Below are 55,669 nucleotides of genomic sequence, written 5' to 3' on the forward strand. Positions count from 1 at the left end.
CGCCGTGGTGCTCGGCGCCGCCGCCGCGTACGCCTCGTTCACCGTGCCGGGGACGGTGGTCACCGCGGTCACCGGCTGTGTCCTCTTCCAGCTGCCGATGACCCATCTGTGGGTGCTGGCCGCGGTGCTCCCGCTCGCCGGGGCGGCGCTGGCCGGCCTCGGCGCGGCCCTCGGCCTGCTCGCCCCGCGCCAGGAACTCGCCACGCTCTGCGGCCAGTTGGGCATGTCGGCGGCGCTGCTGCTGGGCGTGCTGCCGGCCGAGCGGATGCCCGCGGTGATCGGCTGGGCCCGCGATCTGCTGCCCTCGACGTACGGCGTGGAGGCGCTGGCGCGCAGCTTCGACCCGCACCCGGACTGGGTCGCGGTCGCCGCCGACCTGGGCGTCTGCGCGGCCGTCGGGGTGCTCTCGCTGGCCGTCGCCACCTGGGCCTATCGCCGGGCGGCGACCCGGTGAGCGGTGCCACCCCGCCGAACGGGCGTCCTGCTTCCGGCCCCACCGGCCCCACCTGGCACGATGACCACGTGACCGCACCGCTGACGCCCCGCGACAACCAACCGCCCGACGAGCCCCGGCACCCCGAGGCCGCACCCGCCGACGAGCACGACGACGCCGCCGGCCCGGAGACGGCCCGCGAGCTGCGCGAGGCCGTGCTGATCGCGCTCCTGGTCGCGGCGACCGGTGCGCTGCTCGGTCTGCTGTGGAACTGGCTCGCTCCGCATGTCCCGCTGGTCGCGGACACCCGTAACGTCTACCTCAAGAACACCGAGGGCGAGGAGTCGATCGGCGCCGACGGCACCTTCCTCCTGCTGGCCTTCGGCTTCGGTGTGCTCACCACCGCCGCGGTCTTCCTCTTCCGCCGCCGGGGCGGGATTCCGCTGGTCGTGGCGCTGGTGGTGGGCGGGTTGCTCGGTGCGACGCTGGGCTGGATGACAGGGATGTGGCTGGGCCCCACCGCGGACATGGCCGCCCACGCCAAGCAGGTCGGCCCCGGTGTGGTCTTCGACGGCCCGCTGCGGCTGCAGGCCAAGGGTGCGCTGCTGGCCTGGCCGATCGGGGCGATGCTCACCCAACTGGTGCTGACCGTGTTCTTCGGGCCGCCCGACCCGGTGCCGGAGGTGCCGTACTGGCTCCAGGGTCAGCAGGAGCAGCACGTCCAGCAGGCACAGCAGGGTTACGAGGGACAGCAGGGACACGAGGGGGAGCAGGGCCACCCCGGACAGCAGGCCCAGCACCTGCAGCAGGCCCACCGCCCGGAGGTGCCGGACCGCCTCCGGGAGAACCACGACCAGCGGCCGCCCGCCGAGGGCTGACACCGCACAGCTCCCCGGGGCGGCCGGTCCACCGGCCGCCCCGCCGTGCGTTCAGGCGCGGGCGATCGGCGCGAGGTGCGCCCCTGTGAGGGCCACCAGATCCGTGGGCGACAGCTCGACCTCCAGGCCGCGCCGCCCCGCCGAGACACACACCGTCTCCCGGCCCCCGGCCGAGGCGTCCACGACCGTGCGCAGCCGCTTGCGCTGCCCCAGCGGGGAGATCCCGCCCCGGACGTAACCGGTGCTGCGCTCGGCCGCCGCCGGATCGGCCATCGTGGCCCGCTTGCCGCCCACCGCCGCCGCCAGCGCCTTGAGGTCCAGCGAACCCGACACCGGGACCACCGCGACCGTCAGGGCGCCGTCGACCTCCGCCAGCAGGGTCTTGAACACCTGGTCGGGCGCGACCCCGAGGGCCGCGGCGGCCTCCTCGCCGTACGACGCGGCGGCCGGGTCGTGCTCGTAGGCGTGGGTGGTGAACGGGACGCCCGCCTCGGTGAGGGCGACGGTCGCCGGGGTGCCGACGGACTTCTTGGACTTCTTCGCCAACGTCTTCGTGCCTCGCGTCATCGGGCCCGGCAGCCGGGGCCGTTCGTTCAGTTCGGGCTGGTCGGCTGCCGGGTCAGATCCACGGCCGGCAGCGACGGGAGCTTACCGAGCAGCGCCGTCTCGTGGCGAAGGAGTTTCAGCTCCTGGCCCAGCCGGGTCGCGGTGTCAGGCGCCTCCAGCAGCCGCTGCTTGGCGGGCACGTCCAGCACGGCCGCCGCGGCGACGAGGTACGACAGCACGGACGGGTCGGCCGGCAGGTCCTGCCCGCTCGACAGGGTCCGCTCGTTCGCCCAGGCCAGCCGCTTCTGGTAGGTGCGGAACGCCCGGACGACGCCGGAGGCGAGCGCGCCCGCGCCCTGTCCCTCGTCGTCCTCCAGCTCCGCCAGCTCACCGGTCAGATACGGCCCCGAGGCGTCCACCGACAGCAGCCGGAAGCGGGTGGTGCCGGTGGCCAGGACCTCGTAGCCGGTGTCCTCGGCGGACGACTTCTCCTGGATCGTGGCCGCGTCGGCGATACAGCCCACGGCGTGGAACGCCTGGATCGGGTCGTCGCCGAAGCCCGCCGCCGGACCGTCCGAGGCGGGCACGGTGGTGTCCGGCATGCCCTGGGCGGTGGCGGCGACCTCCCGGCCGTCCCGGATCGCGATCACCGCGAAGCGGCGGTCGTCCTCGGGCACCGCGCTCAGATCGCGCATCATGGCCCGGTACCGCGCCTCGAAGACGTTCAGCGGGAGCACGAGGCCCGGGAACAGCACCGAGTTCAGCGGGAAGAGCGGTAGGCGCACGGAGGTCACAGCCCGTAAGCCTAGAGCCTGTGGCGTGTGCAGCCACCACCCGTACCCCCGCTATTGCCGCCGCAGCAGCCGGGAGGCCCCCGCCGCGACCGTCGTGGCGAGCACCCAGCCCGCCAGGATGAGCACCGCGGCCGCCCACTGCGCCCCGCCGCCCGGCTTCCAGGCGGCGCTCTGATTGAGGTCTATCACCGGCAGCAGCAGGTCGAGGGCGTAGAGGTACGGATTCCAGGGCGGCGCCTCGCCCGCCTTGAGGGCCGGCGGCGGGGACATCGAGAAGTAGATCGTGCCGATCGCCCACAGGACGGCCATCCATACCGCGGCCCGTCCCGGGCGGTAGCCGTAGGCCACCGTCCAGTCCTGGAGGAAGCCCCAGGCCTTCGCCGCCAGCGGCAGCGTCTCGCGGCGCCGCCGCTGCTTGGCCAGCAGCACCTCGCGGGCGTCGGCGTCCTCACCGGTGGTGCGCAGCGAGGTGGCGAGCATCTCGTACGGCTCGGGCGCGTACTCGGGGGTCGCCGCGGCCACCCACTGGAGCCGCAGCGAGAGCGGGAAGTGGCCGCGCGGGATCAGCGTCTCGTAGGCGAAGCCGGCCATCCACAGCCCGCCGAGCCCCGGCCAGCTCGCGGACTTGTCGACGAGGTTGACCACCCGGGCACCGGAGAGGATCACCCGGCCGCGCTGCGGGCGCTCACCGAGGAACCGCAGCTCGGGCGTCTGGATACGGCGCAGCGACAGCTCCTGGTCGGACTCCATGACAAACCGGGCGAGCTCGAAGTCGACCGCGTCGCCGAACCGCCCGTCGTCCAGCCGCATCCCGCCCTCGCACTCGAAGCGCTGCACCCGGGTGCCCCGCGAGGGGGTGAACGAGGTCCCGTAGGGGGGCGTGGCGCCGCTGGAGAACGGGGAGTTGGGCAGCCCGGCGGCGGTCAGGTAGAGGGTGCGCTCGACGGTCAGCTGGGGGGCGTTCAGCGCCCGGCGGCCGAAAGGATTGCTCAGCCGGCTGCCGCGCAGGCTCAGCGACACCCCGACGGTGGCGCCGCGCAGCGACAGCTCCCCGTAGGACTCCAGCATCTCGGCCTGGAGGTCCTGGGTGACGGTCAGCCCGTCCGCCATGATCGACCGGCCCTGCCGGTCCTTGTGCACCACGGTCTGGTTGAGCATCAGGTCCGTGCCGATATGGGCGTCGGTGAGCCGGATGCCGGACTGCACCACACAGCGCGGCAGATGGAGATCGCCCTCGGTCTGCAGCCGGGCCGCCTCCACCCGGGGTATCGCGCAGTTCACCAGCCGCAGGGTGGTGAACCGGCTCTCGGGGAGCACGACCTCGGCCTCGAAGCGGCAGTCCCGCAGCTCCACGAATGGCTTGATCGCACCGCCCGCAACGTCGAGAGTGTCCGTGATGTACGCACCCGTGAGCTTGAGCGCGGAGACCCGGCCGGGCTGCGCGGGCGGCCCGTCGAGCAGCAGCAGGGCCACCACCCGGGCCCGGACCCGGCGCTCCGGGCCCCACAGATGCTGCCCGTGCGGATCGTCCCTGGCCGGATCGCCGATGTGCAGGTCACAGGTGCTGCCGTTGCGGAAGGCCTGCCACATGCTCCATTCCGCGGATGTCAGCTGCAGGCCGGACGGCGCGTCGCCGTCCCCGGGCTCGGTCACGGTGGGTCCCCCTTGCTCTCCGGTGGTGTGTCGCAACCTGTTCGGACGCAAGGCGTGCGGTGGTCGTGTCGCGTCCGGCAGGTCTCCCCGTACGCCGTCGTGTGGCCCTTGCCCGCCCCGTGACTGCTTGAACACGCGCGGTCAGGGCCAACTCCGGTCAACTTCGAACGGCCGGGTCACGATGCGTCCGGGGTGTGCTCCGCTGTGTATCACTGAGTGATACGGCCGCTCGGGCGCCGGAGCGGGTCTGAGACACTGGGACCGTGATCTCCCGAATCGATCTGCGCGGTGACGCCCTTCCCGAGGGCGGCGCCCTGCGCGACCTGCTGCCCCGTGCCGAGTTCGACGTGGAAGCCGCCCTGGAGAAGGTGCGGCCCATCTGCGAGGACGTGCACCATCGCGGCACCGCGGCGCTGATCGATTACGCGCGGCGGTTCGACGGTGTCGGGATCGAGCGGGTACGGGTGCCCGCCGAGGCCCTGCGCGAAGCGCTCGACGGGCTGGACCCGGCCGTGCGCGCCGCCCTGGAGGAGTCCATCCGGCGCGCCCGGATCGTCCACCGCGCACAGCGCCGTACGGACGTCACCACCAAGGTCGTCCCCGGCGGCACGGTCACCGAACGCTGGGTGCCGGTCGAGCGGGTGGGGCTCTACGTCCCCGGCGGCCGCTCGGTCTACCCCTCGTCCGTCGTCATGAACGTCGTCCCCGCCCAGGAGGCCGGCGTCGCCTCGCTGGCCGTCACCTCCCCGCCGCAGGCGGACTTCGGCGGCCTGCCGCACCCCACCATCCTGGCGACCTGCGCCCTGCTCGGCGTGGACGAGGTGTACGCCGCCGGCGGCGCCCAGGCCATCGCCATGTTCGCCTACGGCACCGACGAGTGCCCGCCCGCCGACCTCGTCACCGGCCCCGGCAACATCTATGTCGCCGCCGCCAAGCGCCTGCTCAAGGGCCGGATCGGCATCGATTCGGAGGCCGGGCCCACCGAGATCGCGATCCTCGCCGACGACACCGCCGATCCGGTGCACCTCGCCGCCGACCTGATCAGCCAGGCCGAGCACGACCCGATGGCCGCCGCCGTCCTGGTCACCGACTCCGTCGAGCTGGCCGACAAGACGGAGAAGGAGCTGGCGCCGCAGATCGCAGCGACCAAGCACGTCGAGGACCGGATCAACCCGGCGCTCTCCGGCCGGCAGTCGGCGATCGTCCTGGTCGACGGCCTCGACGAGGGCCTGCGCGTGGTGGACGCGTACGGTGCCGAGCACCTGGAGATCCAGACCGCCGACGCCGCCGCCGTCGCCGCCCGGGTCCGCAACGCCGGCGCGGTCTTCGTCGGCCCCTACGCCCCGGTCTCGCTGGGCGACTACTGCGCCGGCTCCAACCACGTCCTGCCCACCGGCGGCTGCGCCTGCCACTCCTCCGGGCTCTCCGTGCAGTCCTTCCTGCGCGGCATCCACGTCGTGGACTACACCCGCGACGCGCTCGCCGAGGTCGCCCACCACGTGGTGACCCTCGCCGAGGCCGAGGACCTCCCGGCGCACGGCGCGGCGATCAAGGCACGTTTTGCCGGAGGCGTACCGGACAAGCACAGCGACTGGAAGGTCCCGCAGGGCAAGTGACAAGGATCGACGACCTCCCCATCCGGGACGAGCTGCGCGGCAAGTCCCCCTACGGCGCGCCGCAGCTGGACGTCCCGGTGCGGCTGAACACCAACGAGAACCCCTACCCGCTGCCGGAGCCGCTGGTCCGGCGGATCGGCGAGCGGGTCACCGAGGCGGCGCGGGAGCTCAACCGCTACCCCGACCGGGACGCGGTCGAGCTGCGCACCGAGCTGGCCCGCTACCTCACCCGCACCGGCGGCCACGAGGTCACCAAGGACCAGGTCTGGGCCGCCAACGGCTCCAACGAGATCATCCAGCAGCTGCTGCAGACCTTCGCCGGCCCCGGCCGCACCGCCATCGGCTTCGAACCGTCGTACTCGATGCACGGACTGATCTCCCGCGGCACGGGCACCGGCTGGATCTCCGGCCCGCGCAACGACGACTTCACCATCGACGTCGAGGCGGCCGTGGCGGTCATCGCCGAGCAGCGGCCCGACGTGGTCTTCATCTGCTCGCCGAACAACCCCACCGGCACCGCCGTCGAGGCGGCCACCGTGCTCGCGCTGTACGAGGCGGCGCAGGCGGCCCGTGCCGACGCCGCCGGTGCGCTGGTGGTGGTCGACGAGGCCTACGGCGAGTTCAGCCACCGGCCCTCGCTGCTGCCGCTGATCGAGGGCCGGCCGAATCTGGTGGTCTCCCGGACGATGTCCAAGGCCTTCGGCGCCGCCGGGCTGCGGCTGGGCTATCTCGCCGCCGACCCCGCCGTGGTCGACGCCGTCCAGCTCGTCCGGCTCCCGTACCACCTCTCGTCCGTCACCCAGGCCACCGCCCTGGCCGCGCTGGAGCACACCGACACGCTCCTGAAGTACGTCGAGCAGCTCAAGACCGAGCGGGACCGCCTGGTCACCGAGCTGCGGGCGGCGGGCTGCCAGGTCGTCGACTCCGACGCCAACTTCGTGCAGTTCGGCCTCTTCGAGGACGCGCACGACACCTGGCAGGCGATCCTCGACCACGGCGTGCTGGTCCGTGACAACGGCGTACCGGGCTGGCTGCGGGTCACCGCCGGCACCCCGGCCGAGAACGACGCGTTCCTCGACGCGGTTCGCGCAGTACTGAAGGAGAGCAAGCGATGACCCGCGTAGGACGCGTGGAGCGCACGACCAAGGAAACCTCCGTGCTCGTCGAGATCGACCTCGACGGCCGGGGCGACGTGGACGTCTCGACAGGTGTCGGCTTCTACGACCACATGCTCGACCAGCTCGGCCGGCACGGCCTGTTCGACCTCAAGGTCAAGACCGACGGCGATCTGCACATCGACACCCACCACACCATCGAGGACACCGCCCTCGCCCTGGGCGCCGCCTTCAAGCAGGCCCTCGGTGACAAGTCGGGGATCTACCGTTTCGGCAACTGCACCGTCCCGCTGGACGAGTCGCTCGCCCAGGTGACCGTCGACCTCTCCGGCCGCCCGTACCTGGTGCACACCGAGCCGGAGAACATGGCGCCGATGATCGGCACCTACGACACGACGATGACCCGGCACATCTTCGAGTCCTTCGTCGCCCAGGCCCAGATAGCGCTGCACATCCACGTCCCGTACGGCCGCAACGCCCACCACATCGTGGAGTGCCAGTTCAAGGCCCTGGCCCGGGCCCTGCGGTACGCCAGCGAGCGCGACCCGCGCGCCGCCGGGATCATCCCCTCCACGAAGGGTGCGCTGTAGTCCCGATGAACGGACTGTCCACCGTCCTGATCCTGGTCGGCCTCTTCCTCCTCGGCGGGGTCTACTCCTTCTGGAAGCAGCAGATGCCCAAGGGCCTGCTCGTGCTGCTGTCCGCCGGCTCGGCGATGTGCCTGCTCGCCGGTGTCCTGCGGCTGGAGGTGTGGAAGTGACCGCCGCATCCCGTAAGCACGTGGTCGTCTTCGACTACGGCTTCGGCAACGTCCGCTCCGCCGAGCGCGCGCTGGCACACGTCGGCGCCGAGGTGGAGATCACCCGCGACTACGACCGCGCGATGAACGCCGACGGCCTGCTGGTCCCCGGCGTCGGCGCGTTCGCCGCCTGTATGGCCGGGCTGAAGGAGGCCCGCGGCGACTGGATCGTGGGCCGCCGGCTGTCCGGCGGGCGCCCCGTGATGGGCATCTGCGTCGGCATGCAGATCCTCTTCGGCCGCGGCATCGAGCACGGTGTCGAGACCGAGGGCCTCGACGAGTGGCCCGGCACGGTCGGCCCGCTGAAGGCCGACATCGTCCCGCACATGGGCTGGAACACCGTCGAGGCCGCCGAGGGCTCGCAGCTCTTCGCCGGTCTGCCCGCCGACGCCCGCTACTACTTCGTGCACTCCTACGCGGTGCACGACTGGGAGCTGGAGGTCGGCAACCCGCACATCGCCGCGCCGAAGGTCACCTGGGCCACGCACGGCGAGCCCTTCGTGGCCGCGGTCGAGAACGGTCCGCTGTGGGCCACCCAGTTCCACCCCGAGAAGTCCGGCGACGCCGGCGCCCAGCTCCTGACCAACTGGATCAACACCCTGTGAGCCCCCTGATGCCGAAGCTCGAACTCCTCCCCGCCGTCGACGTCCGCGACGGCCAGGCCGTCCGCCTCGTCCACGGCGAGTCCGGCTCCGAGACCTCCTACGGCGACCCGCTGGAGGCGGCCCTCGCCTGGCAGCGGGCCGGCGCCGAATGGCTGCACCTCGTCGACCTCGACGCCGCCTTCGGCACCGGCGACAACCGTGCGCAGATCGCCGAGGTCGCCCGCTCCATGGACCTCAAGGTGGAGCTGTCCGGCGGTATCCGCGACGACGCCTCGCTCGCCGCCGCCCTCGCCACCGGCTGCCGCCGGGTCAACCTCGGCACCGCCGCCCTGGAGACCCCGGAGTGGGTCGCCAAGGTCATCGCCGAGCACGGTGACAAGATCGCGGTCGGTCTGGACGTCCGCGGGACGACGCTGCGCGGCCGCGGCTGGACCCGGGACGGCGGCGACCTCTACGAAACGCTGGCCCGCCTCGACTCCGAGGGCTGCGCCCGCTACGTCGTCACCGACATCAACAAGGACGGCACCCTCCAGGGCCCCAACCTGGAGCTGCTGCGCAACGTCTGTGCGGCCACCGACCGTCCCGTCGTCGCCTCCGGCGGCGTCTCCTCCCTCGACGACCTGCGGGCGCTGGCCACGCTGGTGCCGGAAGGTGTCGAGGGCGCGATCGTCGGAAAGGCGCTCTATGCGAAGGCGTTCACCCTCGAAGAGGCGCTGGCAGCAGTGTCGTAACGGCGGACGAAAGGCGGCGTGATGACCATCGAGCGCGTACGGACCGGCGGTTCCTGGGAAGAGAAGATCGGCTTCGCACGCGCCGTGGCGGCCGGCGACCGGGTCCTGGTCGCCGGCACGATGCCACTGGTCGACGGCGTCCTGCAGGGCGAGGGCGACCCCTATGTGCAGACCAGGGCCGCCCTCGCCAACGCCCTGGAGGCCCTCACCCCCTTCGGCCTCGGCGCCGAGGCGGTCCTCCGCACCCGTATGTACCTCACCCATCTACGCGACGTGGACGCGGCCGGCCGCGCCCACCGGGAGCTGTTCGCCGCCGCGCCGCCCGCCTCGACCCTGGTCGTGGTCTCCGGCTTCGCCGACTCCCGCGTCCTGGTCGAAGTAGAGCTGGAAGCTTTCCGAGAACTGTCAGAGAGGCCTGAACCGACATGACCCTGGCGGTCCGAGTCATCCCTTGCCTGGACGTCGACAACGGCCGGGTCGTCAAGGGCGTCAACTTCCAGAACCTGCGGGACGCGGGCGACCCCGTCGAGATGGCGAAGGTCTACGGGGACGAGGGCGCCGACGAGCTGACCTTCCTCGACATCACCGCCTCCTCCGGCAACCGCGAAACCACCTACGACGTGGTCCGCCGCACCGCCGAGCAGGTCTTCATCCCGCTGACCGTCGGCGGTGGTGTGCGCACCCCCGAGGACGTCGACAAGCTGCTGCGGGCCGGCGCCGACAAGGTCGGGGTCAACACCGCCGCCATCGCCCGGCCCGACGTGATCCGGGAGATCGCCGAACGCTTCGGCAGCCAGGTCCTGGTCCTGTCGGTCGACGCCCGCCGCACCGACGCGGGGACGCCGTCCGGCTACGAGGTCACCACCCACGGCGGCCGCCGCGGCACCGGTATCGACGCCGTCGAATGGGCGCACCGCGCCGCCGAGCTGGGCGCCGGGGAGATCCTCCTCAACTCCATGGACGCCGACGGCACCAAGGACGGCTACGACGTCGCGATGATCGAGGCGGTCCGCCGGCACGTCCGCATCCCGGTGATCGCCTCCGGCGGCGCCGGCACGCTCGACGACTTCGCCCCGGCCGTCGCGGCCGGCGCCGACGCGGTCCTGGCCGCCTCCGTCTTCCACTTCGGCGACCTGCGGATCTCCCAGGTCAAGGACGCGCTGCGGGGGGCGGGGCACCCGGTGCGCTGACACGAAGATCACTGACGCGTAGGCTCCGGCCATGAGCCGTATCAACGATGTGGGTGGCCAGGGCGGTTTCGGGGTCCTGGAGATCGAGGCGGACGAGCCGCCGTTCCACGCCGACTGGGAGGCGCGGGTCTTCGCGCTGAACTCCGTGCTGGTGCGGAACGGGGTCTACCGGCTCGACGAGTTCCGGGACACCGTCGAGCGGATGGCCCCGCAGGAGTATCTGGCGGCGTCGTACTACGAGCGTTGGCTGTACGCCGTCGAGACGCTGCTCGCCGAGCGGGGGCTGCTCGGTGATGGCTGAGTACCGGGCGGGGGAGCGGGTGCGGGTGCGCGCCGTCGACCCGGTGGGGCACACCCGGGTGCCGCGCTATGTGCGCGGTCAGGTGGGGCGGATCGTCGAGTGCCAGGGGCGGTGGGAGCTCGCCGACGAGTGCGCGGCGGGGGTCGCCGCGCCGCGGGTCGAGCCCGTCTACACCGTGGCCTTCGCGGCGGGCGACCTGTGGGGCGAGGGCGGACACGAGGTCACGGTCGACCTCTGGGAGTCGTACATCGAGCGGGTACGGGAGGACCGGACATGAGCGGCGAGCACACGAGTGCACCGGCGGCGGCGCGGGTCAGGCGGCTGGAGGCCCGGCTGGTCGAGAACGGCGTGGTCACCGAGGAGCAGCTGGACGCGGCGCTCGCCGCGATGCTGAAGGGGGCCTCACCGGTCAACGGGGCGCGGATCGTGGCGCGGGCCTGGACCGACGCCGGGTTCCGGGAGCGGCTGCTGGCCGACGCGAACGCGGCGCTGCCCGAGGTGGGGCTGTCGATGGCGGGCGGCATCCAGGAGCAGCGGCTCAAGGTCGTCGAGAACACCGCGGGATCGCACCACGTCATCGTCTGCACGCTCTGCTCCTGCTACCCGGTCGGGCTGCTGGGGCCGTCGCCGTCCTGGTACAAGAGCGAGGCCTACCGCTCGCGGGTGGTGCGCGAACCGCGCGCCGTACTGGCCGAGTTCGGGCTGGAGCTGCCGGACGACACCGCGATCACGGTGTGGGACTCCAGCGCGGAGAGCCGCTATCTGGTCCTGCCGCGGCGGCCCGGGGGCACCGAGGGGCGCAGCGAGGCGGAGCTGGCCGCGCTCGTCACCCGGGAGGGGCTCATCGGGACCGCCGCGGTCTGACTCAGCGTCCCTTCCGCGCCGCCCGCAGGAACTCGCGGTTCATCGCGGTGATGCTGAACAGCGGGATGCCCTTGGGGCAGGCGGTGGCGCACTCGCCGGTGAGGGTGCAGCCGCCGAAGCCCTCGTCGTCCATCCGCGCCACCATGTCCAGTACCCGGGTCCCGCGCTCGGGTGCGCCCTGCGGCAGCGCGTTGAGGTGGTTCACCTTGGCGGAGGTGAACAGCATCGCGGCCCCGTTCGGGCAGGCCGCCACGCAGGCGCCGCAGCCGATGCACTCGGCGTGCTCGAACGCGGCGTCGGCGGCCGGCTTGGGCACCGGCGTCGCATGGGCCTCGGGCGCTGACCCGGTCGGCACGGTGACATAGCCGCCGGCCTGGATGATCCGGTCGAGGGCCGAGCGGTCGACGACCAGGTCCCTGACGACCGGGAACGCCGCGGCGCGCCACGGCTCGATGTCGATGGTGTCGCCGTCCCGGAAGGACCGCATGTGCAGCTGGCAGGTGGTGGTGCTTCCCCAAGCTCTCGAATCCGTTCGGGCAGGGGAGACCCCATTCGGGCCGTGTGCCTCGCCGTTGATGACCAGCGAGCAGGCGCCGCAGATGCCCTCGCGGCAGTCGTGGTCGAAGGCGACCGGGTCGTCGCCGTTGAGGAGGAGCTCCTCGTTGAGGGTGTCGAGCATCTCCAGGAAGGACATGTCGGGGGAGATGCCGTCCACTTCGTAGGTGGACATGGCGCCGTCGGCAGCGGCGTTCCGCTGACGCCAGATGCGCAGGGTGAGCCTCATGTGTAGCTCCGCTGGGTGGGGTGGACGTACTCGAAGACCAGGTCTTCCTTGTGGAGGGTGGGAGCCGCGCCGGTGCCGGTGAACTCCCAGGCGGCCGCGTACGAGAACTCCTCGTCCTTACGGGCGGCCTCGCCGTCCGGGGTCCGGGACTCCTCGCGGAAGTGGCCGCCGCAGGACTCGCCGCGGTGCAGCGCGTCCAGGCACATCAGCTCGGCGAGCTCCAGGTAGTCGACGACGCGGTTGGCCTTCTCCAGCGACTGGTTGAACTCCTCGCCGGTGCCCGGGACCTTGATGCGGCGCCAGAACTCCTCGCGGATCTGCGGAATCCGGTCGAGCGCCTTGCGCAGGCCCGCGTCCGTACGCGCCATCCCGCAGAACTCCCACATCAGCTCGCCCAGTTCCCGGTGGAAGGAGTCCGGGGTGCGGTCGCCGTCGACGGCGAGGAGCAGATGGAGCCGGTCCTCGGTCTCCGCCAGCACCTCCTGCACCACCGGGTGGCCGGCGGTCACCTCGTCCCCGTGCGGGTGCCGTGCCAGGTAGTCGTTGAGGGTCGACGGGAGCACGAAGTAGCCGTCGGCGAGGCCCTGCATGAGGGCCGAGGCGCCCAGGCGGTTGGCGCCGTGGTCGGAGAAGTTCGCCTCGCCGATCGCGAACAGCCCGGGGACGGTGGTCTGCAGGTCGTAGTCGACCCACAGACCGCCCATCGTGTAGTGCACGGCGGGGTAGATCCGCATCGGCACCTCGTACGGGTCCTCCGCGGTGATCCGCGCGTACATGTCGAAGAGGTTGCCGTACTTCTCCTCGACCTTCGCCCGGCCCATCCGCGCCAGGGCGTCCGCGAAGTCGAGGTAGACGCCCTGCCCGCCGGGGCCGACGCCGCGGCCCTCGTCGCAGACGTTCTTCGCGGCGCGGGAGGCGATGTCACGGGGCACGAGGTTGCCGAAGGACGGGTAGCCGCGCTCCAGGTAGTAATCGCGCTCCTCCTCGGGGATCTGTGCCGGCGGCCGGGTGTCGCCCTTCGCCTTCGGCACCCAGATCCGGCCGTCGTTGCGCAGCGATTCGCTCATCAGCGTCAGCTTCGACTGGTGGTCGCCGGTGCGCGGGATGCAGGTCGGGTGGATCTGGGTGAAGCAGGGGTTGGCGAAGTAGGCGCCGCGCCGGTGCGCCCGCCACACGGCGGTGGCGTTGGAGTTCATGGCGTTGGTCGAGAGGTGGAAGACATTGCCGTAGCCGCCCGAGGCGAGGACCACGGCGTCCGCGAAGTGGCTGTCGATCCGGCCGGTGATCAGGTCGCGGGCGACGATGCCGCGGGCCCGGCCGTCGATCACGATCAGATCGAGCATCTCGGTCCGGGCGTGCAGCTCGACGTTGCCCGCGGCGATCTGCCGGGAGAGCGCCTGGTAGGCGCCCAGCAGCAGCTGCTGGCCCGTCTGGCCGCGGGCGTAGAAGGTCCGGGAGACCTGAACGCCGCCGAAGGAGCGGGTGTCGAGGAGGCCGCCGTACTCGCGGGCGAACGGGACGCCCTGGGCGACGCACTGGTCGATGATCTCGACGGAGATCTGCGCGAGCCGGTGCACATTCGCCTCCCGGGCCCGGAAGTCGCCGCCCTTGACGGTGTCGTAGAAGAGGCGGTGCACCGAGTCGCCGTCGTTGCGGTAGTTCTTCGCGGCGTTGATACCGCCCTGCGCGGCGATCGAGTGCGCCCGGCGCGGCGAGTCCTGGTAGCAGAACTGCACCACGCGGTAGCCCTGTTCGGCCAGCGTGGCGCCCGCCGAGCCGCCCGCGAGGCCGGTGCCGACGACGATGACGGTGTGCTTGCGGCGGTTGGCCGGGTTCACCAGCTTCGCCTCGAAGCGGCGGGTGTCCCAGCGCCCGGCGACCGGCCCGGCCGGCGCCTTGGTGTCGGCGACCGGCTCCCCGGTGCCGTAGTTCACGTAGGAGGTCATGGTCAGCTCACCACTCCGGTCATGACGGCGACGGGTACGGAGACGAAGCCCACGGTCAGCACCAGGGCGAGGGCGTTGGCGGTGGACTTCAGAAAGCGGTCGCGGGTGCGGCTGCCGGCGCCGAGGGTCTGCGCGGCGCTCCAGAAGCCGTGCCGGACGTGCAGCCCGAGCGCCAGCATCGCGACGACGTAGATGACGTTGCCGTACCAGGTCGAGAAGGTGTCGACGACGTTTTGGTACGGGTGGCCGGGCGAGAAGCCGCCGGGGTGCACCGTGCCCGTCGTCAGGTCGAGGACGTGCCACACGATGAACAGGCCGAGGATGATCCCGCCCCAGCGCATGGTGCGCGTCGCATAACTCGTCCGGGCCTTCCGGTGCACATACCTGCCGGGGCGCGCCCTGATGTCGCGGCGGCTGAGCTGGTACGCCGAGGCGGCGTGCGCCACGACCGCGGCGACCAGAACGGCACGGACCAGCCAGAGCGTCCACTCCTCGTGCATGAACGGCTCGCCGACCACCCGCAGCCAGTGCGCGTACCGGTCGAACGTCTCCGCCCCGAAGAAGATCTTGAGATTGCCGATCATGTGCACGACCAGGTAGAGCAGCATGATCAGCCCGCTCACGGCCATCACCGTCTTCTTGCCGACGGTCGAGCGCCACATCAGGCCCGCGAAGGACGGCCGTCGGTCCGTCCGGGTGTCCAGTGCCATGGGGCCCGACGCTAAGGACCGTGCCCGCCATCAGTCCAAGACATGATCCGGCTCATCTCCATAGGCAGCACCTATCGATGCCGTACGGTCGCCGCATGCAGTTGCAGCAGCTCCGCTACTTCACCGCCGTCGCCGACACCCGGCACTTCACCCGCGCCGCCGAGCGCGAACATGTCGCCCAGCCCTCCCTGTCGCAGCAGATCCGCTCCCTGGAACGGGAGTTGGGGGCCGAGCTCTTCCACCGAGCCCGCGGCCACATCACCCTCACCGACGCCGGCGAGACCCTGCTGCCGTTCGCCCGGCGCATCCTCGCCGACGCCGAGACCGCCCGCCGCGAGGTGCAGGAGGTCGCCCGGCTGCGCCGCGGCCGGCTCCGCCTCGGCGCCCCGCCCAGCCTCTGCGCCAGCCTCGTGCCCGATGTCCTGCGCGCCTTCCACGCCGACTACCCCGGCGTGGACCTGCTCGTCACCGAGGACGGCTCGCAGGACCTGGTCCGGGCGCTGGCCGACGGCGCCCTGGACCTGGCCCTGATCATCACCCCGCTCCCGGTCCAGGCCCCCGCCCTGGCCACCTCCGAGCTGCTGCGCGAGGAACTCGTCGTGGTCTCCGCCCCGGACCGGCCCGCACCCGTCGCCGGCCGCCGCACCCGCATCCGCGTCGAGGACCTGCGCGGTCGCCCCCTGGCCATGTTCCGCCGCGGCTACGACCTGCGGGAATTCACCACCGCGGCGTGCCGGGCGGCCGGCTTCGAACCGGCCTTCACCGTCGAGGGCGGCGAGATGGACGCGGTCCTCGGCTTCGTCCGCGCCGGGCTGGGCCTCGCCGTGGTCCCGAGCATGGTCGCCGCCCGCTCCGGCCTGCGGGTCACCCGCTTCTCGACGCCCGGGATGCACCGCGTGGTCTCCGTCGCCCACCGCGGCGACGTCTCCCCGCCGCGCGCCGCCCGGGAGCTCACCCGCATCCTGATGGCACAGGTGGCCGCGGACCCGGCCTGACCGGGACGGGCCGGCCGGGGGAGCGCCGGGCGCGGCTCCGTGGCAGGGGTGCCGGGCCGGTCGTAGGCTGGCCGCATGTCGACCCATGCGAAGCGTGAACGGCTCCTTCTCGCCGACCTGTTGGAGAGCGCCGGCCCCGAGGCGCCGACGCTGTGCGAGAACTGGAGCGCGCGGGACCTGGCCGCGCATGTGGTGGTGCGCGAGCGGCGCGCCGACGCGGCCGGCGGACTGCTCGTCAAGCCGCTGGCCGCCCGGCTGGAGCGGGTGCAGGCGGAGTTCGCCGGCAAGCCGTACGACGAGCTGATCCGGCTGATCAGGACCGGTCCGCCGCGGATGTCGCCGTTCGCCCTGAAGCAGATCGACGAGGCGTCCAACACCGTCGAGTTCTACGTCCACGCCGAGGACGTCCGGCGCGCCCGGCCGGACTGGGCCGCCCGCGAGCTGGACCCCGTGTTCGCCGACGCCCTGTGGTCCAGGATCGAGCGGATGGCCCGGGTACTGGGCCGGAAATCGCCGGTGGGACTGGTGCTGCGGCGGCCGGACGGGCGGACGGCGGTGGCCCACCGCGGCACCCCGGTGGTCACGGTCGTCGGCGAGCCGGGCGAACTGACGATGTTCGCCTTCGGCCGGCAGCAGGTGGCCGACGTGGAGCTGGACGGCGACAAGGACGCGATCGAGCTGCTGCGGGCGGCGAAGCTGGGCATGTGAGCCCGCAGCCCGTGCGCCCGCGGCCCGGCGGGCCTACGCGCGCAGCACCACCACCGCGAGCACCACGGCGACCAGCACCGCCGCCGCGAACACCCCGCCCAGCACCCGCGCCGCCACCCGCGCGGCGCGGTCCGGGTCCGGCGGCGGTGGCGGCGGCTGCTGATGATGCATGTCTGCAGGATGCCGCACGGCACAATGGACACCATGAGCAGTCGCGCCACCACCACGGACAGCACCCCCGCCCTCGACCCCGCCATCGCCGCCCGCCTCAAGCGCGGCGCCGACGGCCTGGTCCCGGCCATCGCCCAGCAGTACGACACCGGCGAGGTGCTGATGCTCGGCTGGATGGACGACGAGGCGCTGCGCCGCACGCTGGCCACCGGCCGCTGCACGTACTGGTCCCGCAGCCGCCAGGAGTACTGGGTCAAGGGCGACACCTCCGGCCACGTCCAGCACGTGAAGTCGGTGGCGCTGGACTGTGACGCCGACACCGTCCTGGTCCGGGTCGACCAGGTCGGCGCGGCCTGCCACACCGGCGACCGCACCTGCTTCGACGCGGACGTTCTTGTCACCCGGGACGGCCAGGACAAGTAGGCTCCGCGCCATGACCACGGGAACCACCGGCACCGCCCTTCCGGACCTCGACACCTTCCGCACCCTCGCCAAGGACCGGCGGGTCATCCCCGTCACCCGGCGCCTGCTCGCGGACGGCGACACACCGGTCGGGCTCTACCGCAAACTGGCCGCCGAGCGCCCCGGCACCTTCCTCCTGGAATCCGCCGAGAACGGCCGCACGTGGTCGCGCTACTCCTTCATCGGCGTCCGCAGCGCCGCCACCCTCACCACCCGTGACGGGCAGGCTCACTGGCTCGGCACCCCGCCCGTCGGCGTGCCCACCGAAGGCGACCCGCTCGCCGTGCTGCGCGCCGCCGTCGAAACCCTGCACACGCCCCGGGACCTCATCGAGGGCGAGGGGCTGCCGCCGTTCACCGGCGGCATGGTCGGCTACCTCGGCTACGACGTCGTGCGCCGCCTGGAGAAGGTCGGCGAGCGGACCGCCGACGACCTCCGGCTGCCCGAACTCACCATGCTGCTCACCTCCGACCTCGCCGTCCTCGACCACTGGAACGGCACCGTCCTGCTGATCGCCAACGCGATCAACCACAACGACCTCGACACCGGTATCGACGAGGCCTACGCGGACGCGGTGGCCCGCCTGGACACCATGGCCGACGACCTCGCCCGGCCCGCGCCCGCCGGCGCCGCCGCGCTGCCGCCGTCCGAGGTCCCGCCGTACACCGGCAAGTGGGGCGGCGCCGCCTTCCAGGACGCCGTCGAGGACATCAAGGAGCGCATCCGGGCCGGCGAGGCCTTCCAGGTCGTGCCCTCCCAGCGCTTCGAAACCCCGTGCACGGCGAGCGCGTTGGACGTCTACCGGGTGCTGCGGGCCACCAACCCCAGCCCGTACATGTACCTCTTCCGCTTCGAGGGCCCCGACGGCGGCGACGAGGGCGCCTTCGACGTGGTGGGTTCCAGCCCCGAGGCGCTGGTGAAGGTCGAGGACGGCCGCGCCATGGTCCACCCCATCGCCGGCACCCGCCCGCGCGGCGCGTCCGTCCAGGAGGACCAGGCCCTGGCGGACGAGCTGATGGCCGACCCCAAGGAGCGCGCCGAGCATCTGATGCTGGTCGACCTGGGCCGCAACGACCTGGGCCGGGTCTGCGAACCGGGCAGCGTCGAGGTCGTCGACTTCATGTCCGTCGAGCGCTACAGCCACGTCATGCACATCGTCTCGACGGTCACCGGCAAGGTCGCCGCGGGCCGCACCGCCTTCGACGTGCTCACCGCCTGCTTCCCCGCGGGCACCCTCTCCGGAGCCCCCAAGCCGCGCGCCCTCCAGATCATCGAGGAGCTGGAGCCGTCCCGGCGCGGGCTCTACGGCGGCTGCGTCGGCTACCTCGACTTCGCCGGCGACTCCGACACCGCCATCGCGATCCGCACCGCCCTGCTGCGCGACGGCACCGCCTACGTCCAGGCGGGCGCCGGAGTGGTCGCCGACTCCGACCCGGCGGCCGAGGACACGGAGTGCCGCAACAAGGCGGCCGCGGTACTGCGCGCGGTGCACACCGCCAGTCACCTGGGCAGGTAGCCCGCTCCACCCCCGCGCACCGGCCGCCGGCGGCCGGTGCGCGATAGTGGTACGCGTGAGTGCCGCATCCCAGACCCCCACCGACACCGTGCCGACGGGCGATTCCGCCGCCCCGGCCCGGCCCGCGCGCCGTGCGCACCGCAGCCTCGCGCTGGCGCTGCTGTCCGGCGCGGCCGGCGCCGGCCTGGCGCTGCTGGCCTCCGGCCGCACCTGGGCCGAGGGCTCCGCGGTGCTGGCCCAGGGCGCGCTGCCGCGCAGCGTCACCGGCGCCGATGTGACCGGCGTGCCCGGTGCGCTGGCCGTCGTCGGCCTGGCCGCGCTGGTCGCCGTCTTCGCGGTCCGCCGGGCCGGCCGGATCGCGGTCGCCGCCCTGCTCGCCCTCAGCGGCGTGGGCATCGCCGTCGCCGCCGTGCTGGGCAACTCCGACACCTCCGCGCTGCGCGAGAAGGCCGCCACCGCGGTCGGGCTGACCGGAACCGATGTGCATCACGTCACGCACACCGGCTGGCCGTGGGTGGCCGCGGCCGGCGGTCTGCTGCTGCTCGTCGCCGGGCTGCTGGCGCTGTCGTACGGGCGCCACTGGCCTGCGATGTCGGGCAAATACGAGCGGACGCCCGGTGGCGCACGCGGCCCGCGGCGGGCCCCGGCCCCGCCGGACCTGGACCGCCCCGACGAGATCTGGAAGTCCCTGGACCGCGGTGAGGACCCCACCCGGTAAAGGGGCTTGCCCCGCCATCGGTGACAATGGGCCGAGCGGATCATCGCGCCCCGACCCCGGCGCGACAGAGCATCGAGGAGCATTCATGTCGAGCAGTGGCCACGGACACACCCCCGCCGCCTGGACCGGCGTCATCATCTCGTTCATCGGCTTCTGTGTCGCCGGAGCCTTCATCGTCCTGGGCAGCGTGCCCGGCTTCTGGGCCGGCATGGCGCTGATCGGTCTCGGTGCCGTGGCGGGCGGCGCGCTCCACGTGGCCGGTTACGGCTCGGAGCCCAAGCGCTCGGCCAAGCCCCGCGCCCAGGCGCAGACTGCCGCCCAGCCGCAGGAGGGCTGAGCCCGCTCCCGTGGCGCCGGGGCCCGGCGCCACTGCCGCAGCACCCCTCGAAGGCGCCGCTTCCCGGCCCGTACGCACCGTGGTGCCGTACCCGCCGTCCGTGACCGTTCCGTACGGCGGCCGAGAAGCTGCGCCTTCGCGCGTCCGGCCGGACAATCGCCACGTGAACCACCCCACGGCCCGGCCCGATGCCTCCCCGCGCGGCGGTCTGCCGCGCCGGCTCGTGGCCCCCGTGGGCGCCCTGGCCGCCGCCACCGCAGCCTTCGCCGTCCTCGGCGCCGTCGACCCCAACGAGCCCGGCCACTACCCCGTGTGCCCGCTGCTGCACCTCACCGGCGTCTACTGCCCGGCCTGCGGCGGACTGCGCAGCGCCCATGCCGTCGCGCACGGCGACCTCGCCGCGGCGCTGGGCGCCAACGCGCTCGCGGTGGCCGGGTACGCCGTCTGCGCGGCCTTCTGGGCGCTCTGGCTGGCCAACGCGGTCCGTGGCCGCCGCACGGCGGGCCCGCGGCCGCGCGCCGTCCACTGGTGGGCGCTGGGCGGGCTGCTGCTGGTCTTCACGGTGGTCCGCAACCTGCCCTTCGGCAGCGCGCTGGCACCGTGACCCGGTGGCGGTACGGAACCGCCGCCTCCGGCCCCGCGGCATCCGGAAGAAGTCCAGGTCGTGGGATCGCGGTCCACCGGATGTGAGACCTGCATCGCTTGGCGGATACCATCGGAGTGCCGGATGGAACCACTCGTCCGGGTCACCGTCCACCGCCACCGCTCCCGAAGGAGGCCGCTCGCGTGAGTGTGCTCGACGAGATCATCGACGGCGTTCGCGCCGACCTCGCAGAGCGGCAGGCGCGCGTCGGCCTCGACGAACTCAAGGAGCGGGCCCGCAAGGCGCGCCCCGCGAAGGACGGCGTCGCCGCCCTCAAGGGCGAGAACGTCACGGTGATCTGCGAGGTCAAGCGCTCCAGCCCCTCCAAGGGCGCGCTGGCCGCGATCGCCGACCCGGCCGGTCTGGCCGCCGACTACGAGGCGGGCGGCGCGGCCGTCATCTCCGTCCTCACCGAGCAGCGCAAGTTCGGCGGTTCGCTGGCCGACCTGGAAGCCGTCCGCGCCAAGGTCGACATCCCCGTCCTGCGCAAGGACTTCATCGTCACCGCCTACCAGCTGTGGGAGGCCCGCGCCTACGGTGCCGACCTCGCGCTGCTGATCGTCTCCGCGCTGGAGCAGGAGGCGCTGGTCTCGCTGATCGAGCGCGCCGAGTCGATCGGACTGACGCCGCTGGTCGAGGTGCACGACGAGGAAGAGGTCGCCCGCGCGGTCGACGCCGGCGCCCGGATCATCGGCGTCAACGCCCGCAATCTGAAGACCCTGGAGGTCGACCGCGGCAACTTCGCCCGGGTCGCCCCCGAGATCCCCGACCACATCGTCAAGATCGCCGAGTCCGGGGTGCGCGGACCGCACGACCTGATCGCGTACGCCAACGACGGCGCGGACGCGGTGCTGGTCGGCGAGTCGCTGGTCACCGGCAAGGACCCGAAGACCGCGGTCTCCGACCTGGTCGCCGCGGGCTCCCACCCGGCGATCCGGCACGGCCGGTCCTGAGCGCCCGGGACGGCACACCGACATGACCGCCACCGCCGCAGGCATCCGCCGAGAGACCCGGGCACCGCACCCGGGTCCGGCCGGTGCGCGCGCCGGGGCGGCCACCCTCCGCGTCCCCGGCCCGCTGCCCGTGCGCGGCTTTCCGTCCGCGCCGCGCCGGAGCACCGGCCCGCAGCGCTGTGCGCTGCCGCCGTGGCACCGGGGCTGCCGGGCGCCCGCCCGCCGGGTCCACGGGCGCCGGGTCAGGTATCACATCGGTTCGGAACCGGGACAGATCAACGGCAGGCGATGGCGAACGGGGCCCGCGCGCTGACGCGCCGGCCCCCGGCCGGCGCCGGCCGGCCCCCCGGCACGGCGGTCCACTGACCGTCCGCCGGGGCCGTCCCGCCACGACCGCCGGACCACGCCCGCCCGCAGAACCGGACACCCCGGCCCTGCGGCGGCGTTCCCGCGCGGTGCGCGCCGCCTACCGTGATGCCCATCCCGCCACCACCGGACTTCCGGGGCAGCCGCCCCGGCGAGGAGTGCGTCTGATGTCCTCCGATTTCTTCCTTCCCGATCCCGAGGGACAGGTGCCGAACCCCGAAGGCTACTTCGGTGCGTTCGGCGGCAAGTTCATCCCCGAGGCGCTGGTCGCCGCGGTCGACGAGGTCGCCGCCGAGTACGAGAAGGCCAAGGGCGACCCCGCCTTCGCGGCCGAGCTCAACGACCTGATGGTCCACTACACCGGGCGCCCCAGCGCGCTCACCGAGGTCCCGCGGTTCGCCGGACACGCCGGCGGGGCCCGGGTGTTCCTCAAGCGCGAGGACCTCAACCACACCGGCTCGCACAAGATCAACAACGTGCTGGGCCAGGCGCTGCTCACCAAGCGGATGGGCAAGACCCGGGTCATCGCCGAGACCGGCGCCGGCCAGCACGGCGTCGCCACCGCCACCGCCTGCGCCCTGTTCGGCCTCGACTGCACCATCTACATGGGCGAGATCGACACCCAGCGGCAGGCCCTCAACGTCGCCCGGATGCGGATGCTCGGCGCCGAGGTCATCGCCGTGAAGTCCGGCAGCCGCACCCTCAAGGACGCCATCAACGAGGCCTTCCGCGACTGGGTCGCCAACGTCGACCACACCCACTACCTCTTCGGGACCGTCGCCGGACCGCACCCCTTCCCCGCGATGGTGCGCGACTTCCACCGCGTCATCGGCGTCGAGGCGCGCCGCCAGATCCTGGAGCGGGCCGGCCGTCTGCCGGACGCCGCGGTCGCCTGTGTCGGCGGCGGCTCCAACGCCATCGGCCTCTTCCACGCCTTCATCCCGGACGCCGGGGTGCGGCTGGTCGGCTGCGAGCCCGCGGGCCACGGCATCGAGACCGGCGAGCACGCGGCCACGCTGAGCGCCGGTGAGCCGGGCATCCTGCACGGCTCGCGGAGTTACGTCCTCCAGGACGACGAGGGCCAGATCACCGAGCCGTACTCCATCTCGGCCGGTCTCGACTACCCGGGCATCGGGCCCGAGCATGCCTTCCTCAAGGACAGCGGCCGCGGGGAGTACCGCGCCGTCACCGACGACGCCGCGATGCAGGCGCTGCGCCTGCTCTCCCGCACCGAGGGCATCATCCCCGCCATCGAGAGCGCCCACGCCCTCGCCGGGGCCCTGGAGCTCGGCAGGGAACTCGGGAAGGACGGGCTGATCGTCGTCAACCTGTCCGGGCGCGGCGACAAGGACATGGACACCGCAGCCCGCTACTTCGGCCTGTACGACACCGACGCCGCCGTCGAGGCGGACACCGACACCGCCGGCGCGGAGATCGAAGGGGACGCCAAGTGAGCGGCAACATCCAGCTGTTGAGCGACACCCTCGCCGCTGCCAAGGCGGAGGGCCGGTCCGCGCTCATCGCCTACCTCCCGGCCGGGTTCCCGACCGTCGACGGCGGCATCGAGGCGGCCAAGGCCGTCTTCGACGGCGGCGCGGACGTGGTGGAGATCGGGCTGCCGCACAGCGACCCGGTCCTCGACGGTCCGGTCATCCAGACCGCCGACGACATCGCCCTGCGCGGCGGCGTGAAGATCGCCGACGTCATGCGGACGGTGCGCGAGGTGCACGAGGCCACCGGCAAGCCGGTGCTCGTGATGACCTACTGGAACCCGATCGACCGCTACGGCATCGCGCGCTTCACCGCCGAGCTCGCCGAGGCGGGCGGCGCCGGCTGCATCCTGCCCGACCTGCCCGTCCAGGAGTCCGCGACCTGGCGGGAGCACGCCGACAAGCACGGTCTCGCCACCGTCTTCGTCGTCGCCCCCAGCAGCAAGGACGCCCGGCTCGCCGAGATCACCGCGGCCGGCTCCGGCTTCGTCTACGCCGCCTCGCTGATGGGCGTCACGGGCACCCGCGAGTCGGTGGGCGAGCAGGCACAGGACCTGGTGCGGCGCACCAAGGCCACCACCGCGCTGCCGGTCTGCGTCGGCCTCGGGGTCTCCAACGCCGAACAGGCCGCCGAGGTGGCCCGGTTCGCGGACGGGGTGATCGTCGGCTCAGCGTTCGTCAAGCTGCTGCTGGCCGCGGACGGCGATCTGACGGCCGGTCTCGCCGGGGTCCGCACCCTGGCGGGCGACCTGGCCGAGGGCGTGCGCAAGCACTCCTAGGAGCCCTTGCGGCCCGGCCGCCGTCCCTCGATAGGGCGAACATCGGGGCGGAGGGGTGCGTCGGCACCCCTCCGCTTCGTTGTCCAGGGGCGTGAGCCAGAAGAACCATGAGGGTAAGAAATCCGCCCGCGAGCGACTCCAGGAAGAGCGGGCGAGGGAGAAGGCGCGCGCCCGGCGCGGCCGCCAGGCGATCGTCGCCGGGGCGGTGGTGGCGGCGCTGGCGGTGGCCGGCGGCATCGCCGTCTGGGCCTCGTCGTCATCCGAGGAACCCGCCGCCAACGACAACGAGGTCGCCGTCCCGAAGCGGGCCAGCGACGGCGCCAAGCCCGCCGTCCCGGTAGGCACCGCCAACGCCCCTTCCACACTCACGGTGTGGGAGGACTTCCGCTGCCCCGCCTGCCGGCAGTTCGAGACCGGCTTCCGCCCGGTCATCCATGAGCTGGAGGACGCCGGCCGGCTCAAGAGCGAGTACCACCTCGTCACCATCATCGACGGCAACGCCGGCGGCCAGGGTTCCCGCAACGCCGCCAACGCCGCCCTGTGCGCGCAGGACGCCGGGAAGTTCCGCGCGTACCACGACGTCCTCTACTCCCACCAGCCGCCCGAGCCGCAGGACAAGTTCGCCGACAAGCAGTACCTCCTCCAACTGGCCGGCAAGGTCAAGGGGTTGGTGACCCCCGCCTTCACACGGTGCGTCAACGACGGCACCTACAACCGCTTCGTGCAGAAGTCCAGCGACGCCTTCGCCTCCTCCGGATTCCGCGGCACCCCGACCGTCCTGCTCAACGGCAAGGACCTGGCCAAGGAGAAGGGCGGACAGTTCAGCCCGGCGGACCTGAAGAAGATGGTGCTGGAAGCGGGCAAGGCCGAGCAGCCGGGGAAGCAGAGCGCCGCACCCCACTCGGGCGCCTCGTCGCAGGGCCGGCACGCCGGACGGAGCGCCTCGCCCCAGGCGCAGCCGACGACGGGCAAGCACGCCGCGCCGCAAGGGGAGCCGAGGGGGCGGAGCGCCGCGCCACCGGCGGGCCTGACCGACGGGAGCGCCGCGCCCTCGTCCTGAACGGGCGGGCCCGGGACGCCACGGCCGCTGCGGACACACAGCGTCTCGGCGTGACTACGGCGTCGTTACGCAGCCGTAGCCGGGCCGGGTTGCCGCCGACCCCGCCCGGCGCGGTAGCGTCGTCCCTGCCATGGACCTCGCATTCATTCCCAGCCCGTCGGTCGGCGTCGTGCATCTCGGCCCGATCCCGCTGCGCGGCTACGCGTTCTGCATCATCATCGGCGTCTTCGTCGGCGTCTGGCTCGGCAACAAGCGCTGGGTACAGCGCGGTGGCCGCTCCGGCACCGTCGCGGACATCGCCGTATGGGCCGTGCCCTTCGGGCTGATCGGCGGCCGTCTCTACCACGTCATCACGACGTACGAGCCGTACTTCGGCCCGAACGGCCACCCGCTCGACGCCTTCAAGGTGTGGGAGGGCGGCCTCGGTATCTGGGGCGCGGTGGCGCTCGGCGCGGTCGGCGCCTGGATCGGCTGCCGCCGCCGCGGCATCCCGCTCCCCGCGTACGCCGACGCGCTGGCCCCCGGTCTGGCCCTCGGGCAGGCGATCGGCCGCTGGGGCAACTGGTTCAACCAGGAGCTGTACGGCAAGCCGACCGATGTGCCGTGGGCGCTGGAGATCAGCTCCGACCCGGCGATCGGCCGCGTCGGCGGCACCTACCACCCGACCTTCCTCTACGAGTGCCTGTGGTGCATCGGCGTCGCGGCGCTGGTCATGTGGGCCGACAAGCGCTTCCGGCTCGGCCACGGACGGGCCTTCGCCCTGTACGTCGCCGCCTACTGCGCGGGCCGCGCCTGGATCGAGTACATGCGCGTCGACGAGGCGCACCACATCCTGGGCCTGCGGCTGAACGTCTGGACCGCGCTGATCGTCCTGGTCCTGGCCGTCGCCTACTTCGTGATCTCCGCCAAGAAGGCACCCGGCCGCGAAGCGGTCGTCGAACCGGGCGCGCAGGACGAGGCGGACGCCGACGGCGCGGAAACCGCCGAGGACGGCAAGGTCTCGGTCGAGAAGCCGGCGGCGAAGGCCACGGACGATGCCGCGGCGGACGACGCGGCCGACGGTGCGGCGGAGACCGGCGACGCCGGTTTTGCGAAGCCCGCGGCGGAGGACGAGCCCGGCGACCGCAAGGCCGAGGACGCCGCCGACGAGCCCACCGCGGACGCCAAGCCCGCCGGCAGCGGCAGCACCAAGAAGTCCTGAGGCGGCCCCGGCCGCCGAACGCGCCGGGCGGACCCGATGAGACGGGTCCGCCCGGCGCCGTTGTCCGGGGGCGGAGTCCGGGCGGGTCGCCCCGCCCGGCACGGTCCCGCCCCGTCGTCACCGTTCGGCGGCCTCCGCCATCGCCGGGATGGCCGAGATCGCGGTGAAGGCCTGCTCATGGGTGCGGGCCCGCGCGCGGTCACGGGTGAAGATCTCGCGGGCGACGGTGGCCAGCGCGGTCCCGGGGGCCTGGAGATCCAGGCGGCTGGCGCGGGCGACCTCCGTGCTCCACTCGGCGGGCACCGCCGCCGCGCCGCGCAGGGCGCCGACCAGCGCGCCGCTCATCGCGGCGATCGATGCGCAGTCGCGCCCGTAGTTGACCGCGCCGAGGACCGTGGACCGGTAGTCGCCGCCGCCGAGCAGCAACAGGCCCAGGGCGATGGGCAGTTCCTCGACGGCGTGCAGCCGGGAGGGCCGCCGGGCGCCCAGCGACGGGTTGCGGTGTTCCGGGCCGACCGTGTCGAAGGGGGCGACGGCCGCGCGCAGCGGGCGCAGCGCCGAATCGGGGCCGTCGACCGAGGACGCCGCTTCGCAGACCGCCTCGATCGCGGCCCGGGTGCCGTCCTTGGCGAGCCGCAGCGCCTGGACGAGGACCGAGGACGGGGTGGCGTCCGGGATGAACGCGGCGGCCACCGCCGCGGCGAACACCCCCGCCGCCTCCCGCCCGTACGAGGACTGATGGGCGCCGGCGATGTCCAGTGCCTCGGCGTAGGCCCGGTCCGGATTGCCGGCGTTGACGATGCCGACCGGCGCCATGTACATCGCCGCACCGCAGTTGACGATGTTGCCCACGCCCGCCTCGCGCGGGTCCGCGTGCCCGTAGTGCAGCCGCGCCACGATCCACTTCTCGGCGAGGAAGATCCGCTGCACCGGCAGCGCCTCGGCCTCCAGCTCCGGAATCCAGCGCGGGGTGCCGATCAGGTCCGGTACCAGGTGGTCGGCGATGTCGTAGGCGTCGAGGTGATCGCGCACCGCCTCGTAGACCCGCACCAGCGCATGGGTCATCAGGGTGTCGTCGCCGACGTGCCCGTTGCCCTTGTGGTAGGGCGCGAGCGGCCGGGCGGTGCGCCAGTCGTCGTGGAACGGGCCGACGATGCCCTCGACCCGGCCGCCGTGCCGCTGTGCGATCTCCTCGGGGGTCCGGCCCTCCACCGGCCCGCCGAGCGCATCGCCGACGGCGGCGCCCACCAGGGCGCCGGTGGCCCGGTCCTCCAGCGACGGGGGGACGGGGGCCGCCGGGGGCGCCGGAGGCACGGGCGACGGCTTGGCGACCGGGGTGACGGGGGCGGTCGTCATGATCCGGGTGGCCTGCGGGTCGGGGGTGGGCGCCGCGGCCGGGGGCTGCTCGCTTGCGTAGGTCATGTGCGGGGGAGTCCTTCCACGGTGGGGGAGGGGGCGGGAGCCGGCGGGGCGCCGGTCCCGGCCGCGGACCGCTGCGCTGTATCCGTGCCACGCGGCGGCCCGGCTCTCCTGTCCCGGGCGGCAGGGTCACCCGGTCGACTCCGCCGGACGGCCCCGGAGCGGTGCGTCCGGATGGCCCCGCAGCGCCGTGTGACCCGGATCTCACGGCCGGGCTCGCGGAAAAACCGCAGGTCAGCGCGGTAAGTTCGGCCTTCCTTGCTAGCGGCGGAGGGCAATTCCCGCATAACTTCGAAGCGTTGGAGGGGGAAGTGCCGCCATCGGCCCACACCTCGCTCGCAGGGAGTAGGTACCGATATGTCCGTCATGGAGATCATGGACGCCGCGGCGCCCACGCATGTGGCCCACCGTGACAACCACACCCACCGCGATGTGAACGGCGGCTGGCTGCGCCCCGCCGTCTTCGGCGCGATGGACGGGCTGGTCTCGAACGTCGCCCTGATGACGGGCGCCGCCGGCGGCGCGCTGTCGCAGCAGGCGATCATCATCACCGGCCTCGCGGGCCTGGCGGCCGGTGCCTTCTCGATGGCGGCGGGGGAGTACACCTCGGTGGCCTCGCAGCGTGAGCTGGTGCAGGCCGAGCTGGACATCGAGCGCGCCGAGCTGCGCAAGCACCCGAAGGACGAGCTGCAGGAGCTGGCGGCCCTCTATGTGTCGCGCGGGGTCGAGCCGGCGCTCGCCCGACAGGTCGCCGAGCAGCTCTCCAAGGACCCGGAGCAGGCCCTGGAGATCCACGCCCGGGAGGAGCTGGGCATCGACCCCTCCGACCTTCCGTCGCCCGCCGTCGCCGCGGTCTCCTCCTTCGGCTCGTTCGCGCTGGGCGCGCTGACGCCGGTCCTGCCGTACCTGCTGGGGGCCTCCGCGATCTGGCCGGCGGTGCTGTTCGCGCTGGTCGGGCTGTTCGTCTGCGGGGCGGTCGTGGCACGGGTGACGGCGCGCTCCTGGTGGTTCAGCGGGCTGCGGCAGCTGGCCCTCGGCGGCGCCGCGGCGGGTGTGACCTACGTCCTGGGAGCATTGTTCGGAACCGTCGTAGGGTGACGTGTCATACGGGTGACTGCATAATTACAGCGTTACCCAACGGTTTCGGTTTGTTGACGGCCGGGCATAAGGCCCAGGCGTCGCGAGCAATGTCGCTCGCCGAATACCGCCTTGTTGGACGGCCTCGTTTCCGTCCGCGTACTGACTCACCGCAGGTGCGGTGTCCGCATGTTGGAAGCCCCTTTTCGCTTTTTGAGAAGGGAGTCATCCTGTAACCTGCACGAAATTTCGCGGAGGGCCAACGTCGTCCCTCGGCAACGCCTATGCCACGACGACGTTGGGAGAGCCGATGCGTTTCGCGTCCACGCACTCCGTGACCAGCAGCAGCGCCGACGCCGCCGCTTGGTCGCCCATGGACGGCCGCCCTGCCCGCCAGGGGATGTACGACCCCCGCAATGAGCACGACGCCTGTGGCGTCGGCTTTGTGGCCACCCTCACCGGCGAGGCCAGCCACGCACTGGTCGAGCAGGCGCTGACCGTCCTGACGAATCTGGAGCACCGCGGTGCCACCGGCTCCGAGCCCGACTCGGGCGACGGCGCCGGCATCCTGCTCCAGGTGCCGGACGCGTTTCTGCGCGAGAACGTCACCTTCGAGCTCCCCGAGGCCGGCGCCTACGCCGTCGGTATCGCCTTCCTGCCGTCCGACGCCCGGGAAGCGGCCGAGGCCGTCTCGCGCATCGAGACGATCGCCGCCGAAGAGGGCCTGGACGTCACCGGCTGGCGTGTGGTCCCGGTCGCCCCGCAGCTGCTGGGCAACGGCGCCCGCGCCACCATGCCGGCCTTCTCCCAGCTCTTCGTGAGCGACGGGGTGAACACCGGCCTGGCGCTGGACCGCAAGGCCTTCGCGCTGCGCAAGCGCGCCGAGCGGGAGGCCGGGGTCTACTTCCCCTCGCTGTCCGCCCGGACGATCGTCTACAAGGGCATGCTGACCACCGGCCAGCTGGAGCCCTTCTTCCCGGACCTGTCCGACCGCCGCTTCGCCACCGCCATCGCGCTGGTCCACTCGCGGTTCTCCACCAACACCTTCCCGAGCTGGCCGCTGGCCCACCCGTACCGCTTCGTCGCGCACAACGGCGAGATCAACACGGTCAAGGGCAACCGCAACTGGATGCGCGCCCGCGAGTCGCAGCTCGCCACCAAGCTCTTCGGTGCGGACAACGCCGAGCAGCTCGACCGGCTGTTCCCGGTCTGCACCCCGGACGCCTCCGACTCCGCGTCCTTCGACGAGGTCCTGGAGCTGCTCCACCTCGGCGGCCGCTCGCTGCCGCACTCCGTGCTGATGATGGTCCCCGAGGCGTGGGAGAACTCCTCCTCCATGGACCCGGCCCGGCGCGCCTTCTACCAGTACCACTCCACGATGATGGAGCCCTGGGACGGCCCGGCCTGTGTCACCTTCACCGACGGCACCCAGGTCGGCGCGGTCCTGGACCGCAACGGTCTGCGCCCCGGCCGCTACTGGGTCACCGACGACGGCCTGGTCGTGCTCTCCTCCGAGGTCGGCGTCCTGGACATCGACCCCGCCAAGGTCGTCCGCAAGGGCCGCCTGCAGCCCGGCCGGATGTTCCTGGTGGACACCGCCGAGCACCGGATCATCGAAGACGACGAGATCAAGGCGCAGCTCGCCGCCGAGCAGCCCTACCAGGAGTGGCTGGACTCCGGTCTGATCGAGCTGGCCGACCTGCCCGAGCGTGAGCACATCGTGCACACCCACGCCTCGGTCACCCGCCGCCAGCAGACCTTCGGCTACACCGAGGAGGAGCTGCGGGTCATCCTCGCCCCGATGGCGAAGGCCGGCGCCGAGCCGATCGGCTCGATGGGCACCGACTCGCCGATCGCCGCGCTCTCCGAGCGTCCCCGGCTGCTCTTCGACTACTTCACCCAGCTCTTCGCGCAGGTCACCAACCCGCCGCTGGACGCCATCCGCGAGGAACTGGTCACCTCGCTGATCTCCTCGCTCGGCCCCCAGGGCAACCTCCTGGAGCCGACCGCGGCCTCCTGCCGCAGCGTGACCCTGCCGTTCCCGGTCATCGACAACGACGAGCTGGCCAAGCTCGTGCACATCAACGCCGACGGCGACATGCCCGGCATGAAGGCCGTGACCCTCTCCGGTCTCTACCGGGTCTCCGGCGGCGGCGAGTCGCTGGCCGCCCGGATCGAGGAGATCTGCGCCGAGGCGGACGCCGCCATCGACGACGGCGCCCGGCTGATCGTGCTCTCCGACCGGCACTCCGACGCCGAGCACGCGCCGATCCCGTCGCTGCTGCTCACCGCCGCGGTCCACCACCACCTCATCGGCACCAAGGAGCGCACCCAGGTCGGTCTGCTCGTCGAGGCCGGCGATGTGCGCGAGGTGCACCACGTCGCGCTGCTCATCGGCTTCGGTGCCGCGGCCGTCAACCCCTACCTGGCCATGGAGTCGGTCGAGGACCTGGTCCGGGCCGGCACCTTCCTGCCCGGCGTCGAGGCCGAGACGGCCATCAAGAACCTCATCAAGGCGCTCGGCAAGGGCGTCCTGAAGGTCATGTCCAAGATGGGCATCTCGACCGTCGCCTCCTACCGCGGCGCGCAGGTCTTCGAGGCCGTCGGCCTGGACGAGGAGTTCGTCGAGAAGTACTTCCACGGCACCGCCACCAAGATCGGCGGCGCCGGCCTGGACGTCATCGCCAAGGAGGTCGCGGCCCGGCACGCCAAGGCCTACCCGGCCTCCGGCATCGCCTCCGCGCACCGTGCGCTGGAGATCGGCGGCGAGTACCAGTGGCGCCGCGAGGGCGAGCCGCACCTCTTCGACCCGGACACCGTCTTCCGGCTCCAGCACTCCACCCGCGCCCGCCGCTACGACATCTTCAAGCAGTACACGGACCGGGTGAACGAGCAGTCCGAGCGGCTGATGACGCTGCGCGGCCTGTTCTCCTTCGCCTCCGACCGCCCCTCGATCCCGATCGAGGAGGTCGAGCCGGCGTCCGAGATCGTCAAGCGCTTCTCCACCGGCGCCATGTCGTACGGCTCCATCTCCCAGGAGGCGCACGAGACCCTCGCCATCGCCATGAACCAGCTGGGCGGCAAGTCCAACACCGGTGAGGGCGGCGAGGACCCCGAGCGGCTCTACGACCCGGCGCGCCGTTCGTCCATCAAGCAGGTCGCTTCCGGCCGCTTCGGTGTGACGTCCGAGTACCTGGTCAACTCCGACGACATCCAGATCAAGATGGCCCAGGGCGCCAAGCCCGGTGAGGGCGGTCAGCTGCCCGGCCACAAGGTCTACCCGTGGGTCGCCAAGACCCGGCACTCCACCCCGGGCGTCGGCCTGATCTCCCCGCCGCCGCACCACGACATCTACTCCATCGAGGACCTGGCTCAGCTGATCCACGACCTCAAGAACGCCAACCCGCAGGCCCGCATCCACGTGAAGCTGGTCTCCGAGGTCGGCGTCGGCACGGTCGCCGCGGGTGTCTCCAAGGCGCACGCGGACGTGGTCCTGATCTCCGGCCACGACGGCGGAACGGGTGCCTCCCCGCTGACCTCCCTCAAGCACGCGGGCGGTCCCTGGGAGCTGGGCCTGGCCGAGACCCAGCAGACGCTGCTGCTCAACGGCCTGCGCGACCGGATCGTGGTGCAGACCGACGGCCAGCTCAAGACCGGCCGCGATGTCGTGATCGCCGCCCTGCTGGGCGCCGAGGAGTTCGGCTTCGCGACCGCACCGCTGGTCGTCTCCGGCTGCGTCATGATGCGCGTCTGCCACCTGGACACCTGCCCGGTCGGCATCGCCACCCAGAACCCGACGCTGCGCGAGCGGTTCAGCGGCAAGGCCGAGTACGTCGTCAACTTCTTCCAGTTCATCGCCGAGGAGGTCCGTGAGCTCCTCGCCGAGCTGGGCTTCCGCAGCCTCGACGAGGCCATCGGCCACGCCGAGCTGCTGAACACCTCCCGCGCGGTGGACCACTGGAAGGCGCAGGGCCTGGACCTGGCCCCGCTGCTGCACGTGCCCGAGCTGGCCGAGGGCGCCGTGCGCCACCAGGTCATCGAGCAGGACCACGGCCTGGCGAAGGCGCTCGACAACGAGCTGATCAAGCTCGCCGCCGACGCGCTGTCCGCGGACACCGCCGAGGCCGCCCAGCCGGTGCGGGCCCAGGTCGCGATCCGGAACATCAACCGGACCGTCGGCACCATGCTCGGCCACGAGGTCACCAAGAAGTTCGGTGGCGCGGGCCTGCCCGACGACACCGTCGACATCACCTTCACCGGCTCGGCCGGCCAGTCCTTCGGCGCGTTCCTGCCGCGCGGCGTCACGCTGCGCCTGGAGGGCGATGCCAACGACTACGTCGGCAAGGGCCTCTCCGGCGGCCGGGTCGTGGTCCGCCCGGACCGCGGCGCGGACCACCTCGCCGAGTACTCCACCATCGCGGGCAACACCCTCGCCTACGGCGCCACCGGCGGCGAGCTGTACCTGCGCGGCCGGGTCGGCGAGCGCTTCTGCGTCCGCAACTCCGGTGCCACGGTGGTCTCCGAGGGCGTCGGCGACCACGGCTGTGAGTACATGACCGGCGGCAACGCCGTCGTCCTGGGCGAGACGGGCCGCAACTTCGCGGCCGGTATGTCCGGCGGCTTCGCCTACGTCATCGACCTCGACAAGGCCAACGTCAACAAGGAGCTCGTCGACGCGGTCCACACGCTGGACGACGCCGACAAGCAGTGGCTGCACGACGTGGTGCGCCGCCACCAGGAGGAGACCGGCTCCACCGTCGCCGAAAAGCTCCTCGCCGACTGGGATGCCGCGGCCGCGCGCTTCAGCAAGGTCATCCCGCCCATTTACAAGGCAGTGCTCGCCGCCAAGGACGCCGCTGAGCAGGCCGGGCTCTCCGAGTCCGAGACCCACGAGAAGATGATGGAGGCGGCGACCAATGGCTGACCCCAAGGGCTTCCTGAACCACGAGCGCGAGATCGCCAAGACCCGCCCCGTCGAGGAGCGTGTCAAGGACTGGAACGAGGTCTACCAGCCCGGCTCCCTGCTGCCGATCATCAGCAAGCAGGCGTCGCGCTGCATGGACTGCGGTATCCCGTTCTGCCACAACGGCTGCCCGCTCGGAAACCTCATCCCCGAGTGGAACGACTACGCCTACCGCGAGGACTGGACCGAGGCCAGCGAGCGGCTGCACGCGACCAACAACTTCCCGGAGTTCACCGGCCGGCTGTGCCCCGCGCCCTGTGAGGCCGCCTGTGTGCTGGGCATCAACCAGCCGCCGGTGACCATCAAGAACGTCGAGGTCTCCATCATCGACAAGGCGTGGGACAACGGGGACGTCACCCCGCAGCCGCCCGAGCGCCTCTCCGGCAAGACCGTCGCCGTCATCGGCTCCGGCCCGGCCGGCCTGGCCGCCGCCCAGCAGCTGACCCGGGCCGGCCACACCGTCGCCGTCTACGAGCGCGCGGACCGTATCGGCGGCCTTCTCCGCTACGGGATCCCCGAGTTCAAGATGGAGAAGCGCCACATCAACCGCCGCATCGAGCAGATGCGCGCGGAGGGCACCAAGTTCCGTACGGAGGTGGAGATCGGCCGCGACCTCGACGCGAAGAAGCTGCGCAAGCGCTACGACGCCGTCGTCATCGCCGCCGGTGCCACCACCTCCCGCGACCTGCCGGTGCCCGGCCGCGAGCTGAACGGCATCCACTTCGCGATGGAGTACCTCCCGCTCGCCAACAAGGTGCAGGAGGGTGACCTGACCGTCGCCCCGATCACCGCCGAGGGCAAGCACGTCGTCGTCATCGGCGGCGGCGACACCGGCGCGGACTGCGTCGGCACCGCCCACCGCCAGGGCGCGGCCTCCGTCACCCAGCTGGAGATCATGCCCCAGCCCGGTGAGGAGCGGAACGCCAACCAGCCCTGGCCGACCTTCCCGATGCTCTACAAGGTCACCTCCGCGCACGAGGAGGGCGGCGAGCGGGTCTACTCCGTCTCCACCACCCACTTCGAGGGCGACGAGGACGGCAACGTCCAGTGGCTGCACCTGACCGAGGTGGAGTTCAAGGACGGCCGGCCGACGCCGAAGCCCGGCACCGAGCGGAAGATCCCGGCCCAGCTGGTCACCCTCGCGATGGGCTTCACCGGCACCGACCGGGAGAACGGCCTGGTCGAGCAGTTCGGCCTGGAGCTCGACGAGCGCGGCAATGTCGCGCGCGACGCCGACTTCGCCACCAACGTCCCCGGTGTGTATGTCGCCGGTGACGCCGGGCGCGGCCAGTCCCTGATCGTGTGGGCCATCGCCGAGGGCCGTTCCGCGGCCAAGGGCGTGGACCGCTTCCTGACCGGAGTCAGCGCCCTGCCGGCTCCCATCAAGCCGACGGACCGGGCACTGACCGTGTGACCGACCGTCCCCCGATGTCCCGTACAACGTCGTGCGGAACAACCGCGGCGCCTGCCTCCTCCCCCGACCGGAGGACAGGCGCCGCGGCATTTTCCGCACCGGGCCGCTCTACGAACCGCCGCGGGCGGCCGGAAAGCGCCGCCCCAACTGCCGTGCCATCTCCGGCGCGGACGCCGGCACGGCCTGCGGCGGGGGAGTGCCCGGCGAACGGAAGTCGTGCACCGGCGCCCGCCACGCCCCCAGGTCGATCCGCCGGTCGCCCAGCGGCAGTACCCACCGCGGATCGGCGTGCACCCGCAGCACCTGCGCCTCGACTTGCGTCCACGCGCCGTCGGTGACCGTCCGCTCGCCGACCCGGCGCGCCTCCAACTGCACCGGGCAGTGCACCAGTCGGGGCGGCCGCACCAGCTCGGACGGCTCCGTCCAGGGCGTGTCCGTGGACGGCATCGCGCTCGCCCCCTCCTCCGCACCCGTCCCGTCCGGTGGCAGATTGAAGACCACGTCCGGACGGACCGCGAGGTTCCGGGCGGTCCGGCCACGGGCCGGCAGCCAGACGCTGACGACCGGGCCGAGCTCCCACCGGATGCGCAGCTCGACCAGGACGAAGGTTCCGTCGTCGTTCTCGGTGGACAGCAGCGCCGGGGCGACCGAACTGCTTTTCTCCAGCGCGCCTTTCATGCTGCCGAGGATAGAAGCCGGATGATTCGGTGCTCACCGAAATGTTATCAGAGGTTACTCTGTGTACATGAAACGATGGGACGCCGATCAGGAAAGCGTCGCGGAGACCCCCGATCTGGCCGCCCTCGCGGCGCTGCTCGCGGACCGCACCCGTGCCGCGATCTGCATGGCCCTGCTCGACGGCGGCACCTGGACCGCGGGCGAACTGGCCGAGTACGCCGCGGTGGCGCCGTCCACCACCACCGAGCACCTCAACCTCCTGGTCGCCGGCGGCCTGCTCGCCGAGGAGCGCCAGGGGCGGCGGCGCTACGTACGGCTGGCCGGACCGGAGACCGCGGAGACCCTGGAGAACCTCGCCGGTCTCGCCCCCTACCGCCAGGTCCCGATCCGCTCGCTGGCCGAGGCCAACCACCGGCGGGCCCTGCACCACGCCCGGACCTGCTACGACCACATCGCCGGTGCCCTCGGCGTCGCCATCGCCGACGCGATGACCGAACGCGGTCTGCTGGCACGGGACTACGGCCTGGTGCTGACCGCGGCCGGCGCGGACTGGCTCGCCGCACTCGGCATCCCCGACGCCGCGCCGCCGGCCGCCCACCGCGCCCATGTCCGCACCTGCCTCGACTGGACGGTGCGCCGCCAGCACCTCTCCGGCGCGGTCGGCGCCGCCCTCTACCGGCACGCCCTGGAGCACGACTGGGTCGTCAAAGCCCTCGCCACCCGCATCCTCACCGTCACCGCGGCGGGCCGGACGGCCTTCCGGGCGCAGCTCGGACTCCCCGACGAGGCGCTCTTCCCGTCCCTCGGGCTGCCTCCCCGCGGCTGACCGGCCGGGCGCCCTCAGGCCTCGCCGACCTGGCTGATCCGGTCGTCGCCGAGCTTGCGCTGGGTGTCCTGGAGCAGAATCCGCAGCAGGCCGGCGAGCTGCTCCTGCTGGGCGGGGGTCAGGCCGTCGATCAACTCCGCCTCGCGGTGCAGCACTTGACCGACGGTGGCCTCGATCCGCTCGTGGCCGGCGGGGGTCAGCTCGACCAGCACCGTTCGTGGACGGCCCTCGCCGGGGCGGCGGGTCACCAGCCCCTCGCGCTCGGCGCGGGCCACCCGCTGGGAGACCGCCCCCGCGGTGACCATGGAGCGGCGGCCGAGTTCACGGGTGGTCAGGGTGTAGGGCGGGCCGCTGCGGCGGAGCACGCTGAGCAGGTCGAGGGTGGCCGGGTCCATTCCGGCGCGGGCCAGTACCCGGCGCCGGTCGTCGCCCAGGAGCTTCGCCAGCTGCCAGATCGGGGTCACGATGCCGATCGAGGAGACCGGGGTGCCGGGGCGCTCGCGCTCCCAGGCGGCGGCGATCTCCTCCACGGGGTACGGAGAGGCGCCGGTCTCCGGCCGGCCGGGGCCGTCCTGCGACGCGGAATCTCTTGGCACGGGCCCTCCCGGAGCTGTTATGTTCAGCTCTAAATTTAGACCTGAACGTGATGGACGGAGCTCAGCATATGTCACGCACCATCCTGGTCACCGGCGGCGGAACCGGCATCGGACGCGCCGTCGCCCACCACTTCGCGGACCGCGGCGACCAGGTCGTCGTCACCGGCCGGCGCACCGGGCCCCTGGAGGAGACCGCGGCCGGCCGGCCCACGATCCGCCCGCTGGTCTGCGACCACGCCGACCCCGCCTCGGTCACCGAGCTGCTCACCCGGCTCCCCGAGCGGATCGACGTCCTGGTCAACAACGCCGGCGGCAACACCGACCTCGACGCGGACGGGGCCACCGATCTGGCCTCGTACGCCCGGGACTTCCGCGCCAACCTCGATGCCAACCTGGTCAGCGCCGCGCTGACCACCAAGGCGGTGGACGGCCGGCTGGCGGCCGGCGGCGCGGTGATCCACCTCGGGTCGATCGCCGCCGACCAGGGCGGCGGTGCCTATGGGGCGGCCAAGGCCGGACTCGCCTCCTGGAACGTCGAACTGTCCCGGACCCTCGGCCCCCGCGACATCACCGCCAACGTCGTGGCACCCGGCTACATCGCCGGCACCGACTTCTTCCGCGACCGGCTCACCGACGAGCGCCGCGACCGGCTGGTGGCCGCCGCGGCGGTGGGCCGCGCGGGAACTCCTGACGGCATCGCCGGAACGGTGGCCTTCCTGGCGTCCCCGGCGGCCCGGCACGTCACCGGCCAGGTCCTGAACGTCAACGGCGGGACCCGCACCACCCGTTGACGCCCGCCCGGCCGGCGGCAAGCGCTATGCGCCGCCGCCCTCCGTGAGCCGGGCCGGGAAGCCGCCGGTCGAGACCGGGCCCCAGCGCAGTGGCGTCACCCGGATCAGTGACTTGCCCTGCTTGCGCATCGCCTTCCGGTACTCGTCCCAGTCCGGGTGTTCGCCGGCGATGTTGCGGTAGTACTCGACGAGCGGCTCGATGGCGTCCGGGGTGTCGATGACCTCGGCCTCGCCGTCGATCTGCACCCACGGGCCGGTCCACTCGTCGGACAGCACGATGACGCTGACCGACGAGACCCGGCGGGCGTTGCGGACCTTGGCGCGCTCCGGATACGTCGCCATCACCAGCCGCCCGGAGTCGTCCACCCCGCAGGTCAGCGGCGAGCCCTGCGGGGTGCCGTCGCTGCGGCGGGTGAGCAGGATCGCGCGGTGCCGGGGGCGGACGAACTCCAGCAGCTCGGGCAGTTCGACGCGGGTGTTGGTGGCGGTGGAAGGGCTCATGCGGTGAGCCTAGGACGCGCGGCGCCCTCGATGCCGGACCCGCGGAGCGGGCCCACCGCCACGTCGGAACGGCGGTCAGTCCTTGAGCAGGTCCTTGCCGGTGGCCGCGTCCACGATCTTGCGGTCGCCCAGCGCGTCCTTGAGCCGCACCTTCACCTTGTCGGTGGCCAGCTGCTCGGTGCACATCCCCTTGGAGCTCTTCCGCTTGCCCCAGCCGGTGATCACCACCAGGTCCTTCGACTCACGGCTGCGGGCCCCGAAGCGGACATCGCAGGCGCTGTGCCCTACGGTGACCGTGATCTCCCGTACGTCCTTGCCCTTGGGGTGGTCCGCGCCGGCCAGCGGCAGCAGCGCCTGCTGCCGCCCGGGGACCGGTGAGACCTTCGGCCACTGCCGCACGATCTGGTCCGCCCGCTGCTCGAAGGCGTCCGGCTTCTTCGGCGGCGGCGCGCTGCCCACGGTCTGCTGCTTCTCACCGCAGCCGGACAGGACGACGGCGCCGGACACCGCCAGCGTGAGCACGGCGGTGAGGGTACGGGTGCGGGAGAGGTGGGATCCTCGCATGACTTGCCTCCTTGGTTCGGCGGTGAGACGCACCGAGGGCAAGACAGGTTCCGGCCGCCTTCCGGCCAGGGCCCGCCGGGGCGGTTGCGCGCTGAGCTCAATCCGCCCACGGCGCAAAGCCGGTGGTCTCCGCCGCGGCCCCGGCTAGCGTCCGGGCCATGGATGCGCTCACCGAGATCACCCCCACCGTCCGTCAACTCGCCTTCCCCGTAGGGCACGTGTACCTCATCACCCTCCCCGACGACGGATACGCCGTGGTCGACACCGGCATCCCCGGCTCGGCACCGGTGGTCCTCGCCGCGCTGGACCGGCTCGGCGCCCGGCCGGACCAGCTGCGGCAGATCGTCCTCACCCACTCCCACATCGACCACATGGGCTCCGCCGCCGACCTGGTCGACGCCACCGGCGCCCGCGTGCTGGCCGGCGCCCTGGACGCCCCGTACATCCGCGGCACCGCACCCGAACCCGTGCCGGAGTTCACCCCCGCGGAGCAGTCGCTGTACGAGGGGATCATGGCTGATTTCGCGGCCGCCGAGGTCCCGCCGCTGCGTCATGTCGACGTCGACGTCGAACTCCACGACGGGGACACCCTCGACGGCTGGCCGGAGCCGGTGCGGGTGCTGCACGTCCCCGGCCACACCCCCGGCGGCATCGCCCTGCACCTCCCCGGGAGCCGGCTGCTCTTCCCCGGCGACATCATCGGCACCACCCCCGACGGCACCCGCGCGGTCCTGGGTCCGGGCAACGTGGCCCGCGAGGAGGCCATCGCCTCCTTCCGGCGGCTCGCCGCCCTCGACGCGCTCGACACGGTGTGCGTGCCGCACGGCGCCCCGCTCCGCACCGGCGCACGGGACATACTCGCCGCGGCCACCCCCGGGACGGACTGGATCTGAGTGCCCGGTGACGGTGGCGGTACGGGTGGGCGGTCGGCAACCGGGGATCGTCGGTATCCGGTCAACACCCTTATGTGTGGCGCCAGTTGAGGACGTCCCGGTGGCCCGTCCCGGCCGCCCGCGCCGCAGGGTGTCCCCGCACGGCGGATCCGTCCGGCGGGTCGGGCCGGAGCGGGCCTTCCGTCCCGGCCGACCCGGTAACGTCGGGCCGGTGCGCGGCCGGGCCGGCGGGCGGGACCGGGCCCCCGGGAGCCGGCGCGCGCGGGAACCGAGGAGAGGCAGGGGCATGCAGCTGCACACCCACGAATGGGGCGCCGGCGAACGGGTCGCGGTGCTGGTCCACGGCCTGATGTCCGATCACCGCACCTGGTACCGGGTCGCCCCGGCGCTCGTCGACCGCGGCTACCGGGTGGTCGCCGTCGATCTGCGCGGCCACGGCCGCAGCCCGCGCGGCGAGTACGGTGCCGAGCTGTTCGCCGAGGACCTCGTGGAGACCCTGCCCGCCTCACCCGAGGTCGTCATCGGCCACTCGCTCGGTGCGCTGGCGCTGTCCCTGGCGGTGGAGCGGCTGCAGCCGCGGCGGGCGGTGTACTGCGATCCGGCCTGGTCGTTCACCCGGCTCGGGCAGCCCGTCGACCCGGCTCTGTTCCTCGCGTTCAAGAACGCCGACCGGGCGCTGCTGCGGACCTTCAATCCGCGCTGGTGCGACGCCGATGTCGACCTCGAAATGGCCACGGTCGCGGACTGGGACACCGGTACCGCCCTGGCGTTGTCCGCCGTTCACCGCGAGGACCGTACGCCCGAGAAGGCCGTCGTGCCGTCCCTGGTGCAGTTCGCGGGGGAGGGGTTCCTGTTCTCCGAACCGGTGGCGGCCGATCTGGCCGAGCGGGGCTTCGAGGTGCGTACGGTGCCGGGCACCGGACACACCATCCACCGCGACGACTTCGACGGCTTCATGGCGGGGCTGGAAGGGTGGGTCTAGGACCCGCCCTGAGGCGCGAGGCGGCTCGCCGTCAGGTGTCGCAGTCCAGCAGGGTCTTGCACAGGCCGCAGCGCGCCTGGAGCCGGCCCCGGACCGGCACCCGGATCCGCTGGTGGCAGGCGGGGCAGGGGAACGACACCCGCAGCGGCGACGGGCCCTCGAAGGCGTAGCCGTCCCCGGCGGCGGGCGGGCGGCCCGCCCGCCGCGGATCCTGCGCCGCCCGGCGGTCCTTGGCGTAGCGCAGCCGGGCCGCCCACCCCGCCCCGGCGAGCGGCGGCCGGCGCAGGTCCTGGCCGGCCCGTGCCGCGCCCGCCGTGTACGCGTCGTACGCCTGCGGGCTGGTGAACCACGGCGCCGGGTCCTCCCCGAAGAACCGGGCCCGCTTGGCGAGGACGTAACCGAACTCCTCCGGCGTCAGATAGCCCAGCTTCTGCGAGAACGGGCCGTGCTCGCGGTAGGCGTCCAGCAGCAGCCAGCCCGCGCCGAGATAGGCGGCGGTGGTGTCGGTGAGGATCTCGTTGTCGCGGGTGCCGGGGAACGCCAGGTCCAGGCGGTGCAGCGCGACATGGGTCAGCTCATGGGCCAGCGCGGCGCCGATGTCCTTGCGGTGTGTCCGGAAGCGGTCGTTCAGCTCGATGAAGTACTCCGGGCCCGCGGTGAGTTCGACGTTCGCGGCGTGCTCCATCTCGCGGAAGGAGATGACCGCCCGCGCGTCCGGCAGATGCAGATGCCGGACCAGGGCGCGGGCCACCCGCTGTGCGCCCAGATGCAGATCCTCGGTGTCGTCGAAGGCCACGTCGACCGGGAGCACGCTGCTGCCGAAGGTGCTCACCGTGTCGTACGACAGGCGTTCGAACAGGGCGTGGACGGCCGAACGCACCGTGTCGAGGTGGGGATAGCCGTGCTCGATCGCGCTGCCGCCGGTGGTCACCCGGCCACTGTACGAGGGGCCGGGTACGCCCGGTATGAGCCGTACGGGCGTGGCGCGTAAGGAAGTTGGCCGGATGCGCACCCTTGTCACCCCGTTCGGGCACTCCACATAATCGCAGGGCGCGGTACGGACTCATCCCCCACTGGGTCCGGACGCCTCACGGTGTGCTGTCGTCCCACATGCTCTGCGACGGTCACGTCCGGGCTCCGGTGTTGGCATGGGCTCGTCATCAAGACGTGCAACCCCCCACGAAAGGAAGCCCGTTGCGCAGCTACCGGAAGCTCCTCAAGAGAAGCACCGCCGTCGGCGCGGTCGCCCTGGCCGCCTTCAGCCTCCAGCCCGGCTCGGCCTCGGCCGCGCCCGCCCCCGAGCCCACCGGCTCACACACCAACGTCGTCGGCGGCACCAAGGCCGACCAGGGTGAATTCCCCTTCATGGTCCGGCTGTCGATGGGCTGCGGCGGCGCCCTCTACGCCAAGGACATCGTGCTCACCGCGGCGCACTGCGTCGAGGGCAGCGGCGACAACACCTCCATCACCGCCACCGCGGGCGTGGTCGACCTGGAGGACTCCGCCGCCGTCAAGGTCAACTCCACCAAGGTCCTGCAGGCCCCCGGCTACAACGGCAAGGGCAAGGACTGGGCGCTGATCAAGCTCGCCAAGCCGATCGACCAGCCCACCCTGAAGATCGCCGAGGACGACAAGCTCAACAGCGGCGACTTCACCATCGCCGGCTGGGGCGCCGACAAGGAAGGCGGCGAGCAGCAGCGCTACCTCCTCAAGGCGACCGTCCCGTTCGTCGACGACGACGCCTGCAAGAAGGCCTACGGCGACCAGCTGACCCCCGGCGACGAGATCTGCGCCGGCAAGCTGGACACCGGCGGCACCGACACCTGCCAGGGCGACTCCGGTGGTCCGATGTTCCGCAAGGACGACGGCGGCGGGTGGCTCCAGGTCGGCATCGTCTCCTGGGGCGAGGGCTGCGCACGGCCCGGCAAGCCCGGCGTCTACAGCGAGGTGAGCACCTTCGCCAAGGACATCAAGAAGGCCGCGGGCGAACTGGGCTGACCGCCCCGCACACCGAGGGCCCGGGGAACCGCTTCCCGGGCCCTTCGCCGTGCCCGCAGGGACGGAAGTCCCGGACCTCGGTCACCCCGGGCCAGGGACCTCGGTCCGTCCCCCACGGGGACCACCTGCCCGCTCCCTGCCGGACCTTGTGGCGCCACGGATGACCGGACGACCCTGGGCGGCCCCGCCGCCGGCTCCCTAGCGTGAACGGCATGACCACCGAGCCCCGCCGCCGCCCACCGGCGCCCGACCGGGACCGCCGTACGACGGTCTGCGCCGCACTGTTCCTCGCCGCCTCCGCCGCGGCCCTCGTCTACGTCCTGCTCGGCGGTCATCACGACCCCGTCGAGTCGCCGGACGATGCCCCCTCGAACGCGGCCCGGGGCTGACCCCTTCCGCCTCCCGCGACGGCGGGCCGCCACACCGGCCCCGGCGGCGGCCGCGCGCACCCGGCGGGTCCCGCCGGTGTGCTCACCCCGCTGCGGGACCTCCGGCCGGGCCTGTTCACCGTGGTGCAGGCCGTGCTCACCGTCGTCGTCTCCGCCTCTTCGCTGACCCTGCGCCGGCAGGACGACCGGCGGCTGCGCGATCTCGCCGCGGTCCGGGCCGCCGAACGCCTGGAACTGGCACGGGAACTGCACGACCTGGTCGCCCACCACGTCACCGGCATCGTCGTCCAGGCCCGCGGCGCCCGCGCCACCAACCTCGACGGCCCGCCGGCCGGCGCCGCCTTCGAACGGATCGGTGGAACTGCACGTCGCCAACGACGGTGGTGCCTGCGCCCGCCTCTCCGAACAGGCCCGCGGCTGGGGGCACCTCCCGGCCGGAGGCTGGGGGAGCTCCGGCCTGGCCGGACTCACCGAACGGGCCGAGGCGATGGGCGGCCGGCTCGCCGCCGGCCCGGCGGCCGAGGGCGGCTGGGAACTCACCGCCGTCCTGCCCCTCGACGGCGGGGCGACCGCCTGACCGCCCGCACCCCGCGCGCCGCACATCTGTCCAACACCTGCCCCGCCTTTGTCCATGGGCGCCCGCCCCGCGGCGGCAGCACGCTGTCCGCCGACAGGCAGTGCCCGCACGAAGGAGGACCGCGCGCGTGAACCAGCAGACAGATGCCCCGTCCGGGCCCAGCCGCCGGACGGTCGTCGCCGCCACCGCGCTCGCCGGGGCCGCCGGCGCCCTCCCGCTCGGCACCCGCCCCGCCACCGCCGCACCGCGCGCGGCGGAGGCGGTGCTGCGGTCCGACGCGCTGGAGGTCCGCGTCGACACCGCCTTCCCGCGCATCGTCTCCTACACGGACCGCGGCACCGGTGCCGTCCTCCACGGCCAGGACACCCCGGTCACCCGGGTCCTCCTCGACGGCACCGCCCACACCCCCCACGTCGCCCACCGCACCCGCGCCGGCCGCGCCACCTACACCCTCCGCTTCGACGGCGGCACCACGCTCACCGTGGAGATCGCCGTCCACGGCCGGCGCACCACCTGGCGGGTCACCGACCTCACCGACACCCCGGCCCTGCGCGTCGGCACCCTGGAGATCCCCGGCCTCGCCCTGCTCGCCGTCCGCAGCGACCAGCCCGGCGCCACCCTGCTCGCCGCCCGGATCGCCCTCGACAAGGCCACCAGCGGCGACACCCTGATCCAGGTCACCGACGACACCCCCGCCGAGAGCGGCCCCACCGGCTGCGCGTACGCCGTCGTGGCCACCGGTGACCTGGCCGCCGGCATCGAGACCAACACCTGCTACGACCGGCCCACCGCCGCCACCGCCTGGGAGAACGGCCGGCTGTGGCGGCAGACCACCCGCCGCGACGGCCTCGTCACCGCACGGCTCGGCTGCGGCCAGTGGACCCACCGGGCGGCGGGCCTGACATCCCCCACTCCCGGCTCCTCCCCCTCTCCCGACTCCGCTCGAGCGGGGGGACCCCCACGCGCGGGAGGTGCCCCCACCGGCACCGACCCGCTGCCGTACGCCACCGTCATCGTCACCCGCGACCGCAACGGCGACGGCACCGCCGACTGGCAGGACGGCGCCATCGCCCTGCGCGACGTCATGGTGTCGCCGCTCGGCGCTGCCGAACAGCACCTCCGGGTCGTCCCGCACATCCCCTTCAACTTCGCCAGCCAGGCCACCAACCCCTTTCTGGCCACCCTCGACTCCATCAAGCGCATCGCGCTGGCCACCGACGGGCTGCGGCAGTTCACCCTGCTCAAGGGCTACCAGTCCGAGGGCCACGACTCCGCCCACCCCGACTACGGCGGCAACTACAACCAGCGGGCCGGCGGCCTCGAAGACCTCAACACCCTGCTGCGCGCCGGAAAGGCCTGGCACAGCGACTTCGCGGTGCACGTCAACGCCACCGAGTCCTACCCCGTCGCCCACGCCTTCTCCGAGACGCTCGTCGACAAGAACGACAAGCAGTGGGACTGGCTCGACCAGTCCTATCGGATCGACGCCCGCCGCGATCTGGTCTCCGGCGACATCGCCCGGCGGTTCGCCCGGCTGCGCAAGGAGACCGACCCCGCGCTGACCACCCTCTACATCGACGTCTTCCGCGAATCCGGCTGGAACTCCGACCGGCTCCAGCGCCATCTGCGCGACCAGGGCTGGCAGATCACCACCGAATGGGGCCACGGCCTGGAGCGCTCCGCCCTGTGGTCGCACTGGGCGAACGAGACCGACTACGGGCCCGACACCTCCCGCGGCATCAACTCCCGGCTGATCCGCTTCCTGCACCACCATCACAAGGACGTCTTCGCCGACAAGTGGCCCACGCTGCTCGGCAACCCCCGGATGGGCAACTTCGAGGGCTGGACCGGCAAGACCGACTGGCCCGCCTTCCACACCCTCATCTGGACCGACGCCCTGCCCGCCAAATACCTCCAGGCGTACCCGATCAGGACCTGGGGCCCGCACGAGATCACCTTCGAGGGCCCCACCAAGACCTCCGTCAGCGACGCCGGAGGCCCCCGCAGGATCACCACCGACGGCCGGCTCGTCTACGACGACGGCACCTATCTGCTCCCCTGGGAGCCCCGTCACGCCACCGACCCGGACAGGCTCTACCACTACAACCCCCGTGGCGGCACCACGCGTTGGGCACTCCCGCGGGGCTGGGCCGCGGACCGTGCCGTCCACGCGTACCGCCTCACCGACCAGGGCCGCACCCAGGAGACCCGGGTGCCCGTCAGCGACGGCAAGATCACCCTCACCGCGCGCCCCGGCGTCGCCTACGTCGTCCACCGCACCCCGGCCCCCGCCCAGGGCGACCCCCACTGGGGCGAGGGCACCCCGGTGGCCGACCCCGGCTTCCACTCCGGAACCCTCGACGGCCGGCAGGTCACCGGCCCCGCCTCGGTCGAGCTCAGCGAACGCGGCGACTACGAACTGGTCATCGCCGCCGGCCCGGCCGCCACCGTCGCCCAGAAACTCGCCCGGCTCGCCCCCGGCACCTACGCCGCCTCCGTCCAGATCGAGGTCGGCGCCACCGCCGGCGAACGCCGCCGCGCCGGCCTGGAGATCCGCACCGCCGACGGCGTCACCGCCACCAACTGGACCGACACCTCCACCGCCGGCAACTACGTCGCCGCCGACCGCAAATCCGGCACCCGCTTCCAGCGCCTCTTCACCCACTTCACCGTCCCCGAGGGCGGCGGCCCGGTCACCCTCACCCTGACCGCGGCGGCCGGCCGGGCCCGCGTCCGCTTCGACAACCTGCGGGTGGTGCCCGCCCGGCCGACCACCAGGAAGGGCGCCCTGGCCTTCGAGGACTTCGAGCACGTCCCCCAGGGCTGGGGCGTCTTCGTCAAGGGCGACGCGGGCGGCAGCACCGACCCCCGCACCCACATCGCCCAGCGGCACGCCCCGTTCACCCGGCGCGGCTGGAACGGCAAGGCCATCGACGACGTCCTCGACGGCGGCCAGTCGCTCAAGTCACGCGGCGAGAACACCGGGCTCGTCTACCGCACGGTGCCGCACACCGTCCGCTTCACCCCCGGCCATCGCTACCGCGTCACCTTCCGCTACGCCAACGAGAAGGCCGGCCAGTACGCCTGGATCACCGCCACCGACGTACCCGCACCCCGCGAACTGACCCGCACCCCGCTCCCCGTCGCGACCCGGCCGGCCACCCACACCTATGAGTTCACCGCACCCGACGACGGCGAGGCATGGGTGGGGCTGCGCAAGACCGGCGACGACGGGACCGCGGAGTTCGTCCTCGACACCTTCGAGGTCCGCGAGGTCTGACGCCCGTGGGGGCGGTCCCGGTCCCTACCGCCCCCTCAGCACCCTGCCGCGCAGGGATACAGTCCGGGCGCCCCCGCCCCGTCCCCCACCGGGGCCGGGGCGCCCTCCCACTCCCACACCAGCAGCTCGTTGCCGCCCTCCCGCAGCACCGGACCCGGCACGTACAGCGTGCGCTGCGGCCCCCCGGCCCGATAGCGCCCCAGACAGAACCCGTTGATCCAGGCGAAGCCGTGGCACCAGCCCGGCAGCGCGAGTCCGGCGTCACCGGGCCGCCCCACCACCGTCACCGTCCCCCGGTACAGCCCCGCACCGCCACCGGCCCCCTCCACCGGCCGGAACGGCACCCGCGCCACCGCCCCGGCCTCCTCCAGCGCATCCAGCCGCAGCCCCCGCGACCGCACCCCGTGCAGATACTGCCGCTCGTGCAGCAGCCCGCCCACGATCCCCTTCGACTCACCCAGCCGCGGCCCGTAGTTGACCCGACCCAGCGACTCCACCCACACCTCCACCGCCGCCGGCCCCGCCACCTCACCGAGCACCGCGTCCTCGCCGTCCACCACGGCCCGCTGTTCCCCGTCGACGTACACCACCGCCCGGTCCCGCAGCCCCCGCACCCGCAACGGATACGGGCCCCGCGGCCCGGGCACCGCCACCCGGTGGCGCACCACCCCCCGGTCCACGCCCAGCTCCTCGAACGTCGCCGGACCACCGCCCACCACCTCCGCACCCCCGAGCACCTCCAGCACGTCCCCCGCGGGCGCCCACTCCTCGACCACCACCCCCGCCGCTTCCGCCAACACGGGCAGCGGTTCGGGCACCGGCGGCAGCGGCCCGTCCGCGAACTCCGCGAGCACCTCCCGGAACCGCCAGAACTTCTCGGTCGGCCGCCCGCGTTCATCGACCGGCGCCCCGTAGTCGTACGAGGTCACCGTCGGCAGCAGCGCCCCGTCCTGCAGCTCACCCGCGCGGTTCGCCCCCGCCCAGCCGCCGAAACTCGTCCCGCCGTGCGCCATGTAGACATTGACCGACGCACCGCACTCCAGGACCTCCCGCAGCGCCGCCGCCGCGTCCTCCGGAGCGCGCGGCACCGCCTCCCGCCCCCAGTGCGTGAACCAGCCGCACCAGAACTCCATACACATCAGCGGCCCGCCCGCCCGGTGCCGGCGCAGCGTCGCGAACGCCTCCCGCGCCCCGGAACCGAAGTTCACGGTGGCCGGCACACCGGGCACCGAACCGCCGCTCAGCATGTGATCCTCCGGGCCGTCCGAGGTGCACAGCGGCACCCGCACCCCCAGCGCCCGCAGCCGCTCCACGAGCCACGCCGGATACGCCGCGTCGCTGCCGTACGAGCCGTACTCGTTCTCCGCCTGCACCATGATCACGGGCCCGTCGCCCGGCCCGCCCCGCCCCGCCGCCGCGGTGCACTGCCGCGCCACGACCTGCGGCAGCAGCCGCCCGAACCACGCGTCCACGGCCGCCAGATACGCCGCGTCCCGGGTCCGCACCCGCCGCCCCAGCGGCCCCGTCAGCCACTCCGGCAGCCCGCCGTTCTCCCACTCCGCGCAGATGTACGGCCCCGGACGCACGATCGCCCACAGCCCCGCCGCCCCGGCCGCGTCCAGGAACCGCCCCAGCGCCTCCGGGTCCCGGAACTCACCCGGCCGCGGCTCGTGCAGATTCCACGGCACATACGTCTCCACACAGTTCAGGCCCATCGCCCGCAGCATCGCCAGCCGGTGGCCCCACTGCGCCTCGTGCACCCGGAAGTAGTGCAGCGCCCCCGACAACAGCCGCACCGGCCGCCCGTCCAGCAGGAAGTCCCGCTCACCCACCTCGAACCGCGTCACGCCACCCCGCCCTTGACTCGTCGCCGCGCGCCACGAGCCGGGCGCTCACGGTCACCGGTCACCCTCGCCCTCTGGCGGTGTGACGGTCCATGGACAAAGATCGGCTGTGGTTGGACGGTTCGGCGGTTCGACGGAGCGGCGGGAGGCCCGGCGTGTACCACACCTGGATGCGGTACTTCACGCCCCGCCCGGTCCACCACCGGCTCGGCCTGGTGTGCCTCGGCGTCGGCCTCCAGCACGGCACGCTCCCCACCGTCGGCCCGCGCACCCTCGACCACCATGTCGCCCTCGTCATCAGCGCGGGCCGCGGCTGGTTCACCACCACCGACGGCCGGCGCCAACCCGTCACCGCCCCCGCCCTGCTGTGGCTCGTCCCCGGCGTACCGCACCACTACGGGGCCGACCCCGAGACCGGCTGGGACGAGAGCTTCGTCGACTTCACCGGGCCCGCCGCCGCGACCTACACCGAACTCGGCTACATCGAACCGGACCGCCCGCTCGTACCGCTCGCGGACACCGGCCCGGCGCGCGCCGCCATCGGACGCATCGCGCGGGCGGCCCGGCGCGGCAACCCCCTGCTGGAGGTGGAGACCTCCGCCGCGGTCCACGAACTGCTGGTCGCCCTGCGCCGCGCCCGCGCCGACACCGACGCCGACGGCGACCCCGTCCTGACGGCCCTGGCCCGCGACGCCTTCCTCCCGCTCTCGGTCGCCGAGCACGCCGCCCGGCGCGGCATGACCCCCGCCGAACTCCGCACCGCCGTCCGCCGCGGCGCCGGCTGCAGCCCGAAGGACTACCTCCTCGGCATCCGCCTGGGCCGCGCCAAGGAACTCCTGGCCGGCACCGAACTCCCGGTCGCCGCCGTGGCCCGCCGCGTCGGCTACGACGACCCCGCCTACTTCAGCCGCCTCTTCACCCGCCGCGTGGGCACCGCCCCCGTCCGCTTCCGCGACCGCCAGCTCCACAGCGTCCCCGGCGGCTGGTCCACGCAGGTACCGGACCCGGATGACCCACCGGTGTTGAGGGGGTGACGGGGGCACCGGTTGCCGGTGGCGGGGCGCCGTTCGCCCACGGCCGAGGGCCGGGGGAGGGTTCCGGTGCGTCCCCTCCGGCCCCCGCGGCAACCGCAGAAGCCGCAACACCCAGCCCCCGGCGCCCCGCAGCGCATCCCGATGGGGCAACCAGATCGCACCCCAAGGGGTCGCGGGGAACTGCGCGCACCGCCACAACGCACCCGCAGACGCACACCGGCACGTGGCCACAACCCCGTGCACCCCCCACCACCCGTACGGCAGCATGGCCGCATGCCCCAACTGCAGCGCGACGAGGCGCAGACCCGAGCCCGACTGATCGACGTCCACCGCTACGAGATCGCACTCGACCTCACCCACGGCGAGGAGCGGTTCGGCTCACGTACGGTCATCCAGTTCACCGCGCACGCCGACGGCGACACCTTCGTCGAGATCGAACCCGCCGAGCTGCACTCCGTCACCCTCGACGGCCGCCCGATCGACCCCGCGGCCCTCGACGACAACCGGCTCCCGCTCACCGGCCTCACCCCCGGCGCCCACCAACTGCGCGTGGACGCCACCATGCGCTACTCCCACACCGGCGAGGGGATGCACCGCTTCACCGACCCGGCCGACGGCGAGAGCTACGTCTACACCCAGCTGTTCCTGGACGACATCCAGCGCGTCTTCGCCGCCTTCGACCAGCCGGACCTCAAGGCCGAGTTCGCGGTCACCGTCCAGGCGCCCGAAGACTGGACCGTCCTCGCCAACGGCATCGTCGAAGCCCTGGGGGAGGGCCGCTGGCAGGCCGCACCCACGCCCCCCATCTCCACCTACCTCGTCGCCGTCGCCGCAGGCCCCTGGCACTCGATCCGCACCGAGCACGCCGGACTCCCCTTCGGCATCCACTGCCGCCGCTCGCTCGCGCCCCACCTGGACGCCGACGCCGAGGAGATCCTCGACCTCACCCGCCGCTGCTTCGACCGCTACCACGAGATCTTCGAGGAGCCGTACCCGTTCGACTCCTACGACCAGGCATTCGTCCCCGAGTTCAACGCGGGCGCCATGGAGAACCCCGGCCTGGTCACCTTCCGCGACGAGTACGTCTACCGCTCCGCCGTCACCGACACCGAACGCCAGACCCGCGGCGTGACGATCGCCCACGAAATGGCCCACATGTGGTTCGGCGACCTGGTCACCCTCCAGTGGTGGGACGACATCTGGCTGAACGAGTCCTTCGCCGAGTACATGGGTTACCAGGTCCTGGCCGAGGCCACCCGCTTCACCGACACCTGGACCGACTTCGCCGTCGCCCGCAAGGGCTGGGGCTACGACGCCGACCAGCGGCCCTCCACCCACCCCGTCGCCCCCACCCCCGAGGACGTCCCCGACACCGCCTCCGCGCTCCTCAACTTCGACGGCATCTCGTACGCCAAGGGCGCCTCCGCACTGCGCCAACTCGTCGCCTGGATGGGGGAGAAAGACTTCCTCACCGGCATCAACGAACACTTCGCCCGGCACCGCTTCGGCAACGCCACCCTCGCCGACTTCCTCGACTCCCTCGCCCGCGCCACCGACCGCGACGTCCACGCCTGGGCCGCCCGCTGGCTGCGCACCACCGGGGTCGACACCCTCACCCCCGCCGTACGGGAAGCCGCGGACGGCAACTGGAGCGTCTCCGTCGAGCCGGCCGGCAGCGCCGACGGCACCCGCCCCCACCGGCTCACCATCGGGCTCTACGACCACGACCGCACCACCCCGGGCCGCCTCGTGCCCCGCGAGCCGCTGTCCTGGGACGTGCCCGACACCGGCACCCACCGGGCCACCGGCGGCCGCCCCGCCCTGCTCCTCCTCAACGACCAGGACCTCACCTACGCCAAGGTCCGCCTCGACCCCGTCTCCTGGGACACCCTCCTCGGCGCGCTGTCCGGCCTCCCCGACCCGCTGACCCGCGCCGTCGCCTGGAACGCCGCCCGCGACATGGTCCGTGACGGCGAACTCGCCCCCACCGCCTACCTGGACGCCGCCCGCGCCCACCTCCCGCACGAAACCGACCTCGCGCTCGTCCAGGGCGTCCTCGCCTTCGCCCGCACCGAGATCGCCGACCGCTACCTCCCGCCCGCCGAACGCCACCTGGCCCTCACCACCCTCACCGCCCTCAGCCGCGACATACTCCGCCGCACCGAAGGCCCCGAGCACGGCTCCGAAGCGGGACTGCGGCTCACCGCCGTACGCGCCTTCATCGACAGCGCCACCACCCCCGAAGGCATCCAGGACTGGCTCGACGACGGCAGCGTCCCCGGCGGCCCCCGCCTCGACCCCGAACTGCGCTGGCGCATCCTCGGCCGGCTCGCCACCCTCGGCGCCACCCCCCTCGACGAACTCCGCGCCGCCATCGACGCCGAACTCGCCCGCGACCCCAGCGCCGCCGGCCGCGAGGGCGCCGCCCGCTGCCGCGCCGCGCTCCCCGACCCGGCTGCCAAACAAGCCGCCTGGGACGCCCTGTTCACCACCGACGGCGACGCCGTCCTCTCCAACTACCTCTTCACCGCCACCGCCACCGGCTTCTGGGCCCCCGAACAGCACGACCTGCTCCGCCCCTACGTCGCCCGGTACTTCACCGACGTCCCGGCCCTCGCCGCCGCCCGCGGCCCGGCCCTCGCCGCGGCCGCCGGCCGCTACGCCTTCCCCGCCACCGTCGTCGAGGACGACACCCGCCGGCTCGGCGAGGCCTGCCTCACCGACCGCGACCCGGTCCCCGCCCTGCGCCGCAGGCTCCTCGACCAACTCGACGACCTGCGGCGGGCCCTGCGGGTCCGCGCCGCGGCCGGCGGCGCCTGACCCCGCCGCGCGACGCACCGGGCGCCGCCGGACCGGCAGCCGGCGGCACCCGAACACCTGCGGTACACCCGTACCACTTACGGGTGGTATGACCGCGCGACCAGTGGATACGCACCGTACGGGGAAAGTAACTTAGGGCCGCCTCAGGGCTCGTCCGCACCGGACCACCGCCCGAACTCCCCTGACAGAAGAGCACATTGATGCCTGTGCCCCCTGCCGGCACCGCCCTCGCAGGCGGCACCAACGGCCCCCGCGCACTCCGCCCCCTCCTCGACACCGTCCTCGACGCCCTCACCACCGGCGCCGAGCACCGGGCCGGCCCCCTGCCACCCGGCGGCCCCGACACGGTCGCCCGCACCGTGCGCGACGCCTGCCACCCCCTGCTCCCCGACCACGGCACCGGCCCGCACGCCGCCCTGCGCACCCTCGTCCACACCCTCGCCGCCGGCGCCGCCGACCCCGCCGACCCGCACTGCGCCGCCCATCTGCACTGCCCGCCACTGGCTCTCGCCACCGCCGCCGACCTCGCCGCCGCCGCCCTCAACCCCTCGATGGACTCCTGGGACCAGGCCCCCGCCGCCTCCGCCCTCGAAGCCCTCACCAGCCACGCACTCGCCGCGCTCGTCTACCCCCGGGCCACCGGCCCCGACGCCCTGATCACCACCGGCGGTACCGAGTCCAACCAGCTCGCCCTGCTCCTCGCCCGCGAAGCCACCACCCCCGAAACCACCGCGACCGACCCGCACCGCCCGGCCCGACCCCTACAGATCGTCTGCGGCGCCAACGCCCACCACAGCATCCACCGCTCCGCCTGGCTCCTGGGCCTCCCCGAACCCCTCACCCTCCCCACCCCCGACGGCATCCTCACCCCCGACACCGTCCACAGCTGCCTGGCCGGCCTCGCCGGACGCACCGGCCCCGTCCTCCTCACCGCCACCGCGGGCACCACCGACTCCGGCGCCATCGACCCCCTCCCCGCCCTCGCCGACCTCGCCGAACGGCACGGCGCCCGCTTCCACATCGACGCCGCCTACGGGGGAGCCCTCCTCTTCAGCGACACCCACCGCGCCGCCCTGGAAGGCCTCGACCGCGCCCACACCGTCGCCCTCGACCTGCACAAACTCGGCTGGCAACCCGTCGCGGCCGGCCTCCTCGCCGTCCCCGGCCCCGCCACCCTGGCCCCCCTCACCCACCAGGCCGACTACCTCAACGCCGACGACGACACCGAAGCCGGCCTCCCCGACCTGCTCAGCCGCTCACTGCGCACCACCCGCCGCCCCGACATCCTCAAGATCGCCGTCACCCTCAAGGCCCTCGGCCGCCACGGCCTCGGCGACCTCGTCGACCGCACCCTCGCCGCCGCCCAGGACCTCGCCGACCTCATCGAGGCTCACCCCCGCTACGAACTCCACTCCCGCCCCACCCTCAGCACCGTCCTCTTCCGCCCCACCGGCGCCGACCACACCACCCTCGCCACCATCCGCCGCACCCTCCTCACCGACGGACACGCCGTCCTCGGCCGCGCCACCACCCCCACCGGCCTCTGGCTCAAGGCCACCCTCCTCAATCCCCACACCCAATCCGGAGACCTCACCACCCTCCTCAAACTCGTGGAAGGCCACACCCCCAGATGAGCAGCACCCCACACACCGAAGGCCCCCGCACCCCCGACCCCACGAGCCCCGACGAACCCCTCGACCTCGCCGGCATCGGCATCGGCCCCTTCAACCTCTCCCTCGCGGCCCTCGCCCACCCCCTCACCGGCCTCCGCACCGCCTTCTTCGACCAGCGCCCCGCCTTCCACTGGCACCCCGGACTCCTCATCGACGGCGCCACCCTCCAAGTCCCCTTCCTCGCCGACCTCGTCACCCTCGTCGACCCCGCCAGCCCCTGGACCTTCCTCAACTACCTCAAGACCCGCGAACGCCTCTTCCCCTTCTACTTCGCCGAGCGCTTCCACATCCACCGCGCCGAATTCGACGCCTACTGCCGCTGGGTCAGCGAAAAACTCCCCACCCTCCACTTCGGCCACCAGATCGACGCCGTCCGCTGGAACCACGAACGCGAACTCTTCGAAATCGACTTCACCCAGCTCGACACCGACGGCGAAGCCGAAGCCCTCGGCCGCACCTACGCCCGCAACCTCGTCCTCGGCATCGGCACCACCCCCCACATCCCCGTCCCGCTGCGCCCCCTCGCCGACGCCCCCGCCGTCCCCGTCATCCATGCCGCCGACTACCTCGACCACCGCGAACGCCTGCTCGCCGCCGACCACCTCACCGTCATCGGCGCCGGCCAGTCGGGCGCCGAGATCTTCCTCGACCAGCTCCGCGCCCGCCCCGCCGGCCGCGAACGCCTCCACTGGCTCGCCCGCACCCCCGCCTTCGCCCCCATGGAATACAGCAAGCTCGGGCTCGAACACTTCACCCCCGACTACACCCGCTACTTCCACGCCCTCCCCGAACGCGTCCGCGACGACCTCGTCCCCGGCCAATGGCAGCTCCACAAAGGCATCGACCACGACACCCTCGCCGCCATCCACGACGAGCTCTACCACCGCACCCTCGACGGCGGCTGGCCCGACGCCACCCTCACCCCCGGCGTCTTCGTCCGCACCGCCGGCCGCGTCTGCACCACCAAGGTCGAACTCCACCTCGAC

At 72.9% G+C, this 55,669-nt stretch carries 55 protein-coding genes and 1 pseudogene (2 of these 56 only partly in view); 42 read left to right on the forward strand and 14 right to left on the reverse strand.

What is annotated here, in order from left to right; genetic code table 11:
- Together ACFW5B_RS15145 and ACFW5B_RS15150 are read left to right on the forward strand one after the other, a co-directional pair.
- On the forward strand, positions 1 to 454 hold the 3' portion of the coding sequence (locus ACFW5B_RS15145; RefSeq protein WP_386439114.1) for an ABC transporter permease. Its footprint begins 362 nt before the window's first position; the window shows 454 of its 816 coding nt (coding positions 363-816); the start codon falls outside the window, past its left edge; it ends in the stop codon at positions 452 to 454.
- Between the two features lie 68 nt (positions 455 to 522).
- Positions 523 to 1,311 carry an ABC transporter permease gene (locus ACFW5B_RS15150; RefSeq protein WP_386438871.1) on the forward strand — a complete coding sequence of 263 codons (789 nt, stop codon included), beginning with the start codon at positions 523 to 525 and terminating at the stop codon, positions 1,309 to 1,311.
- Positions 1,312 to 1,362: 51 nt separating this feature from the next.
- Here ACFW5B_RS15150 and ybaK read toward each other — a convergent pair whose 3' ends face one another.
- The 3 genes from ybaK to ACFW5B_RS15165 are packed head-to-tail and all read right to left on the reverse strand — an operon-like array spanning position 1,363 to position 4,304.
- Positions 1,363 to 1,857 (reverse strand): Cys-tRNA(Pro) deacylase, encoded by a 495-nt coding sequence (gene ybaK, locus ACFW5B_RS15155; protein ID WP_386439116.1) that lies wholly within the window; start codon positions 1,855 to 1,857, stop codon positions 1,363 to 1,365.
- A 47-nt stretch (positions 1,858 to 1,904) separates the two neighbouring features.
- Positions 1,905 to 2,651, reverse strand: a complete 747-nt coding sequence (locus ACFW5B_RS15160; protein ID WP_386438874.1) for an LON peptidase substrate-binding domain-containing protein — start codon at positions 2,649 to 2,651, stop codon at positions 1,905 to 1,907.
- Positions 2,652 to 2,702: 51 nt separating this feature from the next.
- Positions 2,703 to 4,304 carry an oxidoreductase gene (locus ACFW5B_RS15165; RefSeq protein ID WP_386438876.1) on the reverse strand — a complete coding sequence of 534 codons (1,602 nt, stop codon included), beginning with the start codon at positions 4,302 to 4,304 and terminating at the stop codon, positions 2,703 to 2,705.
- A 263-nt stretch (positions 4,305 to 4,567) separates the two neighbouring features.
- Between ACFW5B_RS15165 and hisD the strand changes: the two genes are divergently transcribed.
- Genes hisD through ACFW5B_RS15220 form a run of 11 tightly spaced genes read left to right on the forward strand, consistent with a single transcriptional unit; the run spans position 4,568 to position 11,525 of the window.
- A complete protein-coding gene (gene hisD / locus ACFW5B_RS15170; RefSeq protein ID WP_386438878.1) occupies positions 4,568 to 5,920 on the forward strand; it encodes a histidinol dehydrogenase in 1,353 nt (450 codons plus the stop codon).
- Positions 5,917 to 7,035: a histidinol-phosphate transaminase gene (locus ACFW5B_RS15175; RefSeq protein ID WP_386438880.1), complete on the forward strand. Its 1,119-nt coding sequence runs from the start codon at positions 5,917 to 5,919 to the stop codon at positions 7,033 to 7,035. The genes hisD and ACFW5B_RS15175 overlap by 4 nt, the downstream gene beginning before the upstream one ends.
- The gene (hisB, locus tag ACFW5B_RS15180) at positions 7,032 to 7,625 is read left to right on the forward strand and encodes an imidazoleglycerol-phosphate dehydratase HisB (RefSeq protein ID WP_386438882.1); all 594 of its coding nucleotides are present in this window, start codon (positions 7,032 to 7,034) and stop codon (positions 7,623 to 7,625) included. Before ACFW5B_RS15175 ends, hisB begins: the two co-directional genes overlap by 4 nt.
- A gap of 5 nt (positions 7,626 to 7,630) precedes the next feature.
- Positions 7,631 to 7,795, forward strand: a complete 165-nt coding sequence (locus tag ACFW5B_RS15185; protein ID WP_386438885.1) for a hypothetical protein — start codon at positions 7,631 to 7,633, stop codon at positions 7,793 to 7,795.
- Positions 7,792 to 8,439 (forward strand): imidazole glycerol phosphate synthase subunit HisH, encoded by a 648-nt coding sequence (gene hisH / locus ACFW5B_RS15190; RefSeq protein ID WP_386438888.1) that lies wholly within the window; start codon positions 7,792 to 7,794, stop codon positions 8,437 to 8,439. The genes ACFW5B_RS15185 and hisH overlap by 4 nt, the downstream gene beginning before the upstream one ends.
- A gap of 8 nt (positions 8,440 to 8,447) precedes the next feature.
- A complete protein-coding gene (gene priA / locus ACFW5B_RS15195) occupies positions 8,448 to 9,170 on the forward strand; it encodes a bifunctional 1-(5-phosphoribosyl)-5-((5-phosphoribosylamino)methylideneamino)imidazole-4-carboxamide isomerase/phosphoribosylanthranilate isomerase PriA (protein ID WP_386439118.1) in 723 nt (240 codons plus the stop codon).
- Between the two features lie 21 nt (positions 9,171 to 9,191).
- Positions 9,192 to 9,599 carry a Rid family hydrolase gene (locus ACFW5B_RS15200; RefSeq protein WP_386438891.1) on the forward strand — a complete coding sequence of 136 codons (408 nt, stop codon included), beginning with the start codon at positions 9,192 to 9,194 and terminating at the stop codon, positions 9,597 to 9,599.
- A complete protein-coding gene (gene hisF, locus ACFW5B_RS15205) occupies positions 9,596 to 10,360 on the forward strand; it encodes an imidazole glycerol phosphate synthase subunit HisF (RefSeq protein ID WP_386438894.1) in 765 nt (254 codons plus the stop codon). The genes ACFW5B_RS15200 and hisF overlap by 4 nt, the downstream gene beginning before the upstream one ends.
- Positions 10,361 to 10,391: 31 nt before the next feature.
- Positions 10,392 to 10,661 (forward strand): hypothetical protein, encoded by a 270-nt coding sequence (locus ACFW5B_RS15210; protein WP_386438897.1) that lies wholly within the window; start codon positions 10,392 to 10,394, stop codon positions 10,659 to 10,661.
- Positions 10,654 to 10,938, forward strand: coding sequence for an SH3-like domain-containing protein (locus ACFW5B_RS15215; RefSeq protein ID WP_386438900.1), 285 nt, complete (start codon positions 10,654 to 10,656; stop codon positions 10,936 to 10,938). Before ACFW5B_RS15210 ends, ACFW5B_RS15215 begins: the two co-directional genes overlap by 8 nt.
- A complete protein-coding gene (locus ACFW5B_RS15220; protein WP_386438903.1) occupies positions 10,935 to 11,525 on the forward strand; it encodes a nitrile hydratase subunit alpha in 591 nt (196 codons plus the stop codon). The genes ACFW5B_RS15215 and ACFW5B_RS15220 overlap by 4 nt, the downstream gene beginning before the upstream one ends.
- Position 11,526: 1 nt before the next feature.
- On the opposite strand, the gene ACFW5B_RS15225 is transcribed toward ACFW5B_RS15220, so the two are convergent.
- The 3 genes from ACFW5B_RS15225 to ACFW5B_RS15235 are packed head-to-tail and all read right to left on the reverse strand — an operon-like array spanning position 11,527 to position 14,965.
- Positions 11,527 to 12,309, reverse strand: coding sequence for a succinate dehydrogenase/fumarate reductase iron-sulfur subunit (locus ACFW5B_RS15225; protein WP_386438906.1), 783 nt, complete (start codon positions 12,307 to 12,309; stop codon positions 11,527 to 11,529).
- Positions 12,306 to 14,255, reverse strand: coding sequence for a fumarate reductase/succinate dehydrogenase flavoprotein subunit (locus tag ACFW5B_RS15230; RefSeq protein ID WP_386438909.1), 1,950 nt, complete (start codon positions 14,253 to 14,255; stop codon positions 12,306 to 12,308). Before ACFW5B_RS15230 ends, ACFW5B_RS15225 begins: the two co-directional genes overlap by 4 nt.
- Positions 14,256 to 14,257: 2 nt before the next feature.
- On the reverse strand, positions 14,258 to 14,965 hold the full coding sequence (locus ACFW5B_RS15235) for a succinate dehydrogenase (protein ID WP_386438912.1): 708 nt from the start codon (positions 14,963 to 14,965) through the stop codon (positions 14,258 to 14,260).
- Positions 14,966 to 15,060: 95 nt separating this feature from the next.
- Between ACFW5B_RS15235 and ACFW5B_RS15240 the strand changes: the two genes are divergently transcribed.
- Complete coding sequence (locus tag ACFW5B_RS15240; protein ID WP_386438915.1) at positions 15,061 to 15,960, forward strand: LysR family transcriptional regulator; 900 nt, start codon at positions 15,061 to 15,063, stop codon at positions 15,958 to 15,960.
- Between the two features lie 75 nt (positions 15,961 to 16,035).
- A complete protein-coding gene (locus ACFW5B_RS15245; RefSeq protein WP_386438918.1) occupies positions 16,036 to 16,668 on the forward strand; it encodes a TIGR03085 family metal-binding protein in 633 nt (210 codons plus the stop codon).
- 33 nt (positions 16,669 to 16,701) lie between these two features.
- Here the strand turns inward: ACFW5B_RS15245 and ACFW5B_RS15250 are convergent, their stop codons facing one another.
- A complete protein-coding gene (locus ACFW5B_RS15250) occupies positions 16,702 to 16,839 on the reverse strand; it encodes a hypothetical protein (protein WP_386438921.1) in 138 nt (45 codons plus the stop codon).
- Between the two features lie 33 nt (positions 16,840 to 16,872).
- Between ACFW5B_RS15250 and hisI the strand changes: the two genes are divergently transcribed.
- From hisI to lgt, 11 genes are all read left to right on the forward strand, one after another.
- Positions 16,873 to 17,262, forward strand: coding sequence for a phosphoribosyl-AMP cyclohydrolase (hisI, locus tag ACFW5B_RS15255; protein WP_386438924.1), 390 nt, complete (start codon positions 16,873 to 16,875; stop codon positions 17,260 to 17,262).
- Between the two features lie 10 nt (positions 17,263 to 17,272).
- On the forward strand, positions 17,273 to 18,817 hold the full coding sequence (locus ACFW5B_RS15260; protein WP_386438927.1) for an anthranilate synthase component I: 1,545 nt from the start codon (positions 17,273 to 17,275) through the stop codon (positions 18,815 to 18,817).
- Positions 18,818 to 18,872: 55 nt separating this feature from the next.
- On the forward strand, positions 18,873 to 19,535 hold the full coding sequence (locus tag ACFW5B_RS15265) for a TIGR02234 family membrane protein (RefSeq protein WP_386438930.1): 663 nt from the start codon (positions 18,873 to 18,875) through the stop codon (positions 19,533 to 19,535).
- Between the two features lie 85 nt (positions 19,536 to 19,620).
- Complete coding sequence (locus ACFW5B_RS15270) at positions 19,621 to 19,872, forward strand: HGxxPAAW family protein (protein WP_386438932.1); 252 nt, start codon at positions 19,621 to 19,623, stop codon at positions 19,870 to 19,872.
- Positions 19,873 to 20,035: 163 nt separating this feature from the next.
- The gene (locus tag ACFW5B_RS15275; protein WP_386438935.1) at positions 20,036 to 20,476 is read left to right on the forward strand and encodes a DUF2752 domain-containing protein; all 441 of its coding nucleotides are present in this window, start codon (positions 20,036 to 20,038) and stop codon (positions 20,474 to 20,476) included.
- Between the two features lie 182 nt (positions 20,477 to 20,658).
- Entirely contained in the window at positions 20,659 to 21,468 is an 810-nt protein-coding gene (gene trpC / locus ACFW5B_RS15280; protein ID WP_386438938.1) for an indole-3-glycerol phosphate synthase TrpC, read from the forward strand.
- 22 nt (positions 21,469 to 21,490) lie between these two features.
- Complete coding sequence (trpM, locus tag ACFW5B_RS15285; RefSeq protein WP_386438941.1) at positions 21,491 to 21,781, forward strand: tryptophan biosynthesis modulator TrpM; 291 nt, start codon at positions 21,491 to 21,493, stop codon at positions 21,779 to 21,781.
- A gap of 220 nt (positions 21,782 to 22,001) precedes the next feature.
- A complete protein-coding gene (gene trpB, locus ACFW5B_RS15290; protein WP_386438944.1) occupies positions 22,002 to 23,288 on the forward strand; it encodes a tryptophan synthase subunit beta in 1,287 nt (428 codons plus the stop codon).
- Complete coding sequence (trpA, locus tag ACFW5B_RS15295) at positions 23,285 to 24,103, forward strand: tryptophan synthase subunit alpha (protein WP_386438946.1); 819 nt, start codon at positions 23,285 to 23,287, stop codon at positions 24,101 to 24,103. The genes trpB and trpA overlap by 4 nt, the downstream gene beginning before the upstream one ends.
- 91 nt (positions 24,104 to 24,194) lie before the next feature.
- A complete protein-coding gene (locus ACFW5B_RS15300) occupies positions 24,195 to 25,163 on the forward strand; it encodes a DsbA family protein (RefSeq protein WP_386438949.1) in 969 nt (322 codons plus the stop codon).
- A gap of 130 nt (positions 25,164 to 25,293) precedes the next feature.
- Positions 25,294 to 26,364 carry a prolipoprotein diacylglyceryl transferase gene (gene lgt / locus ACFW5B_RS15305; RefSeq protein ID WP_386438952.1) on the forward strand — a complete coding sequence of 357 codons (1,071 nt, stop codon included), beginning with the start codon at positions 25,294 to 25,296 and terminating at the stop codon, positions 26,362 to 26,364.
- Positions 26,365 to 26,481: 117 nt separating this feature from the next.
- Here the strand turns inward: lgt and ACFW5B_RS15310 are convergent, their stop codons facing one another.
- A complete protein-coding gene (locus tag ACFW5B_RS15310; RefSeq protein WP_386438955.1) occupies positions 26,482 to 27,786 on the reverse strand; it encodes an ADP-ribosylglycohydrolase family protein in 1,305 nt (434 codons plus the stop codon).
- Positions 27,787 to 28,149: 363 nt separating this feature from the next.
- Here ACFW5B_RS15310 and ACFW5B_RS15315 point away from each other — a divergent pair, with 363 nt between their 5' ends.
- The 3 genes from ACFW5B_RS15315 to ACFW5B_RS15325 all read left to right on the forward strand — a co-directional run bounded on the left by ACFW5B_RS15315 (position 28,150) and on the right by ACFW5B_RS15325 (position 35,237).
- Positions 28,150 to 28,881 (forward strand): VIT1/CCC1 transporter family protein, encoded by a 732-nt coding sequence (locus ACFW5B_RS15315; RefSeq protein WP_386439120.1) that lies wholly within the window; start codon positions 28,150 to 28,152, stop codon positions 28,879 to 28,881.
- A 289-nt stretch (positions 28,882 to 29,170) separates the two neighbouring features.
- Positions 29,171 to 33,784 carry a glutamate synthase large subunit gene (gene gltB, locus ACFW5B_RS15320; RefSeq protein WP_386438958.1) on the forward strand — a complete coding sequence of 1,538 codons (4,614 nt, stop codon included), beginning with the start codon at positions 29,171 to 29,173 and terminating at the stop codon, positions 33,782 to 33,784.
- A complete protein-coding gene (locus ACFW5B_RS15325) occupies positions 33,777 to 35,237 on the forward strand; it encodes a glutamate synthase subunit beta (protein WP_386438961.1) in 1,461 nt (486 codons plus the stop codon). The genes gltB and ACFW5B_RS15325 overlap by 8 nt, the downstream gene beginning before the upstream one ends.
- Positions 35,238 to 35,345: 108 nt before the next feature.
- Here ACFW5B_RS15325 and ACFW5B_RS15330 read toward each other — a convergent pair whose 3' ends face one another.
- Entirely contained in the window at positions 35,346 to 35,915 is a 570-nt protein-coding gene (locus tag ACFW5B_RS15330) for a hypothetical protein (RefSeq protein WP_386438964.1), read from the reverse strand.
- A gap of 67 nt (positions 35,916 to 35,982) precedes the next feature.
- Between ACFW5B_RS15330 and ACFW5B_RS15335 the strand changes: the two genes are divergently transcribed.
- Entirely contained in the window at positions 35,983 to 36,741 is a 759-nt protein-coding gene (locus ACFW5B_RS15335; protein ID WP_386438967.1) for an ArsR/SmtB family transcription factor, read from the forward strand.
- A gap of 14 nt (positions 36,742 to 36,755) precedes the next feature.
- On the opposite strand, the gene ACFW5B_RS15340 is transcribed toward ACFW5B_RS15335, so the two are convergent.
- A complete protein-coding gene (locus ACFW5B_RS15340) occupies positions 36,756 to 37,337 on the reverse strand; it encodes a MarR family winged helix-turn-helix transcriptional regulator (protein WP_386438970.1) in 582 nt (193 codons plus the stop codon).
- Positions 37,338 to 37,405: 68 nt separating this feature from the next.
- On the opposite strand from ACFW5B_RS15340, the gene ACFW5B_RS15345 reads away from it, so the two are divergent.
- Positions 37,406 to 38,128 carry an SDR family NAD(P)-dependent oxidoreductase gene (locus tag ACFW5B_RS15345; RefSeq protein WP_386438973.1) on the forward strand — a complete coding sequence of 241 codons (723 nt, stop codon included), beginning with the start codon at positions 37,406 to 37,408 and terminating at the stop codon, positions 38,126 to 38,128.
- Positions 38,129 to 38,152: 24 nt separating this feature from the next.
- Here the strand turns inward: ACFW5B_RS15345 and ACFW5B_RS15350 are convergent, their stop codons facing one another.
- Together ACFW5B_RS15350 and ACFW5B_RS15355 are read right to left on the reverse strand one after the other, a co-directional pair.
- A complete protein-coding gene (locus tag ACFW5B_RS15350; protein WP_386438976.1) occupies positions 38,153 to 38,629 on the reverse strand; it encodes a PPOX class F420-dependent oxidoreductase in 477 nt (158 codons plus the stop codon).
- Positions 38,630 to 38,704: 75 nt separating this feature from the next.
- A complete protein-coding gene (locus ACFW5B_RS15355) occupies positions 38,705 to 39,193 on the reverse strand; it encodes a hypothetical protein (RefSeq protein WP_386438979.1) in 489 nt (162 codons plus the stop codon).
- A gap of 158 nt (positions 39,194 to 39,351) precedes the next feature.
- Here ACFW5B_RS15355 and ACFW5B_RS15360 point away from each other — a divergent pair, with 158 nt between their 5' ends.
- Positions 39,352 to 40,086, forward strand: a complete 735-nt coding sequence (locus ACFW5B_RS15360; protein WP_386438982.1) for an MBL fold metallo-hydrolase — start codon at positions 39,352 to 39,354, stop codon at positions 40,084 to 40,086.
- 286 nt (positions 40,087 to 40,372) lie between these two features.
- Positions 40,373 to 41,068, forward strand: coding sequence for an alpha/beta fold hydrolase (locus ACFW5B_RS15365; RefSeq protein ID WP_386438985.1), 696 nt, complete (start codon positions 40,373 to 40,375; stop codon positions 41,066 to 41,068).
- 31 nt (positions 41,069 to 41,099) lie between these two features.
- Here the strand turns inward: ACFW5B_RS15365 and ACFW5B_RS15370 are convergent, their stop codons facing one another.
- Complete coding sequence (locus ACFW5B_RS15370) at positions 41,100 to 41,999, reverse strand: hypothetical protein (RefSeq protein WP_386438988.1); 900 nt, start codon at positions 41,997 to 41,999, stop codon at positions 41,100 to 41,102.
- A gap of 263 nt (positions 42,000 to 42,262) precedes the next feature.
- Here ACFW5B_RS15370 and ACFW5B_RS15375 point away from each other — a divergent pair, with 263 nt between their 5' ends.
- The 5 genes and pseudogenes from ACFW5B_RS15375 (at position 42,263) to ACFW5B_RS15395 (ending at position 47,312) form a co-directional block, all read left to right on the forward strand.
- Entirely contained in the window at positions 42,263 to 43,066 is an 804-nt protein-coding gene (locus tag ACFW5B_RS15375; protein ID WP_386438991.1) for a S1 family peptidase, read from the forward strand.
- A gap of 212 nt (positions 43,067 to 43,278) precedes the next feature.
- Positions 43,279 to 43,455 (forward strand): hypothetical protein, encoded by a 177-nt coding sequence (locus ACFW5B_RS15380; protein ID WP_386438994.1) that lies wholly within the window; start codon positions 43,279 to 43,281, stop codon positions 43,453 to 43,455.
- 132 nt (positions 43,456 to 43,587) lie between these two features.
- A pseudogene (locus ACFW5B_RS15385) lies at positions 43,588 to 43,767 on the forward strand (histidine kinase); the annotation flags it as partial.
- 43 nt (positions 43,768 to 43,810) lie between these two features.
- A complete protein-coding gene (locus tag ACFW5B_RS15390; protein WP_386439129.1) occupies positions 43,811 to 44,032 on the forward strand; it encodes a hypothetical protein in 222 nt (73 codons plus the stop codon).
- Positions 44,033 to 44,159: 127 nt separating this feature from the next.
- Positions 44,160 to 47,312 (forward strand): endo-alpha-N-acetylgalactosaminidase family protein, encoded by a 3,153-nt coding sequence (locus ACFW5B_RS15395; protein ID WP_386438997.1) that lies wholly within the window; start codon positions 44,160 to 44,162, stop codon positions 47,310 to 47,312.
- A gap of 35 nt (positions 47,313 to 47,347) precedes the next feature.
- On the opposite strand, the gene ACFW5B_RS15400 is transcribed toward ACFW5B_RS15395, so the two are convergent.
- Positions 47,348 to 49,159 carry a glycoside hydrolase family 35 protein gene (locus tag ACFW5B_RS15400; RefSeq protein ID WP_386439000.1) on the reverse strand — a complete coding sequence of 604 codons (1,812 nt, stop codon included), beginning with the start codon at positions 49,157 to 49,159 and terminating at the stop codon, positions 47,348 to 47,350.
- Between the two features lie 152 nt (positions 49,160 to 49,311).
- On the opposite strand from ACFW5B_RS15400, the gene ACFW5B_RS15405 reads away from it, so the two are divergent.
- From ACFW5B_RS15405 to ACFW5B_RS15420, 4 genes are all read left to right on the forward strand, one after another.
- A complete protein-coding gene (locus tag ACFW5B_RS15405) occupies positions 49,312 to 50,190 on the forward strand; it encodes a helix-turn-helix domain-containing protein (RefSeq protein WP_386439003.1) in 879 nt (292 codons plus the stop codon).
- 273 nt (positions 50,191 to 50,463) lie between these two features.
- Complete coding sequence (gene pepN / locus ACFW5B_RS15410; RefSeq protein WP_386439006.1) at positions 50,464 to 53,010, forward strand: aminopeptidase N; 2,547 nt, start codon at positions 50,464 to 50,466, stop codon at positions 53,008 to 53,010.
- A 200-nt stretch (positions 53,011 to 53,210) separates the two neighbouring features.
- Positions 53,211 to 54,644, forward strand: a complete 1,434-nt coding sequence (locus tag ACFW5B_RS15415; protein WP_386439009.1) for a pyridoxal phosphate-dependent decarboxylase family protein — start codon at positions 53,211 to 53,213, stop codon at positions 54,642 to 54,644.
- On the forward strand, positions 54,641 to 55,669 hold the 5' portion of the coding sequence (locus ACFW5B_RS15420; protein WP_386439012.1) for a lysine N(6)-hydroxylase/L-ornithine N(5)-oxygenase family protein. Its footprint extends 408 nt past the window's final position; 1,029 of the gene's 1,437 nt are visible here — the first part of the coding sequence; it begins with the start codon at positions 54,641 to 54,643; its stop codon lies beyond the right edge, outside the window. Before ACFW5B_RS15415 ends, ACFW5B_RS15420 begins: the two co-directional genes overlap by 4 nt.

It is taken from the genome of Streptomyces sp. NPDC058773, from assembly GCF_042746015.1.
Taxonomy (GTDB): domain Bacteria; phylum Actinomycetota; class Actinomycetes; order Streptomycetales; family Streptomycetaceae; genus Streptomyces.

What these genes read in the sequence shown, in the direction of transcription:
- hisB (WP_386438882.1), top strand. Translation starts at nt 7,032, where the DNA reads ATGACCCGCGTAGGACGCGTGGAGCGCACGACCAAGGAAACCTCCGTG.
- ACFW5B_RS15185 (WP_386438885.1), top strand. Translation starts at nt 7,631, where the DNA reads ATGAACGGACTGTCCACCGTCCTGATCCTGGTCGGCCTCTTCCTCCTC.
- priA (WP_386439118.1), top strand. Translation starts at nt 8,448, where the DNA reads ATGCCGAAGCTCGAACTCCTCCCCGCCGTCGACGTCCGCGACGGCCAG.
- ACFW5B_RS15200 (WP_386438891.1), top strand. Translation starts at nt 9,192, where the DNA reads ATGACCATCGAGCGCGTACGGACCGGCGGTTCCTGGGAAGAGAAGATC.
- hisF (WP_386438894.1), top strand. Translation starts at nt 9,596, where the DNA reads ATGACCCTGGCGGTCCGAGTCATCCCTTGCCTGGACGTCGACAACGGC.
- ACFW5B_RS15210 (WP_386438897.1), top strand. Translation starts at nt 10,392, where the DNA reads ATGAGCCGTATCAACGATGTGGGTGGCCAGGGCGGTTTCGGGGTCCTG.
- ACFW5B_RS15215 (WP_386438900.1), top strand. Translation starts at nt 10,654, where the DNA reads ATGGCTGAGTACCGGGCGGGGGAGCGGGTGCGGGTGCGCGCCGTCGAC.
- ACFW5B_RS15220 (WP_386438903.1), top strand. Translation starts at nt 10,935, where the DNA reads ATGAGCGGCGAGCACACGAGTGCACCGGCGGCGGCGCGGGTCAGGCGG.
- ACFW5B_RS15225 (WP_386438906.1), bottom strand. Translation starts at nt 12,309, where the DNA reads ATGAGGCTCACCCTGCGCATCTGGCGTCAGCGGAACGCCGCTGCCGAC.
- ACFW5B_RS15230 (WP_386438909.1), bottom strand. Translation starts at nt 14,255, where the DNA reads ATGACCTCCTACGTGAACTACGGCACCGGGGAGCCGGTCGCCGACACC.
- ACFW5B_RS15235 (WP_386438912.1), bottom strand. Translation starts at nt 14,965, where the DNA reads ATGGCACTGGACACCCGGACGGACCGACGGCCGTCCTTCGCGGGCCTG.
- ACFW5B_RS15240 (WP_386438915.1), top strand. Translation starts at nt 15,061, where the DNA reads ATGCAGTTGCAGCAGCTCCGCTACTTCACCGCCGTCGCCGACACCCGG.
- ACFW5B_RS15245 (WP_386438918.1), top strand. Translation starts at nt 16,036, where the DNA reads ATGTCGACCCATGCGAAGCGTGAACGGCTCCTTCTCGCCGACCTGTTG.
- ACFW5B_RS15250 (WP_386438921.1), bottom strand. Translation starts at nt 16,839, where the DNA reads ATGCATCATCAGCAGCCGCCGCCACCGCCGCCGGACCCGGACCGCGCC.
- hisI (WP_386438924.1), top strand. Translation starts at nt 16,873, where the DNA reads ATGAGCAGTCGCGCCACCACCACGGACAGCACCCCCGCCCTCGACCCC.
- ACFW5B_RS15260 (WP_386438927.1), top strand. Translation starts at nt 17,273, where the DNA reads ATGACCACGGGAACCACCGGCACCGCCCTTCCGGACCTCGACACCTTC.
- ACFW5B_RS15270 (WP_386438932.1), top strand. Translation starts at nt 19,621, where the DNA reads ATGTCGAGCAGTGGCCACGGACACACCCCCGCCGCCTGGACCGGCGTC.
- trpM (WP_386438941.1), top strand. Translation starts at nt 21,491, where the DNA reads ATGACCGCCACCGCCGCAGGCATCCGCCGAGAGACCCGGGCACCGCAC.
- trpB (WP_386438944.1), top strand. Translation starts at nt 22,002, where the DNA reads ATGTCCTCCGATTTCTTCCTTCCCGATCCCGAGGGACAGGTGCCGAAC.
- lgt (WP_386438952.1), top strand. Translation starts at nt 25,294, where the DNA reads ATGGACCTCGCATTCATTCCCAGCCCGTCGGTCGGCGTCGTGCATCTC.
- ACFW5B_RS15310 (WP_386438955.1), bottom strand. Translation starts at nt 27,786, where the DNA reads ATGACCTACGCAAGCGAGCAGCCCCCGGCCGCGGCGCCCACCCCCGAC.
- ACFW5B_RS15315 (WP_386439120.1), top strand. Translation starts at nt 28,150, where the DNA reads ATGGAGATCATGGACGCCGCGGCGCCCACGCATGTGGCCCACCGTGAC.
- gltB (WP_386438958.1), top strand. Translation starts at nt 29,171, where the DNA reads ATGCGTTTCGCGTCCACGCACTCCGTGACCAGCAGCAGCGCCGACGCC.
- ACFW5B_RS15325 (WP_386438961.1), top strand. Translation starts at nt 33,777, where the DNA reads ATGGCTGACCCCAAGGGCTTCCTGAACCACGAGCGCGAGATCGCCAAG.
- ACFW5B_RS15330 (WP_386438964.1), bottom strand. Translation starts at nt 35,915, where the DNA reads ATGAAAGGCGCGCTGGAGAAAAGCAGTTCGGTCGCCCCGGCGCTGCTG.
- ACFW5B_RS15335 (WP_386438967.1), top strand. Translation starts at nt 35,983, where the DNA reads ATGAAACGATGGGACGCCGATCAGGAAAGCGTCGCGGAGACCCCCGAT.
- ACFW5B_RS15345 (WP_386438973.1), top strand. Translation starts at nt 37,406, where the DNA reads ATGTCACGCACCATCCTGGTCACCGGCGGCGGAACCGGCATCGGACGC.
- ACFW5B_RS15350 (WP_386438976.1), bottom strand. Translation starts at nt 38,629, where the DNA reads ATGAGCCCTTCCACCGCCACCAACACCCGCGTCGAACTGCCCGAGCTG.
- ACFW5B_RS15355 (WP_386438979.1), bottom strand. Translation starts at nt 39,193, where the DNA reads ATGCGAGGATCCCACCTCTCCCGCACCCGTACCCTCACCGCCGTGCTC.
- ACFW5B_RS15360 (WP_386438982.1), top strand. Translation starts at nt 39,352, where the DNA reads ATGGATGCGCTCACCGAGATCACCCCCACCGTCCGTCAACTCGCCTTC.
- ACFW5B_RS15365 (WP_386438985.1), top strand. Translation starts at nt 40,373, where the DNA reads ATGCAGCTGCACACCCACGAATGGGGCGCCGGCGAACGGGTCGCGGTG.
- ACFW5B_RS15380 (WP_386438994.1), top strand. Translation starts at nt 43,279, where the DNA reads ATGACCACCGAGCCCCGCCGCCGCCCACCGGCGCCCGACCGGGACCGC.
- pepN (WP_386439006.1), top strand. Translation starts at nt 50,464, where the DNA reads ATGCCCCAACTGCAGCGCGACGAGGCGCAGACCCGAGCCCGACTGATC.
- ACFW5B_RS15415 (WP_386439009.1), top strand. Translation starts at nt 53,211, where the DNA reads ATGCCTGTGCCCCCTGCCGGCACCGCCCTCGCAGGCGGCACCAACGGC.